Origin of the sequence: Polaribacter marinaquae, from assembly GCF_038019025.1 — a bacterium.
Lineage (GTDB): Bacteria > Bacteroidota > Bacteroidia > Flavobacteriales > Flavobacteriaceae > Polaribacter > Polaribacter marinaquae.
Genome location: NZ_CP150496.1, coordinates 603,810 through 661,480 on the forward strand (window position 1 = coordinate 603,810; position 57,671 = coordinate 661,480).

Genomic DNA, 57,671 nt, shown 5'->3' on the forward strand with positions numbered 1-57,671 from the left:
CAAAGTAAATATTTAATTTCGGATTCCAAATGTAACCTACATTTTTAATCGAATCATCTCTACCTTTTAAGGCTGCATTAAAAACATGAAACATTGCAGCAACATCTGCAAAATACGTTTGATGGTTCGAAATAAATAAAACATTTCTATCTGGTAAATTTCTTAATATTTCAGATCCTTCAATTTGTAAATTATTAAACTTACGATATCTTCCATGAGAAATTACACCAAAAATTCTAATAATCATTTTTTTTAAAAACAAAATATGACCAAAAGGATTTCTTTTAAATAAAGGCATTATAGATTAATTTTTAATACTTGGTTAACTGCAAATTTACAAAACAATTTACAAACCTTATTGTTTTAAAAGTTCTTTAATTTCTGATAACATCATTGCTGTTGCACCCCAAACAACATAACCATTTAGTTTAAAGCAAGGTACATCTGTGTTTTTCATATATGAGGTGCTTAAATTGACCGTTGTTAGCGATGTATCATTTAATAAATCTTCTAATAAAACCTCTATGGTAGTTTCTACTTCGTAATTTGTAATAAATTTTGGTCTTTTAGATAGATAACCTATAAATGGTGTTGCTAAAAAATTACTTGGCGGAATGTAAACATCTGTAAGTTCTCTTATAATTTCTACCGATTCTGTTTTTATACCAATCTCTTCATTTGCTTCTCGTACAGCTGTAGCTTCTAAATTTTTATCAGAAATATCAATTTTACCACCAGGAAAACTTATTTGTGCAGAATGTGTGCCTTTATAACTTGCTCTTTCTGTTAAAATAAATGTGGTTTCATTATTTTCATTAGGGTAAAATAATGCCAAAACTGCAGCTTTCTTTGGATTACTCGCTTTTATTTTATCTGCATCATATCTTAATCTAAGTTCTGGTGCTAATTTAAACTGAGCATCTAAACCACCTAATTTGCTTGTTTTAAAAGAGTTTATATTTGATTTAAATTGATTAAATTTCACTTTGAAATGTATTTTAGAATTAAACTAATGCCTTTTAAATATAATAATTATTTTTTGGCAAGAATTTTGAATAGATATTAAATATGAATAATAAATACAAAAAATTAATAGCAAGTATTGCATTAGATGCTTTTGGCTTAATACCAGTACCTTTTTTAGATTTTCTTTGGGCGCCAATATCTGGTTATATAATGACTAAGATGTACAAAGGTAAAGAAGGTAAAGTTGCAGGTATAGTTTCTTTTTTAGAAGAGATTTTACCTTTAGATATAATACCAACTTTTACCATTATGTGGGTTTATAGCTACATCATAAATAAGAGAAAAAATGAAGAATTAATAGAAAATTAATCTTCTTTTTTAAATAAAAATCCTAAACCTAATCTACTTAAAAACTTTTTTTCGAAAGCCCAAAAGAATTTAAATTGCCCAAAAAGCCAACCAACTATTGGTAACGTTAATTGATAAACCGGAAAAATAAGTAATATTCTTAATGGCCAGTATATAAAACCTGATATTGTTTCTCTGTCTAATCCTAAAAAAGCAGTAATTGGTTTTGCAACCCAAGCGGCAAAAGAACCGTTTATTGCAAAAACAATAAAAATAGCAACTACAGACCAGTTACTTTCTATATTCCAACGTTTTTTTAATTTCTCCATAAAAATAATTAAGCTTTAGTTTTAGATTTTCTAAACATTAGCCAAACACCTATTAAAACTAAAGGTATACTTAAAACTTGTCCTGTATTTAACGGACTAAATATCCATTCTTCTCCTCTTTGTTGAACTTGTGGTTCTTTTAAAAATTCTATTATAAACCTTAAAGACCATAAAACAACCATAAACAAACCAAATAAAAATCCTGTTTGTTGTTTTTTATCAGTTTTCCAGTACAAATACCACATCACAAAAAATAGTGCTAAATAACTAAAAGCTTCGTATAATTGCGTAGGATGTCTTGGTGCAGTTTCTCCTGCTGCTTTAAAAATTACACCAAAATTACTTCCTGTTTCTTTTCCATAAATCTCTGAATTAAAAAAGTTACCAAAACGAATAAAAAATCCTGCTAAAGCAACCATTATTGCCAATCTATCTAAAATAAACAACCAAGGTTTTTGTAAATGTTTTTTTGCATAAAAATACATCGCAATTGGAATACCAATGGCAGCACCATGACTAGCAAAACCTGTAAAACCAGTAAACTTCCATCCTTCTGCAGATTTTTTAAATGGTAAAAATATTTCTAATAAATTATGCTGATAATAATCCCAACTGTAAAAGAAAACGTCTCCTAAACGCATTCCTATTAACATCGATAGAAAAACATACATAAACAATGGATCCATTTTTTCTACAGGAATTTTGTCTTCGATATATATTTTTTTCATAAAACGCAAGCCTAGTAAAAATGCTGCTACGAACATTAAACTATACCAACGAACTGTAAAAAAACCTAAATCTATTCCTATAGAAGGATTCCATTCTATCGCTAAAAAACTCATATTTTTATTTTTTCTAAGTGCGAAAGTAATAAAGCAATCGCTGTTTTAAATAAATTAATTGTTATTCTTTCTTTTCTGGCACAGGATCATAACCACTACCGCCCCAGGGATGGCAACTAAATATTCTTTTTAAAGCTAACCAACCACCAGAAAACAAACCATGTTTTTGCAACGCTTCTATTGTATAATGAGAACACGTTGGACTATATCTACATGTTGCTGGTGTAAACGGAGAAATGGCCGTTTGATAAAAACGAACTAAAAGAATAAATGGATATGAAAGGATTTTTTTCAATATTAAATTTTAAAAAGCATTTTAATTTTATAAACCAAAATCTAAAAAAATTAGTTTAAACTAAAAGTTGTACCATCTTTACCGTCTTTTAATTGAATTCCTAATGCAATTAATTCATCTCTAATTTGGTCTGATAATGCCCAATCTTTATTTTCTCTTGCTTCTTTTCTTAATTTTATAAGCAACTCTACAACACCATTTATTTTTTCTGAACTGTCTTGCGAATTTTCATTCATCAATCCTAAAACATCAAAAACAAATGCATTTATAGTTGCTGTAAATGTTGCTAAATCATCCGCAGTTAAACTTGCTTTATTTTCTTTAATTTGATTGATCACTTTTACAGCTTCAAATAAATGTGAAATTAAAATTGGTGTATTAAAGTCATCATTCATGGCTGCGTAGCAATCTTTTTTCCAAGAATCAACATTAAAAGTAGATGTTTTTTTAGCTTCTATTTTATCTAAAAAAGTAACGGTCTCCATTAATTTAGCGTGTCCTTTTTCCGAAGCTTCTAAAGCTTCACCAGAAAAATCTAAAATACTTCTGTAATTTGCTTGCATGTTAAAAAAACGAACAACACTTGCAGAAAATGCTTTTGGTAAAATATCGTTCTCTCCTGATAAAATTTCATTCGGAAGAATAAAATTACCCGTAGATTTAGACATTCTTTGGCTATTTAATAAAAGCATATTTGTGTGCATCCAATAATTAACAGGAGTTACACCACTACATGTTTGAGATTGTGCAATTTCACATTCGTGATGTGGGAATTTTAAATCCATTCCGCCACCGTGAATGTCAAAATTTTCTCCTAAATACTTTGTACTCATCACAGAACACTCTAAATGCCAACCAGGAAAACCATCTGACCAAGGAGAAGGCCAACGCATAATATGTTTTTCATCAGCTTTTTTCCAAAGTGCAAAATCTTGCGGATTTTTCTTGTCTGATTGTCCTTCTAAAGTTCTTGTATTATTTAATAGATCTTCTACTTTTCTACCAGATAAAATTCCGTAATTTTCTTTTTTATTGTATTCGTGTACATCAAAATACACAGAACCATTTACCTCATACGCAAATCCTTTTTCTATGATTTCTTTAATCATTTCTATTTGCTCTACAATATGCCCTGTTGCAGTTGGCTCTATACTTGGTGGTAAAAAGTTGTAATTTTTTAAAACATCATGAAAATCTACAGTATAACGCTGTACAACTTCCATAGGTTCTATTTGTTCTAAACGTGCTTTTACAGCAATTTTATCTTCACCTTCATCTGCATCATTTTCTAAATGACCAGCATCTGTTATGTTACGTACATAACGTACTTTATAACCTAAGTGTAATAAATATCTATACACCACATCAAAAAACATAAAGGTTCTTACGTTACCTAAATGGGCGTTGCTATATACGGTTGGTCCGCAGACATACATGCCTACGTATCCTTCTGTTATCGATTTAAAATCCTCTTTCTTTTTAGTAAGAGAATTGTATACTTTCAATTGATTTTCTTTGTAGAGTTCCATTAAAAAAAGTGACTAATTACAGCGGATAAAGATAGGCACTTTATTAAGAATAGAGAAATGGAATTTGAGTGAAGTTTACTTAAATATGTGTTTCTAATTTTACTTGATTGTAATAGTACTAAATTGCCCATTTACTTTTAACAAGTTATTAGTTGTTGCATCATTTTTAAAATATTTTACTCTTTCGTTTTTCAAATTAACCTTATTTACTTGATATTTATATTTAGAGTGCACATTACCAAAGTTTAAGATTGCTTCTGAGTTACTTAAATCTAAAATAAACTCTTCGAAATTTGCATCAAAACCTTTAATAGTAATTTCGCCAAACTTATCTGTTACTGAGACTTTTTTATTGATTTTATCGATTTCTAATTTCGAAAAATTATTAAAAATATTAGTATTTGTAACCGATGCTATTTTTGCATCGGTTACATTGTTTAAAAATAAAGTACAAGCGTTTAAACTGTTTATGTTAACAGGTGATGAATCTATATTTAGCTTACCTCCTATTAAGTTATTTGCATTGAAAGTGCCATATTTTAAGCTACCAGAAGCAACTGAGTTAGGTAAATTTACTTTACAATGACGAGTATTTAATTTAAAAGTAGCGGCTTTGGGTACTTTTATTTCTATCGTTTTTTTAATTTTTACATTTTTACCTTTTGTTTCTTTTTCATCAGAATTAAAGTTGAAATTAAATTTCATGTTTTTTAAACTTTCTTGTGCTTTCAACAAACCTTGTTTAATCTGCTCTTTATCAATATTTTTGATTTGGAGTTTAGCCTCATTTAAAGCTTCTTTTAACTTTTGCTTATCGATGTTTTTTAAATGATTTTTAGAATTTCTTAATTCAGCTTTAATTCTTTTGCCAGAATTGTTAAGTTCTTCTTCAATTTCTTTAAATCGTTTTGTTTTTTTGAATTCTTCCCATTCTTTTTTAGACTTAATAATGATGTGTTCGTTATCATTATGATATTCGAAAGAGTATTTATTTTCTCTTATCATTCTTTTTTCAATATCTTCTAAAGAATCAAAGTCAAAGTCATAATCGAAGTCCATTTCTGGAATTTCTATATCTTCAATTTCTGGTATTTTGATATCAGCAATATTAATATCAGGAATATTTATATCCATATTTTCAAAAAAGACAATATTATTTAAGCCTAAAGATTTACCAGAATTCGAGACAACACTTACTTTTTTCTTGTTTCCGAGTGCTTCAAAATTCCATTTTTTAAAGTACTCTTCTGCTTTTTTCTTAGAAATTCCCTCTACTTCTATCGTTGCAATTACAGAAACTTCATTTTTATTCCAAGTAGTTACGTTTATTGTAGAATTAGATGCATTAATGTCTAATTGTACATCTTTATTTACGGTAAAAGTTTCTGTATATTTTTTGTCGAATTTTTGCGCATAAATATTACCGAGTAATAGAAATGCAACTAAAAAACTGAATGTATTATATAATTTGATTTTCATTTTGTGTTTTATTTAAATTTTTAAGTTGTTGTAATTGCTTTTTCAAGCGTTGTAACAGCTGTAATCGTAATTTTAAATTACTTATTAATGCATTTATGGTAACATCATTAACCCCTTTTGTATTGAGCTCTTGGGTTAATAATTTATATTCTTTTGTTAATTCTGATATTTTAGATAAATAATCATCTATAACCTCTTTATTCTCTTCTGTTAACTCTAATTGACTAATTTCTAAACTAATACTACTTTTATAGTATTTTTCTATGGTTTCAAATTCTGGCGATATACTTCCTAAACTTATTTCTTTAGTTATTTTTTTTGTTTCGTTAATAGATTTTGAAGGATAAAACTGCACACAAATACTAACTAATAAAGCTACAGTTGCAGCAATACTTAACCATTTATAATTGATTTTAGTTTTCTTTTTACCATGCAATTCTTTTTCTAATAAAGCTTCAAATTTATTAGTATGATTAACAGACAAAGCAATTTTTTCTTCTTTATATTTCTTTACAGAATCTCTTATATCTTGCGGCATACATCGTGTTTTTTAGTTTTTCTTTTAATACTTTTTTACCTCTTAACAATTGTGTTCTAGAAGTGTTTTCTGTAATATTTAATATTTCAGAAATTTCTTGATGATCGTAACCTTCTAACAAGTACAAGGTTAAAACCAGTCTGTATTTTTCTTTTAACGAGTTTATATTTGCTACAATTTCATCTACAGAAATTGTGTTTTCTACTTGCCAATCTTCTTCTTCTAACTTTGTAATAACATCGTTATTTATGGCTATTAATTCTAATTTATTTTTCTTTAATAAATCGATACTTTGATTGATTACAATTCTTTTTAACCAAGCACCAAAAGCAACTTCATTTTTGTAATTTTTGATATTTTTAAAAGCCTTAATAAAAGCATCTTGCATTACATCTTCTGCCAAAAACCTATCTTTAACATATCTATTTGCAACCATAAACATAGCGTTGCAATATAAATTATACAATTGCATTTGCGACTTTGCGCAATTGTTTTTGCATTTATTAATTATAGGTTGATGTAATTGTTTGGTTGATGTCATTACTTCTTTCTTACTCTAAAGACGATACATTTTTTGAAGTGTTGCAAAATTTGTAATTAATTATCTTTAAATTTACATATTATCTTAAACAATGAACAAAAATTCTTCTGCTTTACACGAAAAAGATGGTGTTTCACAACCAGAAACTACTAGTAGATCTTCTGCGGAAAAAATTAAACTAAATAGAGTAAAACAAAACTCTGTTAACGAATTTGTTTCTAAAATTTTAGAAGGAAATATCACTTTTTTAAGTAAAGCAATCACGCTAGTAGAAAGTACTAATTCGAAACATCAAGAAAAGGCAAACCAAATTTTAGAAAAATGTTTGCCACACGCAAATAAATCTATAAGAATTGGTATTACTGGTATTCCAGGTGTTGGTAAAAGTACATTTATAGAGGCTTACGGTAAATATTTAACTTCTAAAGGTAATAAAGTTGCTGTTTTGGCGGTAGACCCAAGTAGCTCTGTAAATAAAGGTTCTATTTTAGGCGATAAAACAAGAATGGAACAGCTTGTAACAGATAAAAATGCTTTTATTAGGCCTTCGCCTTCAGGTACGTCTTTAGGTGGTGTTGCTCAAAAAACAAGAGAAAGCATTATTTTATGTGAAGCTGCCGGTTATGATACTATTATTATAGAAACCGTTGGTGTTGGGCAATCGGAAACCGTTGTGCATTCTATGGTAGATTTCTTTTTATTATTAAAATTAGCCGGTGCCGGAGATGAATTACAAGGTATAAAAAGAGGAATTATTGAAATGGCAGATGCAATTGTTATTAATAAAGCCGATGGTGAAAATGAAAGAAATACAAAAATTGCAAAAGTAGAATTTAATAGAGCTTTACATTTATATCCTTTAAAAGAAAGTAAATGGCAACCAAAAGTATTAACTGCTAGCGCACTTCATAACAAAGGTATTGATAAAATTAATCAAATGATTTTACAATACATCTCTTTAACAAAAGAAAACAAGTATTTTACACAAAAACGAAACGAACAAAATAAATATTGGTTGTTATCTACTATCGATCAGCAATTAAAAGCAAATTTTTATAATAATCCACAAGTTAAAAATGCCTTACAAAATGAGATTAATAATTTAGAAAACGGCATTACAACGCCTTTTAATGCTGCAAAAAAATTATTGAATCTATAAAGCTTATCATTATGACTAAATACTACATTTTTTTTACGTTAATTTTATTGATAACTAGTTGTACTCAAAAAAAAGAACTGAGTTCTATAAATCCAGAAAACTGGACCAAGAGAGCAATTAACATTTCGACTAAAGATTCTCTAGAATATGGAAAATCTTACCTTTCTATTTATTCGCAAATCTACAGTTTGTCTGAGCACAAAAAGCATAACTTAACGGCAATGGTTAGTTTAAGAAATACAAGCGACAAAGATTCTATTTATATTTTAAGTGCTAAATATTACGACACGCACGGTAAAACAATAAGAACTTACTTTGATTATCCTATTTATTTGGCGCCAATGGAAACTACCGAAATTATTATTGATGAAATTGATATAACTGGTGGCACAGGTTCTAATTTTTTGTTTGAATGGAAATTACCTAAACATAGTTCTGAACCACTTTTTGAAGGTATTATGACTTCTACAATGGGCCAACAAGGATTATCGTTTACAACACAAGCCAAAAGAATTGAGTAATATCTTACAATTAAAAATGCCTGCTACTAAAAAAGTAACAGGCATCTATCCAACTAAAATCAACCAAAACAAACATGGTCAAAATCTTAACATCATTTTTTAGAAAGTATAAGTAATACTTGCTTTTGCAAAAAATGGTGTACCTGGTGTAAAATGAATTTCTTCTACAGGGTTTTGTTCGTTTTGTAATCTAGATTCTGTAGCAAACTGAGTTTCGTTCCAAGCTACATCAAAAATATTTTCGATTGCCAAACCTAATGTTACATCTTTCATTTTATAATTTACATTAAAATCTGCAACAAAATAACCTTCTGCAACAATAGAATTATCTTCTGTTGCTGGTCTATCATCTATATATCTATATTGAAATCCTCCAGAAAAATTACCTAAATTATTAACAGATAATCCACCTACTGCGGTAAAATCTGGTGCTAAAGGAATGTAATCTTCTCCTGGTATGTTTTCTAAACTTCTAGCTTTTGTAAATGTTACATCTGTATTAAAATATAACCAATCTGTAAATTGATATCTTACGCCTAAATCTAAACCATAACGCTCAGATTCTCCAGAAGGTTCTACAATACCAGCATCACCTACATAAACAAACTCTTCTTCAGATAATAAATACCAAACAGCCGTATTAACAACCATATTTTTTGTTGGTTTCCAGATATTACCAAAATCTAAACCATATGCTTTTGGTAAAACTTTATCTGCATTTTGCTGTAAAACAACTCTTGTATCATTACTATGAAATCCAATTCCAGATTTTAAAAACCATTGTAAGTTATCGTTTTGAGAGTACAAGAAATTTAATTTTGGTGTTACAATAGCTTTGTTTTTTGTTAACGTATTGTAGTTCGTTTGCAAAGCATCGTTGTAAATAAATTTAAAATAATCTAATCGAACTGCTGGTGATATTTTAAATTTTCCTATTTCAAATTCTGAATTAAAAAATGCATACATATTTGTTTGTCTTACATCTCCTAATTGAATTCTATCGATAATTTTTTGTCTATTTTTTGTGTGAGACAATTCTATATCATTAATAATATCATATCGTAAACCTGCACCTTTTGTAAATTTAGCTTCAACGTCACCAAATAATTTATTTGAAATTATTTGTGCATTTGCACCAAAAATATCTCTGTTTTCAAATTGTCTAATTTGATCTCCGTTTACAGGATCTTCTAAAAAGAACGTAAAATTAGAAAATAGTTCGAAATTGTATTTAGAATAAAACACATTCGATTTTAAAATACTTTCTTCTGACAAGGTTTTATTTAACTCAACATTAAAATTTGTTCTAGATGTTGTACCTCCTTCTGTATCGTCTATTGCACCATAACGAGTAATATTACCATTATTTACTTCTCTTTCTGGTATTTGCCCTGATGCATCCCAAGTACTTGTAAAGTGAGAAGCTGTTACACTAACTCTGTCTTTACCGTTTAAAAAGGTATTGTATTTACCAAATAAATTTAATCTGTTAAAATTCTGAGGAGATTCGAACGGACCATCTGTAGCAATATATTCTACTGCAACATAAGCATCATCTTTCTTATTACCTTCTAAAAGGTCGAACATACCTAAAAAACGTTGTGAGTTAAACTGCCCTACTTCCATAGAAATCATGCTGTTTTGTATGCTTTTTTTTGTAGAAAAGTTAACATAACCAGCCGTATTAAAGTCACCTTGTTTTGCATAATAAGGTCCTTTACCAAAATCAATTTTTTGAATTGTTTCTGGTATTACAAAGTGTAAATCACTATAACCTTGACCATGTGCGTGCGAAACCATGTTTATTGGCATACCATCTACAGAAAGTGTAACATCTGTACCATGGTCAATATCAAAACCACGTAAAAATATTTGTTCTGCTTTTCCGCCACCGGCATGTTGCCCTATAATTAAACCTGGTACTTTTCTTAAAATTTCTTGTGAATTGTTAACAGGATTAACTTCTAAATCTATTTTAGATATCGTTTGTAAAGCATTAATTTCTTTTCTTAAAACCAACTCTTCTAATTGAAATACCTTAGTTTTTAAAACAACTTTAAAATCATTAAAATTTTCTGCTGTCAAAACAACTTCTTGTTTTTGAAATCCTAAAATACCTATTTGAATTGTATCACCAATATTTGTATTTAATACTTTAAAATTTCCGTTTAAATCTGAATGTGTATGCGCATTAGAGCTAACATTGAACACATATGCATTTTCTACAGGATTATTATAAGTATCTATAATTTTACCCTTTAATTCTTGTGCTTTTGTTTGTAAACAAGTTGCAAGAAAAATAAATACGAATAGTAAATTTCTCATTTTTATATTTTTTGCAAACTTATATATTTAAAATATCTTTTTCAGCTAAAGGCCCCAATTCGTAGATACTTTCTACCAATTCTTCTTTTAACATAATGGCTTCTTGTATTTTACCATTTGCTTTTAAAATATATGCGGCATGTAATAACGCTTCTGGTTCGTAAGTTTTATTTAAAACAAATTTTTCTGTAATTTCTAAAGCCCTTTTTATTTGTCCGTTTTTAAAATAAGACCACGCTAATAAATCATAAGATTGTGTTGTTGGTCTTTCTCTTACTTCTTGAGCAGCTATATTTAAAGCTTTCGATTTTAAATCTTTATTATCTGCATACAATAAAACGTCGTATTTATGATACATAACTCCGTAATTAGAGTCAGATACTTGAGTAATGTACTTTTCGATTTGTTGTTTTTTTTCTACTGAGTTTTCCATAAAATCTAAAATTTCTGCTTTTAATAAGTGGTAATCTGGGGATTTGTTTTCTTGAGTTACTGTTTCTAAAATTCTTAAAGCTTCCTTAGGATTTCGCTCGTAAGAATACACAATCCATGCAATTCCTTTTTTAGCGTAACTATCTTTAGGGTTTAGTTCTAAAGCTTTTAAATAAGCATTATAAGAGTCTTTTATTCTACCTGCATGACCATAATAATCTGCTAGGTTTGTATAATTCCACTGAATTAAAGTTTTGTTATTTGAAGATTTTGCTATTTCTAAAGATGCTTCTAAATATGCTATTGCTTTATCTAAATTACCAATATGATCGTTGTATTTAGAAAGTCTTATTAAATAATCGAAACTCTTAAAGTTTTTAACTTTAGATAAGTATTTTTCAGTTTCTTTAAGATTGCCTAATTCTAGGTTAACATCTATTAACATAAACTGAGTCTGTTGAAGTTTTTCTCCGTTTTTTTCTGCTTTTTTTAATAAAAGCAACGCCTCATTAAACCTGTGCTGAGAAATGTAGTTTCTTGCCAAACCTCTTAAATAATCTGCGTTATTATAAAATGTTTTTTCATTGGCTATGGTTAAGTTTTTTTCTGCACTTTTTAAAGATTCAATTTCTCCTGTTAACTTAAACATTGCATTGTTTGCTGATGCTAATTTTGCATAATAAGGAAATTGATTCGGAGTCTTTTCTAACTTCTTGGACCAAAAATTAGAATCTAATTGTATGTTTTCTAAAGAGTTATTTTCTGTTACTTCTAAATAAGCATTATAATCTTTAGTATTTGTTATTTTTTTGTCTGTTGAATTACTGCAACTCGTTGCGATTGAAAAAGTTACAAATAATAAAATTAGTTGGATATATTTCATTGTTTGTATTTTATGTTGGTTAAAAATATCTGATGTATTATCAGAGAAAATACATCGAGATATTAGAGAGTTAACTTTTTAATAAAATGACACATGCTCCCTTAAACATGTGCCATTTCTATAAGCTTCTTCTACCAAGGAGAAGCTAAATATGGAAAACTTGTTAAAAAGTCTTTGTCATTTGCATCTACATTATCATTTGATAAAGTTGGATTTTCCATAAAATCTTCTCCACCAAAAATCAATAATAATTCAACAGTAATTACATCATCTGCTAAAGCTCTTCCTGTTAAAACGTTTTCTCCGTCGTAAAAAGTAGTTGTACCATCTAAAGAAACATTTAAAACATCTGTTGCTAATAAACCAGTAAAAGCTGCAGCATCTAAACCTAAAGCATTTGTATCTCCTTCATTTGCATACGCAGGACTTAATCCTTTTAAATTAGCTTCAAACATAGATTGAAACTTTGCGTTTTGTTCTGATGGAATTGTATTATTAAATTCATCTTTATTATCCGAAGAAACAAAAACAGTATTTACTGCTGGTCTTCCCATTTGGTCTTTTTGCATAAAAGTTCCAGAAAAATCTGTTGCTACAACTCCAACCACATCATCGTCGTTATTATTACAACTAATAAATACTATAGAAGACATTAATAAAGCTGCTGTATATTTTATAAAATTAAATTTCATGATATTTTGTTTTTAAATTTTGTTAATTATTGTTTTACTTTAGCTTCTACCCAAGTATTAATTGTACCAGAAGTACCAACCATACTTTTAGGAACTTCTACAACTATAGAAAGTACATTTGAACCTGCAAAAGTATCAGAACCCGGGTTATTAAAACCAGGAGCAGTTCCGCCAACAACCTCATTATATCTAGCAAAATCCATAAAGAAAGGATCATCTCTTGGTCCTGCAAACATTTTCATTCCTGCACTATTTTCTGCAATAATTGCTGATGAACCATACGCCGTAATATCTACTTCTCCTTTTACAGAAGACATTGTAGCAATATCACTTGTTAATCCTGGAGAAGAAGGTGCTACTGGCCCAAAGAAATACATTTTACCATCTCTAGGAATTGCTTGAATTACCAAATCTTCTACAGCGTCACGATCTGTATCAATATTAAACTCTATCAAAACATTTTCATCAAAAGATGTTGTTGATGTGGCAGAAGGACTTAAAAGACCTTGAACATTTGCTACAAATACTAAATTATCTGTGTTTTCTCCTTCGAAAGCATAAAAATCTGTAATATCTGCAGATGTTCCTTGAGCTGCAGGTGCATCAATATGATCTGCCGCTACTGTAATTAAACCAATAATTGCAACAATTACGGTTCCTATTAAAATTTTACTTTTTTTCATTGTGTGAGTTTTATAGTTAATATTTAATTGAATCTCACACTACTTACGAGGTTATTAGATATACGGTTTTTTAAAATGTAACTTTTTTTCATATTTTTTTCTAATCCCTTATAAACACTGCTAAAAATAGTTGTAAAAATTTTTTAAACATGGTAAATAATCGTAGTATTGTATTAGAAAATTATAATTATTTTGAATAAAAACGAAAAAAAATCTTCTTGGAAAGAAAAACTTCATGAAATTATTTATGAAGCAGACACCAAACAAGGAAAGCTTTTTGACGTTGCATTACTTATTGCCATAATTGCCAGTATTTTATTGGTAATGCTAGAAAGTGTAGAGAGTTTTGATAATGAATATCATGATTTTTTAAACATTGGCGAATGGATTATTACAATTTTCTTTACAATTGAATATATAATTAGAATTATATCGATAAGAAAACCATTTAAATACATCTTTAGCTTTTATGGTGTTATTGATTTACTTTCTACCATTCCTAAATATTTATCATTTATATTGATAGGCTCGCAAAGTTTAGTGGCTTTAAGAGCTTTAAGATTGTTAAGAGTTTTTAGAATTTTAAAATTAGCAAGATATATTGGCGCTTCAAACAAATTATTATTAGCATTAAAATCTAGTAGAGCAAAAATTGCTGTGTTTTTATTTTTCGTTTTAATAGTTTGTGTAATTTTAGGTACAGTTATGTATATGATAGAAGGTGCCGAAAATGGTTTTACAAATATTCCTAAAAGTATTTATTGGGCAATTGTAACATTAACTACAGTTGGTTTTGGTGATATTGCACCACAAACACCATTAGGCCAATTAATTGCAAGTGTAATTATGATCTTAGGGTATTCTATTATTGCAATTCCAACCGGAATTGTTAGTTCTGAAATGACAAAAGCAGATGAAGATATAGACACAAATACACAATCTTGCCCAACGTGTTTAAAAGAAAAACATAAAAAAAACGCAACATTCTGTTACAATTGCGGTAGCATTTTAAATTAAATGAACAAATACAAAAACACTTTAATAACAATTGTTGGTCCTACCGCAATTGGTAAAACTGCTTTAAGTATTAAACTTGCCAAAGCATATAATGCGAGCATTATTTCTTGTGATTCTAGACAGTTTTATAAAGAAATGACTATTGGTACAGCCGTACCAGAACCAGAAGAATTAGCCGCAGCAAAACATTATTTTATTCAAGATAGAAGTATTTTTGACACTTATAATGTTGGTGAGTTCGAAAGAGATGCTTTACAAACTTTAGACAATTTATTTCAAGAAAACCCAATACAGATAATGGTTGGCGGTAGTGGTTTGTATGTAGATGCTGTTTTAAAAGGATTGGATTATTTTCCGGAAGTAGATGCTAATATTAGAAAAAAGCTAACACAACAATTAGAGTCTGAAGGAATCGAAGTTTTACAACAACAATTAAAAGAGTTAGATATTGCTACTTATAATACTATCGAAATTGAAAATCCGCATAGAATAATGAGAGCTTTAGAAATTTGTATTGGTACAGGAACGCCTTATTCTACTTTTAAAAATAAACCTAAAAAACCCAGGGATTTTAATAGCATTAAAGTAGGTTTAAATGCAGAAAGAGAATTAATTTATAATAGAATTAATTTACGAGTAGATTTGATGATAAAAAATGGCTTAATTGAAGAAGCCAAAAAACTTTTTGAGTTTAAACATTTAAACGCCTTACAAACTGTTGGTTACAGAGAACTTTTTAATTATTTTGAAGGCAACTTTACTAAAGATTTTGCAATATCAGAAATAAAGAAAAACACCAGAAGATTTGCAAAAAGACAACTAACTTGGTTTAAAAGAGATACTGATACCTTGTGGTTTGATTATTTAACAGACATTCATAGTATTCAAAAAGAAATTGATTCGAAACTTTAAATGAAAGATAAAATTTTTACATTATTAAGTAAGGTTTACAATTTAAAAAACAAAATTGCCTTCTACCCTTCTATTATTGCTTTGGGCGGAGTTTTTTTTGCTTATTTAATGATGTTTTTAGAAAATCTAGGAATTTCTGATTATTTTCAAGAAATTTTACCAGAATTAGTAGTGAATGACGAAGAAACTGCAAGAACTATTCTTTCTACTTTTATTGCAGGATTAACATCAATAATGGTTTTTAGCTTTTCTATGGTTATGATTTTACTTAACCAAGCGTCTAGTAATTTTTCTCCTAGATTATTACCTGGTCTAATTTCTAACAGAAGACATCAAATTGTTTTAGGCTGCTATTTATTTACCATTATTTACTGTATTTTAATTTTAGTTTTTATAGAACCAAATGGTAAAGATTATCAATTACCAGGTTTTTCTGTGGTACTTTCTATCGTTTTCATGATAAATTCTCTTGGCGCTTTTATCTATTTTATCCATTCAATTTCACAAGAAATTCAGATTAACAATATTTTACTTAAAATTTATAGAAAAGCAGAAAAAAGCTTAAAAAGGTTAATCGAAATTGAAAAAGAAGTCAAAGATAAATCTGACACATCAAACTGGATTGAACACAAGACGAAAAAGTCGGGTTATTTTAAAACTGTATCTACAGATATTTTAGTTGATATGGCTTGCAAACATAAATTTGAATTAGAAATTTTATCAAACCAAGGCTCTTATTGCAGTGAAGGTGATGTATTGTTTAAATCGAATATTAAATTAAGCGAAGAAATTTTAGAAAAAATATACAATAATTTTGAATTTTCTAAAGGAGAGTTAATTGATAACAATTATCTTTTAGCTTTCAAACAAATTACAGAAGTAGCAGTAAAATCAATGTCACCAGGAATAAATGATCCTGGTACAGCTATAAATGCAATAGATTATTTATCTGAATTATTGGCGCTTAGAGCACAACTTACCAATTTTGAAATTAAACAAAAAGAAAACACAGATGCTTTAATAATAAATACGTTAAATTTTAAAGATTTAATTTATAATATTATGGCGCCTTTAAGAACCTATTGCTCGCATGACATAATTATAGTTAAGAAATTACTTATCTCTTTATTAAGAACAAAAAACAAAACGAATATTACATCTTACAAAACAATTCTTTCTTCTGAAATAGAACTGTTAATTACAGATGCCAAAATAAATATTAAAAACACCGAAGATCTTAAAAATTTAGAGGTTTATTTAAATTAATAATCTTTTATACATTTGTTATCCTAAAATTAAATTATGAAATTAAAAATCACATTATTGTTTATCGCTTTTATAAGCACAATTTCTTTTGCTCAAACCAAAGTTGGATCTATAGATAGCGATTACATTATTAGCCTTATGCCAGAAAATAAAGTTATCTTAAAAATGGCTCAAAAATATGGTGCGAAACTAGATTCTTCTTTTACTGTGAAAGTCGAAGATTTTAGAGCGAGATTAAAAGATTATCAAGCCAAAGAAAAAGAAATGGGCGATTTAGAAAAAAAGACTGTTCAAAAAGAATTGGCTTCTTTAGAACAAGACATTAACCAATATCAAAAAAATGGTAACACATTAATGGGCTTAAAAAGAGACGAATTAATGCGTCCGCTTTACAAAAAGCTTTCTAATGTTATTGCAGAAGTTTCTAAAGCAAATGGTTATACTCAAATTCTTACAACTACCGGAAATCAATTTGCTTACTTAGATCCTAAATTTGATATTACAGATTTAGTCATTAAAAAATTAGGAATTACAGTTCCTAAACCAACTAAACAATAAGAAATAGATAAATAAAAAGCCTCATAATTATTCATTATGAGGCTTTTTTTTATAATCAGAATATAATATTACTCGTACTGCTTCATTTCTTCATCATAAAAAATACCTGCTTTATCCATTAAATCTGCTAATTCTGTAGCAATATCTTCTTCATTTTCTCCTGTTAAATCTTCAAACCACTCAATTTCATCATCTTTTAAATTAATTATAAAACGTGGGAATTCTGTGTGCAACACAAATATATCTTCTGGTGCGTTGCTATTATCTGCAAGTAAAAACTTTGGTAAATCCATTATTTATTTTTTAATATTTTAAAACTTATCTATCAATGTTACTTTAAATTTAAGCAACAATTATTTTTTCATCTTTCTCTTTAATCAACTTTAAAGTTAAGGAATTAAACCTTATAAACAGTAAAACAGATGCTGTTGTTAAACCTGCCAACAAACCTAACCAAATACCAAAACTGCCGTACATGCTTTCTTGTCCTAAATAATAAGAAACCGGAAAACCTACAACCCAATAAGATATAAAGGTTAACACCGTAGGAATTTTCACATCTTGCAATCCTCTTAAAGCTCCTAATACTACAACTTGTATACTATCTGAAATTTGAAAAAATGCCGCCGCCAATAATAAATTTGCCGCAATAGATAGTACCTCTTTATTATCTACATAATTTGCTGTATCGCTTAAATCTACATATAAATTTGGTAAACTTTTATGAAAAATAAAGAATAATAGCGCAAAGAATGTGGCTAATAAAACTCCTAATAAAAATATAGAGAAAGCTATTCTACGCAACTCTCTGTAATTTTGTAATCCTTTTTGATTACCAACTCTAATCATAGAAGCTACACTTAAACCCATGGCAACCATAAATGTCATAGAAGATAAATTTAACGCTATTTGGTTTGCTGCTTGCGGATTTTTACCCAACAAACCACTTAACCAAATGGCAGCAGTAAAAATTGCCACTTCAAAAAACATTTGCATTGCACTTAAAGAACCTAGGTTTATAATCTTTATAATCATTAAAAAGTCTAAAACAAAAAACTGAATATTTTTTACAATTCTTTTAGATCTTTCTTTAAAACGTAAAAGAACCCATAAATAAATAACCATTATTATTCTTGAAGCTAAAGTACCATAGGCAGCACCAACAATTCCCATTTCCGGAAAACCAAACTTACCAAATATTAGTAGATAGTTTAAAAGCACATTTACGATATTTGCTAATAAAGTAGCGTACATAGGGTATCTTGTCATCGACATACCATCACTAAATTGTTTAATTGCCTGAAAAATTATTAACGGAATTAGTGAAAAAGCTACCAAATCTAAATACGGTATTGCCAATGCTACAACTTCTTCGGGCTGTTTCATTAAATACATAAGTGGCTTAGAAAAATAGACTAATAAAAACAATAAAATGCCTAAAGTAGTACATAAAAACAAACCATGTTTATAGGTAGATCTTGCTTGTTTTAAGTTGTTAGAAGAATCTGCTTCTGCAATTAATGGTGTTATGGCTGTAGAAAAACCAATACCAATAGACATTGCAATAAACATAAAACTATTACCCAAAGAAACCGCAGCTAACTCTGCCGTACCTAATTGACCAACCATAATATTATCTATAAAACTAACAAATGTATGCCCTAGCATACCTAACATAACTGGTGCTGCTAGTTTTAGGTTGTAATTAAATTCTGAGGTGTATTGAGATAGATTCAACTTTCTTTGTTTTTCGGACAACAAAAGTACAATTAGTTCATAAATTATATATATGTGCGAACAGAAGTTATACACAAAAAAAAAGCTACCTTAAAAAGGTAGCTTTTTTATTTAAGAATTATTTTTAATTACATTTTAGCTTTAGGCAATAATACGGCATCAATCACATGTATTACTCCGTTAGATTGGTTTACATCTGCAATTGTAACTTTTGCTTTTCCTCCATTTTCATCAGAAATATAAACATCTTTTCCTTTCATCCAAGCAGTAATTTCTGCACCACTTACTGTTTTAATTACAGCTTTACCATTTCCTTTTTCAATAAGGTTTATAATTTCTGTTGCACTCCAGTTACCAGCAACAACATGATATTTTAAAACAGACTGTAATTTCATTTTGTTTTCTGCCATTAACAAAGCATCTACAGTTCCTTTTGGCAACATACCAAAAGCTTTGTTTGTTGGTGCAAAAACTGTAAACGGACCATCGCTAGATAAAACACTAACTAAATCTGCAGCTTTAACTGTCGCAACTAATGTTGTATGGTCTTTAGAATTAACAGCATTTTCTACGATGTTTTTAGAAGGATACATTGCTGCACCACCAACAATTTTCGTTTTTTGTGCCATAAAAGATTGACCTAAAAACATTGCAAAAATAAATACTGAGGCTTTGATAAAATTTAATTTTTTCATAATTTGTAAATTGAGTTATTAATTTTTTGTTCTCAAAAACACTTACGATATTCATTTGCTTTTGGTTTTGTTAAAAAAATCCCAAAACAAATATTTCTTAGGTTTACATCTATATAATTACTCGAATAATTTAATTATTATTACTTTTGATTTCTAATTAAAAAAACAAATAATGGCAGATATAACTTTAAAAGGAAACGCAATAAATACAATAGGAAATTTACCAAAAATTGGTTCTAAAGCTTCTAATTTTTCTTTAAAAACAGTAGATTTATCAGAAAAAACGTTAGAAGATTTTAAAGGTAAAAAAGTAGTTCTTAATATTTTTCCTTCTATAGATACTGGTACTTGTGCTACTTCTGTAAGAGAATTCAATAAAAAAGCATCAGAATTAGAAAACACTGTTGTTTTATGTATTTCTAAAGACTTACCATTTGCGCAAGCTCGCTTTTGTGGTGCAGAAGGTATTGATAATGTTGTGATGTTATCTGACTTTGCAAACGGAAGTTTTGGTAAAGATTATGAACTTGATATTGCTAACGGACCTTTAGCGAACTTACACTCTAGAGCAGTTGTAATTTTAGATGAAGAAAGTAAAGTTATTTATACTGAACAAGTTTCTGAAATAGCAGATGAACCTAATTATGAAGCTGCATTAAAAGCAATATAATTTAATGAAAAACCCAAACGACGGCTTTGTTAAAGGTAGATTACGCAGTTTAAAATTTGCTTTTAGAGGTACATGGTTGCTTATTACAACAGAAGATAGTATTAAGGCGCAAATTGCAATCGCAATAATTGCAACTATTTTAGGCTTTTATTTTAACATCTCTAATATAGAATGGATGTTTCAATTTATGGTAATAGGAATGGTTTTAGTTGCCGAATCTTTAAATACCGCTGTAGAAAAAATTGCAGATTTTATTCATCCAGATTTTCATGTTAAAATCGGATTTATAAAAGATATTGCTGCTGGGGCACCTACCTTTGCAGCTATAATATCTTTAATTATTTCTGGGTTCATTTATATTCCAAAAATCATTTTACTATTTTAGCATAACTCACTTATAATAATTCATTTACTTAATGGCTAAAAGAAAACCTAGCGTAAAAAAACACACGAAAACATTAGAAAATAAACCCCCTATTTTTGCTTTTTTAAAAACAAAACAGGCACAGACAATTTTTGGTTTTTTTTTAATATCGTTTTCTGTTTTTTTATGCATTGCTTTTATATCATTCTTTTTTAATTGGCAAGAAGACCAAAGCACATTAGATCAATTAACAAATAGAGCCGTTAAAAGCAGTAATTTATTAGGTAAAATTGGCGCAAATTTAAGTCACTTTTTTATATACAAAGGTTTCGGAATTGCTTCTTTTATAATCGCAATTCAGTTATTTTTAATGGGTTTAGATGTATTGTTTAAAAGAAAACTTTCTAAAATTATTCTTGCTTGGAACTGGAGCTTAGTTGCGATGGTTTTAATATCGATTTCACTTGGATTTCTGCATGTAAAGTTTGCACTATTATCTGGTATTGTTGGTTTTGAAATCAACCAATATTTACAAGATTTTATTGGTAAAACTGGTTTAGCAATTGCATTAATCTTTCTATTTGCTGCCTATATTGTAGTTCGATACAAGGTTACTTTTGACCTTTTTATTGAAAAGTTAAAACAAAAAAGAGCGGCTAAAGAACAAGAAGAATCTTTAATTGTTGAAGAAAACATTTCTAATGCAAAAGAAGATGAAAAGACTATTGAAAAGGAAAAAACAAATGAAGTTGTAAAGAAAACGGTCGAAGAAACATCCGAAGATAAAGAAAAGTCTAATTTCGAAAAATCTGTAATCGATTTAAAACCAACAATTTCTAAACATTCTGATGTTGAAACAAAAAAAGAAGAGTTAACTTTAACTGTTGCGCATGAACCAGAAGCAAATATTGAAGAAACTGTAGAAGATTTAAACGACGTAGGCATCGATGTTGCAATTGGTAGAGAAGAAGAATCTTCGACTCAGAATTTATCTGATAAATTAGTAAAAGATTTTGGTGAATTTGACCCAACCTTAGAACTTGCAAATTTTAAGTTTCCTACTTTTAATTTATTAAAACAATACAACGAAACAATATCTATAGATCCAGAAGAATTAGAAGCCAACAAAGACCGAATTGTAGAAACTCTAAAAAATTATAAAATTGGTATTGCAGAAATAAAAGCTACTGTAGGACCAACAATTACCTTATATGAAATTGTACCAGAAGCTGGAATTAGAATTTCTAAAATTAAAAATTTAGAAGACGATATTGCACTTTCTTTATCTGCATTGGGTATTCGTATTATTGCCCCGATTCCTGGAAAAGGTACAATTGGTATTGAAGTACCAAATAAAAAATCTACAATAGTTTCTATGCATTCTGTAATTTCATCAAAGAAATTTCAAGAATCGCCAATGGAGTTGCCAGTTGCCTTAGGTAAAACCATTTCTAATGAAACGTTTGTAGTCGATCTTGCAAAGATGCCACACTTATTAATGGCGGGTGCAACAGGTCAAGGTAAGTCTGTAGGTTTAAATGCTGTTTTAACTTCCTTACTTTATAAAAAACACCCGGCAGAAGTTAAATTTATTCTAGTTGATCCTAAAAAGGTAGAGTTAACACTTTTTAATAAAATTGAAAGACATTATTTAGCAAAATTACCAGACGTTGAAGAAGCCATTATTACTGATACGACAAAAGTTGTGCATACTTTAAATTCTTTATGTATCGAAATGGATAACCGTTACGATTTGCTAAAAGCTGCAATGGTTAGAAATATTAAAGAGTACAATGCTAAATTTAAAGCTCGAAAACTAAATCCTAACGATGGACATCAATTTTTACCCTATATTGTTTTAGTTATTGATGAATTTGCAGATTTAATTATGACTGCTGGTAAAGAAGTAGAAACACCAATTGCGCGTTTAGCACAACTTGCTAGAGCTATTGGTATTCATTTAATTGTTGCAACCCAAAGACCTTCTGTAAACGTAATTACAGGTATTATAAAAGCCAATTTCCCTGCAAGAATTGCTTTTAGAGTAACATCAAAAATAGATTCTAGAACAATTTTAGATGCTGGTGGTGCAGATCAATTAATTGGTAGAGGAGATTTATTATACACCGCTGGTAATGATATCAATAGAATACAATGTGCTTTTGTAGACACACCAGAGGTAGAAAAAATTACCGATTTTATTGGTTCTCAAAAAGCGTATTCAGAAGCATTTTTACTGCCAGAATATGTTGATGATGAAAGTGGCACAACTGTTGATATAGACATTGCAGACAGAGACAAACTGTTTAGAGATGCCGCAGAAATTATTGTTACAGCACAACAAGGTTCTGCCTCTCTACTACAAAGAAAGTTAAAACTTGGTTACAATAGAGCTGGTAGATTAATAGATCAATTAGAAGCGGCAGGAATTGTAGGTGGTTTTGAAGGTAGTAAGGCCAGACAAGTTTTAGTACCAGATTTTGTAGCACTAGATCAATTATTAGAAAACGAAAAAAAAGTATAATCTCATAAAAGAGTTTACAATTATTAAATTATGAAGAAATTAGGAATCTTATTTTTAAGTCTTTTTATTACAACTATTACATTTGCTCAAAACGATGCAAAAGCAAAATCTTTATTAGACGAAGTTTCTACTAAAATGGGCGCATATAAAAATATGTACATTGGTTTTAGTCAAACGTTAAGTAATGAAGATGCGGGAATTAAAGAAGGAGATGAACCACCAATTAGAGGTGAAATTAATTTACAAGGAGAAAAATATAGCTTAAATTATTTAGGCAATCAGTTTATATATGACGGTAAAAAATTATATGTAATTAATCATGAAGAAAAAGAAATTTCGATTTCTGATAGCGATTTAAGTGGAGATGACGGCTTTATTTATCCTTCTAAACTGTTAACTTTTTATAAAGAAGGTTACAATTTACAATGGGGTAAATTACAAAACATTAAAGGTAGAAAAATACAATTTGTTACTTTAAATCCTATAGATAGTGCTTCAGAAATTGTAAAAGTAGAGTTGGGTATCGATGCCAAAACAAAGCACATTTACAAGCTTATTCAAACAGGAGCAAATACTTCTAAAACAACTTTTACAATCACAAAATTTAGAAAAAACGAAGAATTGTCTAAAAACTTCTTTTCTTTTAACAAAGCAAAGTTTTTAAGCAAAAACTACACAATAGACTAATTTTATCGATTAATACAAAATTAGTAGCATATTTATATTTAAGAAACTACTTTTGCTACAATGAAAATTTTAGATAAATACATCTTAAAAACCTTTCTAAAACCTTTTGCTGCAACATTTTTAATTGTATTGTTTGTCTTAGTAATGCAATTATTATGGCAAACTTTCGAAAACATTGCAGGTAAAGGTATTAGTGTTGTGTTTATTTTAAAATTTTTATACTATACATCATTAAGTATTGTGCCACAGGCATTGCCAATAGCCGTTTTACTTTCTTCGATTATGGCTTTGGGTAGTTTAGGTGAAAACTACGAATTTGCCGCTGCTAAATCAGCAGGAATTTCTTTACAAAGATTGGTTAGACCTCTTGTGTTTTTAACACTAATATTGAGTGGTGTTAACTTCTTATTTTTAAATAATATTTTTCCTTATGCTATTTTAAAACAACAAAATTTATATTACAATATAAAAAAGAAAAAACCCGCACTAGCTTTAGTTCCGGGAAGTTTTAATAGCGATTTACCAAATTATCAAATTAAGTTTGAAGAAAAATATGGTGAAGAAAAAAATCTCTTAAAAAAAGTTTTAATTTATGATTTAAGTTCTAGACAAGGCAATCAAAAAGTAATTACTGCAGAAAGAGGTAAAATTATTTCTGAAGAAGGTTCTAGATACATGACTTTTATATTGTACGACGGTTATTACTATGAAGACCATACCAAGTCTCAAAGATCACCAGACAAAAAAGCAAAAATGCCTGCTTCTCAAGCAACATTTAAAGAATATGAATTCAATATTGATATTTCTGATTTAGTTGGTGACGGACAATTGGATGAACAAAGGTTTAAGAATAGCTTTAAAATGCTAAAATTAAACCAATTACAAGACACCATACCTGTTATTAAAGATTCTTATAACACAATTCTTTCGTTAAGAGCCAAAAGTATTGCTACAATTTCTAAATCTAAAGAACTTTATAAATATTCCGATACACTAAATATTAAATACTTAGATTCAACAAAAATATTAAACAACTTTTCACTTAAAGATAAAATAGGTATTTTAAATGGTGCAAAAACCAAAATGAATAGTGCCTTAACCAATGTGAAAAATAATATGACGACTATAAAAAGGAAAAGAAAAACTCTTAACTTTTTTGATTCTGAATATTACGGCAGAATTGCATTATCTTTCTCTTGCTTAATTTTATTTTTTATCGGAGCACCATTAGGTTCTATTATTAGAAAAGGTGGTTTTGGTTTACCCATGATTTTAGCCATTTCTATTTATGTATTGTATTTCTTTGGTAATACATTTGGTAAAAATTTAGCAGAAGAAAGCTCTATATCTTCTTTATTAGGTTCTTGGGTTTCTGCAATGATAATGGTTCCTTTTGGTATCTTATTAACCAGAAGAGCAACCAAAGATAAAGGCTTGTTTAATGTAGATGCAATTACACAACCTATTAAAAATTTCTTTTTAAAATTTAAGTCTAAAAAAGACAACTAAAATAAATATGACTTCAATATCAAATAAAAATAACACACAACTAGATAGTATTGCAGCGGCAATAGAAGATGTAAGAAACGGTAAGGTTATTATAGTTGTAGATGACGAAAACAGAGAAAATGAAGGTGATTTTTTAGCAGCCGCAGAAAAAGCAACTCCAGAAATGATTAATTTTATGGCTACTCATGGTCGTGGATTAATCTGTGCTCCTTTAACAGAAAAAAGATGTAAAGAGTTAGAATTGGGAATGATGGTGAATAATAACACAGACCCAATGGAAACAGCTTTTACAGTTTCTGTAGATTTAAGAGGTAAAGGAGTTACTACAGGTATTTCTGCATCTGATAGAGCTTTAACAATGCAAGCGTTGGTAGATAAAGAAACGAAACCTTTCGATTTAGCAAGACCCGGACATATTTTTCCGTTAAGAGCAAAAGAAGGTGGTGTTTTAAGAAGAACTGGGCACACAGAAGCGGCAATAGATTTTGCACGTTTAGCCGGTTTAGAACCTGCAGGTGTTATTGTAGAAATCATGAACGAGGATGGTACAATGGCACGTTTGCCACAACTTTTAGAAGTTGCCAAAAAGTTTGACATCAAAATTGTTTCTATCGAAGATTTAGTTGCTTACAGAATGGAGCACGATTCTTTAATCGAAAAGAAAGAAGATTTTGATATTATAACACGTTTTGGAGAATTTAGATTAAGAGCTTATGAGCAAACAACTAATAATCAAATTCATATTGCATTAACAAAGGGTTCTTGGTCTAAAGAAGAAGGTGTTTTAACTAGAGTAAATTCTACCTTAGTTAATAACGATATTTTAGGTACCTTAACTAATAATGCAGATAAGAAATTAGACCAAATGTTTCAAGTGATTAATGATGAAGGAAAAGGTGCAATCCTTTTTGTGAATCAACAAAATCAATCGCAAAACTTGTTAACTAGATTAAAAATATTAAAAGAAAATCAAGAACATGGCGAAATAAAAGCACCAGACATTAAATTAGATAATAAAGATTTCGGAATTGGTGCACAGATTTTACATGATCTAAATATTAGTAAATTAAAATTAATTACCAATTCGCAACAAACAAAAAGAGTTGGTATGATTGGTTATGGTTTAGAAATTGTAGATTATGTAACCTATTAATCTATGCTTTGGATATCTTTATTAATTATCATTTTAATGATTTTGAAATACTTTAATAAAAGTAAACCCAGCAATTCTAAAAGAAAATCTTTTTATTTTAAAAGAAAACTATAGAAATAAAAAAACTCCCAATTCATGGGAGTTTTTTTATGTTTGATACTATCTAATTTTTAAACAACTACTTCTACTCCACTTTCCAATTCTATTGCAGCATTATCTTTAGTAAATAACCTTGCCGTATGTGAACCTTTTAAAGTAATTTCATCATTTTTAACTGCTAACCAACTACCTTCTCTTAAACCTAAGACAGGCGTATCATTAAAAACATGAAACTCTTTTATTCTTGTTTCTCTTGTTTCGCCCATGTGCGTAGAACCTTCTTCTGGATCTAAATAATGTGCGTTTATGTTAAAAGGAATACAACCTAAAGTTTTAAAACTTGGCGGATACACAATTGGCATATCATTAGTGTTTTTCATGTTAACACCACATATATTACTACCGGCACTTGTACCTAAATAAGGCGTTCCGTTTTCTAATACCGCTTTTAAAGTTTGTAAAATATCATGTTTGTAAATTTGATTTACCAACTCAAACGTATTTCCACCTCCGGTAAAAATTCCTTCAGCATTTTGTAAAGCTTCTTTTTTATTTTCAAACTCATGCAACCCTTTTACGGCAATATTAATGGTAGCAAATGCTTTATTTGCTATTGCAGTATAGGCGTTATACGTGATTCCGCCTGGTCTTGCGAAAGGTATAAAAACTATGGTTTTTACATTTTTAAAATGCGTTTTTAATGTTGGCAATAAATATTCTAAATATGTACTTCCAAAAACTGTAGAAGTACTTGCTATAATCATGTTTTTCATACATCAAAAATAATAAAATTGTACTAGAATTTAGGTTTAACAAAAATTTACAATTGCATTAATACAATTTTAAGACGATTACTAATTTTCTTTGTAGCATGAGAAATTGTATCCTTTTCATTCTTCTTATTACTTTTATCAGCAAAACTTATACACAAAGTAATCGATTAGAAATTGCCGGAATTGTAAGCTTAGATAGCTTACCAATTAAAGATGTACATATTATAAATTTAAATACCAATATTGGTACTATTTCTAATGATTTAGGCGAATTTATTATTCCTGTAAAATTAGGCGATAGCTTATCTTTTTCTCATATCAATTTAAAAAATAGCGTAATTAATATCACAAAAAAGGATTTAAAGAGTTTAAAAATAGACATCAATTTAACACAGCAAATTATTAGTTTAAAAGAGTTTACTTTAGAAAAACCACGTAGTATTTTCGAACAAGACAAAGATATTTTTGTGTACAAAGGTCCGGTTATAAATGCAGCAACATTAAATTTACCATATGCCAATACTGTTGCAAAAGAAGACAAAGCTATTTTTAAATTTAGTAGTGGTGGCGTTGTAAATTTAGATAATTTAATAAATGCTTTAAATGGCAATAATCGAAGTGCGAAGCTTCTAAAGAAAATTCAATTAGAAGATAGCAGATTGTCTAAAATTAGAAAGTATTTTTCTGATGATTTTTTTATAACAGATTTGCAGATTAAAGAAGAACAAATTAATCCTTTTTTAAATTATTGTATACAGCAAAATATTATTTATCATTTTAATAAAAAGGAAAATTTAAAAGTAATGGCAATACTTTTAAAGCAAAGTAAATCTTTTCCTTTAAAAGAGGCATCTGATATTAAAGTGACTCTAAAAAAGGATTAATTTTAACATGCTTTTACAATTGCTTTAATAGATTTTTAAGACTGGTTTCTACTTACTTTGTAGAAAATCAACCACATGCCTAAAAAATTACTTTACATTTTTATTTTAATTCCTCTGTCAATTTACTCACAAAAACAAGCTTCTATATTTAAAGGCAAAACTATTGATTCTACTACCGTAGTAAAAGATGTACACATTATCAATTTAAATACTAAAGCAGGAACATTTTCTCTAGAAAACGGAAAATTTCAAATAAAAGCTAAAGTTAACGACACTTTACAATTGAGTTCTATAGGTTATCAAACAAAAAAAATGATTGTAAAAGCCTATCATTTTATAGAAAAAGAAAATTTGATCGAAGTAAAAGAAGCGATTTATAATTTAGATGAAATTGTATACAAAAGAACCAATTTAACAGGTTTTCTAGCAGCAGATATTAAACAAACACCTAAAAAGAATTATAAAGAAAAAGCCGTTGCCGATTTATTGATAGGTATTAAAAATTTAGATTTAAAAGAAATTGCAAACATGAAAGTAAGTTTGAGTGAAGCTCATTTAATAAAACCAACTAAGTTAAGATTGCCAAATACTTTTGAAGGCGTTGGTTTCTCTTTTGGTGTTGGTAATTCTAACAAGAAAAAGAAAAAGAAAAACTTTAGCGATGTATTAGATGAAGAAGATAAAATAGTTAAGAAAATTTACAACCTATTGGGCGAAGATTTTTTTAAAAATGATTTAAATATTAAAAAAGAACAACATACTCTTTTTATAAATTATTGTTTAAACAAAAACATTATTCAATTATATAAAGATAAAAAGATGTTAAAACTAATAACAATCTTAAAAATAGAAAGCTTAGAATTTTTAAAGCATTAAATCTATGATATATATAAAATCTGAATAACAAATACTTAAGAAATACATTTCGTTTTGTCACATTTTTCTTTTTTACCTCTAGATTTATATATTGTTAATGTAGCAATAATACTCCATAGTAAATTAGTAACAAATGGCGGAATAGCATTATAGTAATAACAATTAATAGCTATTAAAACTCCGCCAACTAAATTTAAATATTTACCATAAGTAATAAACTTTTTATTTTCTAATAGGGTTATTGCATAAGCAAGAATTATGAAACCAGAACCAGACCAACCAAGAATATCTATTAATATTTTCATATTACACATTGTTATATTTCGATATATCGAAATGATTAATTAAATTTTTTTATTTTAAAAACATTACAAAATTATGTATCACTTTTTCATTTCTTTTAAAATAAGACCACTTACCATGCCTTGTAGAGATTAATAAGCCACATTTTTCCATATTTGTTAAATAAGTAGAAATTGTAGATTGAGACAAACCTGTTTTTTCTTGAATATAAGTTACACAAACACCATCATTAAAATGCTTTAGTGTTTCATGTGGCGGAAAATTATTTTCAGGATCTTTTAACCATTCCATTATCTGAAACCTCACTTTGTTAGATAAACACTTCCCTATTTGCGTCGCTAATTTTAAATCCATACAACAAACATATCTATAATTTTAGATATGTCAAAATGATTTAAGTTAATATTATCGAAAAACTATAAACTAGTTTAAAATGAGTATCTTTTAACAGAAGTTTATAAAAATAAACAGTAATTTTAATCAATGTAATTCCGTAATTTGTAAACAACCAACTCAATTAAATGGCAAAAAAATTACTTTTCCTCTTTTTATGCTTTACTAGTTTCTTCAATTTTGCTCAAGATAGAAGAACAATAATCAACGGAAAAGTTAACGATTCTTTAAAGTTGGTAAAAAATGCCAATATTATCAATCTTAAAACAAATCAAGGTACTTTTTCTGCGGATGATGGTACTTTTAGGCTTTTTGTAAAACAAGGAGATTCTGTAAGAGTTTCGTCTATACAACACATTACCAAAATAATTACTATTACAGAGCAAATTATTAGCACAAAAAAAATGGATGTTAAATTAGCTTACAATACTGTAGTTTTAGATACATTCGAGCTTAAAAGACATAATTTACTTGGCAGTTTAGAGGCCGATTCTAAATCTGTTCCAATAGATAAAAAAGAAAAAGCATTAAAAAGTATTTTAGATTTTTCTGATATCGATATGTCTATCGCAGCACCAGATGATCTTATAGATAAAATGAAACCCGATTTGGTTACCACAGACCCAACTGCAAGATTTGCTGGCGCGGGTGCTGGTTTTAGCATGCCTTTTAAAGATTCTGAACGTTTATGGGCTTTGCGAAAAAAGTTAGCGAGACAAAAAGCTTTTCCGTACAAAATATTATCAGAGTTAGGTGATAAATTCTTTTTTGATGAATTAAAAATTCCAATCGATCGCTATTTTCATTTTCTTGAATATTGCAATCCTTTAGGGATAGAAGATTTACACAAAGAAAAAAAGATCTTAGAACTTATTAAAATTTTACAATCAGAAAGTAAATCTTACTTATTAATTATAAAAAAAGAGTAATTTGGCTCAGTAATTGTTTTTTAAAACTATATGAAATTAAAAAAATATATTTTATTACTATTCGTAATAACCCTAAGTTCTTTTTCTGTACACAAATATTATTTAAGCTTAACTCAAATAAAATACAACGAAGAAGGTAAATCTGTACAGGTAATTATAAATGTTTTTATGGATGATATTGAAACTGCTCTAAATAAAGACAATAATATCGATTTGCAGCTTACCACCAAAAAAGAACTAAAAAATAACGATATTTATTTTGAAAACTATTTAAAAGATAAATTGCATTTTAAAATTAATAACAACGCTAAAAACTTTAATTATATTGGCAAAGAATACGAAGGCGATTTGGTTTTTTTCTATTTAGAAATAGAAGATGTAAACGCTGTTTCTTCTATAGAAATTAGCAACAAAATACTAATGAAACACTTTCCAGAACAACAAAACTTAATAAAGTCTAAAGTTGGTAAAAAAAATAAAAGCGTTTTATTAGAAAAAGATAATTACACAGAAATACTAACATATTAACTATTATTAATCAATTCAAATTTCAAATTATGAGAAAAATAGGGCTACTAATCCTTTCTTTTGTATTTGTAATTGGAGCAACTTTTGCACAAGAATCTGTAACAAAAGAAGGCCATACAAATCAAAACAAATTTAGACAGTTAAAAGAAATTTTACCAACTCCTAATTTACAAAGAACTGCTTCTGGTGCACCAGGAATAAAATATACGCAGCAAAAAGTAGATTACAATATGGATATTGTTTTAGATGATGAAAACGCAAGAATTTATGGTGAAGAAACAATTACATATCACAACAATTCTGATGACACGTTGCAATATTTATGGGTGCAATTAGACCAAAATATGCGTGCTGCAGATTCTAAAACTCCAGATATTCAATCAAGTAGAATTCCGGGTAAAACTTCAACAGCAAGATTTAATAAATCTTATATCGATGCACCTTTTGATGGTGGTTTTAAAATTGAACACGTTAAAAATATAGATAATAGCAATTTATCTTATACGATTAACCAAACAATGATGCGTATAAATTTAGCGCAACCATTGGCTTCTGGAGAAAAGTTTCAGTTTAAAATAAAATGGTGGTACAATATCAACAACCACAGAACAGATGGTGGTAGATCTGGTTACGAGCATTTTAAAGAAAACGGTAATAATAATTATGTGATTGCACAGTTTTACCCAAGAATGTGTGTGTATGATAATGTAGAAGGATGGCAAAACGACCAATTTTGGGGAAGAAGTGAATTTGCTTTAGAATTTGGAGATTTTACAGTAAACATTACTACGCCAGACGACCATATGTTAGGGGCAACTGGAGTTTTAAAAAATCCAGAAGATGTATTCTCTAAAAAAGAATTAAAAAGAATTGAAAAAGCTAGAAAAACTTTTGACAATCCTGTAGTTATTAGAACACAAGAAGAAGCAGAAAAAATTGAAAAAAAGAAGTCTAAAAAAACAAAGACTTGGCAATTTTATGCAGAAAACGTAAGAGATTACGCATTTGCAACTTCAAGAAAATTTATTTTTGATGCAATGGCTGTAAATATTAATGGTAAAACCGTAATGGCAGAATCTTTATATTCTAAAGAAGCAAATCCGTTATATGGCGACCATTCTACTAGAGCAGTTGCACAAACTTTAAAAACGTATTCTAGATATACTTTTGATTATCCTTATCACAAAGCTATTTCTGTAGACGGACAAATGGGTATGGAGTATCCACAAATTTGTTTCAATCCAGGTAGACCAAATCCTGATGGAACTTACTCTGATAGAGTAAAGTATAGAATGATTAAAGTTACCATTCACGAAGTTGGACACAACTTTTTTCCTATGATTGTTAATTCTGATGAAAGACAATGGACTTGGATGGACGAAGGTTTAAATTCTTACATGGAAATGCTTGCAGAATTAGACTACGATAAAGATTTTCCAATTACAAGAGGTTATCCTAAAAACATAGTTCGTTATATGGCCGGCGATCAATCTAGAATTGCGCCAATTATGTCTAAAGGAGATAATGTGTACAGTTTTGGTAACAATGCTTATGGTAAACCAGCAACTGCTTTATGGATTTTAAGAGAAACAATTATGGGTAAAGAATTATTTGACCATGCTTTTAAAACCTATGCAAAAAGATGGAAATTTAAGCACCCAACGCCTGCAGATTTCTTTAGAACAATGGAAGATGCTTCTGGTGTAGATTTAGATTGGTTCTGGAGAGGGTGGTTTTACACAACAGATGTTACAGACATCGGTATCGAAGGTGTTAAAAAGTTTTATGCAGAAGAATCTAACAACGGAAGTGTTAATTTTGTTGAAGATAAAAGTACTGGTTTAACAATTAAAAAACCAAAATCTGCTAAACCAAAGTATTTCTATGAAGTTACTTATAACAAACCAGGTGGTTTAGTAATGCCAATTATAGTAGAATTAACTTATGCAGATGGTACTAAAGAAAAGAAAACGTATCCTGCACAAATTTGGCGATACAATGACAAGCAAGTAACAAAAGCAATTCATTCAGATAAGCAAATTACTAAGATTGTCATCGATCCAGATTTAGAAACTGCAGATGTAGATGTATCTAACAACAGCTTTCCTAGAGAAAAGAAAGATCAATTTAGTAAGTTTAAAAAGAAAATGAAGAACTAATTTTTAGCTATTCAATTACTATAAGCGGTGTAAATATTAATTTACACCGCTTTTTTTTATAAAGGTTTGTTAAAATTTTAACAATATTTAACAGAACTGCACTTATATGCTTAATTTAGGCGACATAATTAATTCAATTCAAACAAAATGAAAAAACTTTCTTTACTAATGTTTTCTCTTTTCTTTGTTAGTTTTGCAACAATAGCACAACAGAAAACAACAGAAAAAAAGAAAACTCAGCAAGGGCACACAGACGAAAACAAATTCAGACAAATGAAAGATGTTTTCGCGACTCCAAACGATCAACATACTGCATCTGGTGCTCCAGGACATCAGTACTCGCAACAAAAAGTAGATTATATAATGGATATTCGTTTAGACGAAAATGCAAACAAAATCTATGGTGACGAAAACATTACTTATCACAATAATTCTAAAGACCATTTAGAATATTTATGGGTACAGTTAGACCAAAACATGCGTGCAGATGATTCTAAAACACCGTTGGCAAAATCTAACAGTGCTGCTGCCTTTGTTACTCCAGACAACTTTATGAGCTCTTACATGGGAGAAAAGAAAGGTTTTGGATATAATATTACAAAAGTAGAAAGTAATGGTAAGCCATTGTCTCATACAATTAACAGAACAATGATGCGAATTAATTTACCACAAGCATTAGCACCTGGTAAAACTTTCGAATTTAGAATTGAATGGAATTACTTAATCAACGATATCAACAAAGATGGTGGTCGTTCTGGTTTAGAATCTTTTCCTGATGGAAACAAAAATTATACAATTGCTCAGTTTTTTCCAAGATTAGCAGTTTACAATAACGTAGAAGGATGGCAAAACATGCAATTCTGGGGTCGTTCTGAATTTGCTTTAGAATTTGGAGATTACGAAGTAAACTTAACAGTACCAGCAGACCATATTGTAGAGGCTACAGGTTCTTTACAAAATGAAAAAGATGTTTTATCTAAAACACAACGTAAGCGTTTTGAAAAAGCTAGAAAAAGTTTTGACAAGCCAGTTCTAATTGTAACTCAAAAAGAAGCAGAGAAAAACGAAAAAGGACGTGCTACGGGTACAAAAACTTGGAAATTTAAAGCAAACAAAGTTCGTGACTTTGCTTTTGCTACGTCAAGAAAATATATTTGGGATGCAATGGCAGTTAACATTAACGGTAAAACTGTTATGGCTACTTCTTTATATCCAAAAGAAGGAAACCCGTTATGGGAAGAGCACTCTACTAGAGCTGTTGCAACAACTTTAATTGAATATTCTAAATTAACTTTCGATTATCCTTACCCAAAAGCTGTTTCTGTGCACTCAGAAAGACAAGGTATGGAGTACCCAATGATCTGTTTTAACTTTGGTAGACCAAATGAAGACGGAACGTATTCTGACAGAACTAAAAAAGGAATGTTAGGAGTAATTATTCATGAAGTTGGTCACAACTTTTTTCCAATGATTGTAAATTCTGATGAAAGACAATGGACTTGGATGGATGAAGGTTTAAACTCTTTCGTAGAAATTTTAGCTGAAGATGTATATGATCCAGAATTATTTGCTTCTAATCCTGCTAAAAACATTACACGTTATATGGGCGGAGACCAAGCAAACATCTCTCCTATTATGTCTCAAGGAGATTATGTAAAGCAATTTGGTCCTAATGCATATTCTAAGCCAGCTGCTGGTTTATATATTTTAAGAAAAACAATTATGGGTCCAGAATTGTTTGACCATGCATTTAGAACGTATTCTCAAAGATGGATGTTTAAACACCCTACTCCAGAAGATTTCTTTAGAACTATGCAAGATGCATCTGGTATGGATTTAGATTGGTTCTTTAGAGGATGGTTTTACACTACAGATGTTACAGATATCGGAATTAAAACTGTTAAGCCTTTATATTTAACAGATAAGCCAAGTGAAAGAGTAACTAAGTTAAAAGAACAATACAAGCAGTATTTTGACAACTTAGGTGACTTAGTGTATATTACAGACAAAAAAGAAGATGCAAACGCAAATGCAATGAATAAATATGCAAATGGTAAAGAAGTACCTGCGTATATTTACTCTGTAGAATTTGAAAAGCCAGGTGGTTTAGTAATGCCAATTATCGTTGAATTAACGTATGCAGATGGTACTACAAAAAGAGAAACTTTTCCTGCACAAATTTGGATGCGTAGCGATACAACTGCAAGAAGAGTATTTTCTTCTACAAAAGAAATTACAAGTATAGTAGTAGATCCTGATTTTGAAACTGCTGATGTTGATACTTCTAACAACAGCTGGCCTAAAAAAGAAGGTAATAAATTTGAAGACTTTAAAAAGAAACAAAAGAACTAAAACTTCTATTGTTTGTACTTTACAAACAAGTACTATTTAAATTATAAGAAAATCCAGAGAAATTATTCTCTGGATTTTTTGTTTTTAAGATCCATAAAATCTCTCAAAATACTTAAGTACATCATCTTATCTTTTACATAAATCCTTAAAATTTATATCAAAGGATATGTTACTGTTAATTAAATCGTTATTTTTATCATTAATACACTGTGTTAACTAATAATTAGTATACAAACAATTATCAAAGATTAAAAAGTAAGTTTATAAACCTTCATTTAAAATCTATTAAATGAAGTTATTAAATAATAAAAAATGAAATCACTTATCCGTCTTAACTTTATCATTTTATTTTTATTAATATTTGGATGTTCTAAAGATAGCATCAACACCAATCAATTATCTGACTTAACAGTTACTGATATAGATGGTAATATTTATAACACTATTACTGTTGGAAATCAAGTTTGGATGCTTGAAAACTTAAAGACCACAACTTATAATGATGGCTCACCAATCAATAAATATGAATTCGGGAATGATTGGCATAATGGAAATACACAAATAGATTATTATCAATGGGCAGATACCTTTGATTTAAACAGACAATTTGATGAAGAATTACCGTTTGATTATTACGGAGCAATGTATAATCATTTTGCAATAGAATCTGGGAAATTAGCACCTAAAGGATGGAGAATTCCTACTGTTGTAGATTTTATAGAATTAGAAAACTATCTCTCAAACAACGGACAACTAGGAACCGAAGGTAAAGCGCTTAAAACGACAACAGGATGGCTAGACTTGTCAGGAAATGGAACAGATGCTATTGGTTTTAAGGGGCTACCAAATGGATATATAAATGCTTTTGGTGGTCCAACATTGGGTGGCGGAATCTGTACTTGGGCTACAAACACTGTTAACACACAAAATGGCACTAGAGTTACTATTAACCTTTTTGATAAAACGACGATACTTTATGCTAATAATGCAATTCAAATTGGTGCAGGAATAAGATGTATAAAAAAATAATGTTTGTATACTTCGTGTATAAAAAATTATGGAATCAAAACAAATTACTTAAATATTGAAAGTAATTATACGCAACCTTTCTATAGTTTACGCATCTAATAAATATAGAAACACTAAAACTTTAAATTCATGAAAAACAAAATTTTATTATTAATGATAATCGGTACCTTATTCTCGTGTTCTAAAAATGCTGAAAATGACACTGAAAATATATTAGTCGGTAATTGGACTCTAATACAAATGACCGGTAGCATACCAAATTCAGAAACTTCTGGTGCTGAAATGGACTGGCAAGAAACCTATTTATTAAACGCTGACGGAACATTTTTAAAATCAAGAGATAAAGATGGAACTACAATCGAAGTTTCTGGAACTTATAATTTTATTAATAATTCGAACGAAACTTTAGTAGAATTAAACTTTGATTCTGAAAGTGCTATTATTGGATCATGCAATTCGAATAGTAAAGAAACTATGAAACTTGAGTCTGAAACCATTTTTATTAACACTTGGAATGCTTGTGATGGCCCTGAGTTGAAATACGAAAAAACCAATTAGAACTACTTATCCTAATTATTAATTACTAACTTAACATTTAATTTCTAAAGGTTTAAAGTACTTTATTGTCTAGTTAAAAAACTAGCTCAACAACATTTAGTCCTTACAATTACGCAACAGCAGCATGCCCCTAAATTTTAAAATTAACGTTTACGAACTCTATACAAATGAAAAAACTTTTGACATTACTAGCATTAAGTGTTTTGAGTTGTTGTTCTAAAGAAGTAAATGAATATGACATCATTTTAAAAAAAATAGATAAAAGTTATCAAGTAAAACTAGATTCAGGGAAATTTATGCTTAAAACTGAACGTGAATATTCTATTCGATTAGATAGTTTAATGCAAAAAGTTTACAAGAATCTATTAACAACTAAAAAGGCTAAAAAACATCTTATCGAAATTGAACAAAATAAGTGGAGTCTGCAACGTAAATTAAAAATCGAAAATATTAGAAAACAAAACAATAAATTAATTGAAGAAATTGGTTTTATTCCGAATGATGTAAAGTTATTACTATATAATGAAAAGTCACAAGCTACTAGAAAGAGAGTTTTAGAGTTGATTAATCAATTACAAAAATAATTATAACATTAAATCCATTCCGAGATATATTCTTATTGGAAAAGATGGAAAAATAATTAATTCGAATATTACCGAACCTTCTATAGCTATAGAAAGGGAAATCGAAAACGAATTGATAACTAAATAACGAAATGCTTTTATTATAAAATTAATTGATAATTTGGACTAATTACAGCACTATTACAGTATACTGAATAGCTTTTTTTACTAAATTATGCTTAGACGTTTAAGAGCTTGCTTAAATTAAACCTCAAATTCTTACAAATAAAAAAAAGGATACATGCTTTTACATGTATCCTTATTTATATTTAAACGAATTGCTAAACCTTAGTTTTTAGGTGTATCGCTTTTAGATGCTTTGTTCCAAATTTTAATTTCATCATCTTTTGTAACACCTTCTAATACCTCAACATTCACACCGTCTGATGTTCCTAATTTTAGGGTTCTTTTTTCGTAAGTATCTTCACCTGTTTTAACCTCTACATAAGGCTCTTCAGTTTTTTTATCAAACTTTAACAAACCTTCTTTTATAGATAAAACACTATCTTTTTTTACTAAAACGATATCTGCATTTGCACTATACCCTGCTCTAATAAAAAAGTTATCATCTAAAGAAACATCTGCTTTAATCTTAAATTGCACAGCTCCACCTTCTTCTGTTCCTTTTGGTGCAATAAAGTTTAATTTTGCCGGAAATTTCTTTCCTTCAATAGCTCCAATAGAAACTTCTATATCTGAATTCTTTACTAATTTTCCTACTTCAGATTCGTCTACTTTTCCTTCGAAAATCATTTTACTCATATCTGCAATAGACGCAATTGTTGTACCTGCGTTAAAGTTGTTAGACTGAATAACTTGGTCTCCTTCTTTCACAGGGATCTCTAAGATTGTACCAGACATTTGTGCAATAATATTAGTGTTTGCAGCACCTCCAGAACCTGCAGAACCTCTTTTAATAATTAAATAATCGTTCTGAGCATTTTTTAAATCTTGTTTTGCTTGGTTGTATGTAAGCTCTACACCTTCATACTCTGCTCTAGCAATTACGCCTTTATCAAATAAATTTTTAGTTCTTTTGTAAGAAATTGCTGCATTGTTAACACGTAACTTTGCATTGTCTACTCTACCTCTTGCACTAATTAAAGATTGCTCGTTTGGTACAACTCTAACAGTTGCAATTAAATCTCCTTTTTTAACTTTAGAGCCTTCTAACAACATTATTTTATCAATAATTCCTGTTATTTGAGGTTTAATCTCAATTTCTTCTAAAGGTGTTACTTTACCTGTAGCCACAGTTTTTTTAACAATTGTGGTTCTAAAAGGTGTTTCCGTTTCATATGCTACAATACTTTTCTTGTTCTTTTTACCGAACCAAACAAGTGCTGCAATAAAACATACTGCGATAATTATTAAAATAATTTTAGATCTTTTACTCATGATTTGTTGTTAATTGATTTTATTCTTCTCTTAATGCTTCTATTGGTTTTACTACTGTTGCCATATGTGCCGGAATTAATCCTATTAATGTTCCTAGAAAAATTAATGTGGCAAAGGCAATTAAAATTATGGGGATGTTTACTGTTGGATTTATCAACGGAATATCTTCATTACTACTTGCTGCTGAATCTATCAAAAACAGCACAAAACTCCCTAAAATAATACCTAACATACCTGCTGTTGTTGTTAAAAAAACAGACTCTAATATAATTTGCTGACGAATACTCTTTGGTGTTGCACCTAAGGCTCTACGTATCCCTATTTCTTTGGTACGTTCTTTTACTGTAATTAATAAGATATTACCAATAGCAAATACACCTGCTATTAACGTTGCAATACCTACAAACCAAGTTAAAAACTGCATACCAGTTATAAAACCGGTAACCTTACCTATTTCTTTACCTAAGTTTACACTACCAAATGCTCTTTCGTCTTCTGGATGTACTTTGTGCAAACCTTTTAAAGTTAACAATATATCACTTTCCATTTGTTCGATGTTTGTACCTTCATTAGCAGTAATCATCATCCAATCTACTTTATTTGCAGTATTGTATACTTTTCTAAAAGTTGTAAACGGTATGTATGCACAATCTCCATCAAAATTTATTGTATTAGAGGGTTTGTAAACACCAATAACCAAATAATTAATACTATTTATTTTTACATATTGCCCAATAGGCATTTCATCTTTATCAAATAATTGTTTGTACATATCTTCTGATATGACAGTAACTTTTGCGGTTGATAAAATATCATTCTCATTTAAAAAACGACCATATAGCAATTGTTTTTTCTGAATTTGATCTAAAACAGGATAATCTCCGCTTACTTGAAAATTACCAGATTTAAAATCTTTTACAATTAAATTACTAGTTTGATTTCTTGGTGCTAATAATTTAATCTCATCACTATATTCAGTTTTTAAAACCTCAATATCATTCATTGTTAAAGAAAACCTTCTTCCTTCTTGAAAACCTTTAAAAGGTGTATCTGTTGCCTGTGTCCAAACAAAAACACTATTGGTAGCAAAATTACCAAACAGTTTGTTAAAGCCATTTTCTACTCCTCTAGCAGCTCCTAACAAAACTACTAATAAGAAAATACCCCATAAAACTCCAATTATAGTAATTGCTGTTCTAATTCTATTTTTACGGATGCTTCCGTAAATTTCTTGCCAAGTATCTGAATCGAATAAAAATTTCATAATTAATCTGCTCTTAATGCTTCTATTGGTTTAATATTTGCGGCCTTTTTTGCAGGCACATACGCCGCTATTAATCCAGATAGAACTAAAACTATCGTTGCACCTATTACAATACCTGGGCTTACACTTGGGTCTTTTATAAAATAATCTTCTTCTAAAGTGTCGCCAATTAAACTTAATATGTACGTACCTAAAGTAAGTCCTAGATAACCTGCAAGCGTGGTAATTAATACAGATTCTTGCACAACCATACCAACAATAGACGCAGGTTTGGCTCCTAGTGCTTTTCTAATACCAAATTCTTTTGTTCTTTCTTTGATTACAAAAATCATAATATTAGAAATACCTATAATACCTGCCACTAAAGTACCAGAACCAATTAAGATTACAATGGCATATAAAACGCCCATAAACTGCCCAATACCTTTGTTGGCTTCTGCCATATTTCTAACAGAAAGCGCACTTTGATCGTCTGGATGAATATCCATCTTTTTTCTCAAGTCGCGCTCCATTCGATTTCCAAAAGCAACAGCTGCATCTAAACTTAAATTAGGATCGTAACCTAAAGCAATCTGACTAATGTAATCGTTATTACCATACATCATTTGTGCAGTAGTTAATGGTATAAATGCTTTTCTTTCTTCGTTATCTCCGCCTTCATCAGAAAAAATACCAATTACTAAATACGAACTTCCGTTTACATTTACTCTTTTTCTTAATGCAGGTCTTTCGCCAAATAAATCTTTTTTAAGCAACCTACCAATTACAATTACTTTCGATTTTTCTTTTAAATCTCTTTCGTTTAAATACCTACCCTTGTCTATAATTGTTTTTTCTAAATATTGATGATCTGGGTTTACAGCCATTACACTGTAATTACTTGCCTCACTTTTATATTTGATGGTAAAGTTTTTATAAATTCTAGAAGATTTGTACTGAATCTTGTCTCCGTACTCTTCAGAAATATAATCGTAGTCTTTATTTTTTAATTGAACGGTTCTACCTGTTTGCAAACCTTTGTAGGGTTTAGACGTTTTCCAGACTCTAACAAACATGGCATTTTGTGCATCATCTGCAAAAGCACCTTTAAAAGAATTGCTTAATCCGCTTACAATACCAAATAATAAAGTAAACAGTAAAATTGCAAAAGCTACGGTAAAACCAGACATTACAGAACGCAATCTGTTTTTATTTATACTCTGAAAAATTTCTCTCCAACGATCTAAATCAAACATATTAAACGGCTTTAGCTTTTCCTACAGAAGTAATTTCATCACTAATAATTAAACCGTCTTTTAAACGTACCACTCTTTTGGTTTGTTCTGCCACCTCTTCTTCGTGTGTAATTACAAAAACCGTCATTCCTTCATCATTAATATCCTTCAACAAATCCATTACAGAATCTGTTGTGGTAGAATCTAAGGCTCCTGTTGGCTCATCGGCTAAAACAACTTTAGGTTTGGTAACCAAAGCTCTTGCAATGGCAACACGTTGTTTTTGTCCACCAGACAATTCGTTTGGTAAATGATTTGCCCAATCTTTTAAACCAACTTTTTCTAAATAATCTAATGCTATTTGCAAACGCTCTTTTCTTGCCATACCTTTATAATACAAAGGTAAAGCAACGTTTTCTACAGCTGTTTTGTATGAAATTAAATTAAACGATTGAAAAATAAAGCCTAAGAATTTATTACGTAAAATTGCGGCTTTTTTCTCGTTCATGTTTTTTATCAACTGCCCATTTAGGTGGTAAGTACCTTCGTCATGCACATCTAATAAACCAACAATATTTAGTAAGGTAGATTTTCCAGAACCAGAAGATCCCATAATAGAAACAAATTCGCCTTCTTTAATATGTAAATCGATTCCTTTTAAAACGTGTAGAGAATCTTTACCAATAGGGTAAGATTTATGTAGTCCTTCTATTTTAATCATTTGGTGGTTGTTTTGTATAAAAGTATTGATTACCAATGAGTACACTTACTAATTTTTTGTTAAAAGCAAGAATTCACATTTCAAATACACACATAAGACGTCTTAAAATAAATTATGTTACAAGAAATTTTAAAAAACTTAAAGTATCTTTGTTATAAATTTATGAGAACCTTTTTAAATGCTTGATATACCTAAAGACAAGAAGATAATTTTATTTGATGGTGTTTGTAATTTATGCAATAATGCGGTTACAAAAACGATTAAATACGATAAAAAAAACGAGTTTCTTTTTACTGCGCTTCAATCTAAAAAGGGTACAGAAATTATAAACTATTTGGGCATTGATACGCGTAAACTAGACTCAATTATTTTATATGAACCTGGCGTTTCTTATGATGTAAAAGCAACAGCAGCTTTAAAAATTATGCAATCTTTTGGTGGTTTATGGCATGTAACACGCATATTTTACTTATTTCCAGAGAGTTTTAGAAATCATGTGTACGAGTTTGTTGCTAAAAACCGTTACAAATGGTTTGGCAAAAAAGAGCAATGCATGATACCCACCAAAGAGTTAAAAGCAAAATTTTTAGATTAGTTATGAAATTACCTTCACAAATAAAGTGTGTTATTTTTGATATGGATGGTGTAATTATAGATTCTGAAGAGATTCATAAAAAAGCCTATTACGAAACTTTTAATTCTTTAAACCTTACCGTTTCTGATGCTTTGTACAAATCTTTTACAGGATCTTCTACAATAAACGCTTTTCAAAAATTAGTAAAACACTTTCAGCTAAATGAAAATCCAGAAGATTTGGTTTTAGATAAACGCAGGCGATACGTTAACTTTTTCGAAAACGACCCGCACTTGCATTTGGTTGCCGGTGTAGAAGATTTAATAAAATACCTCTACCAGAAAAACATCACATTGGTACTCGCCTCTTCTTCTGCCATGATTAACATCAATCGTGTTTTTGATCGTTTTAATTTACATCAATATTTTGCGGCTAAAATTAGTGGCGCAGATTTAAAGGAATCGAAACCAAACCCAGAAATTTTTAACAAAGCAGCTGTTTTAGGAAATACACCCAAAGAAAACTGTGTGGTTATTGAAGATTCTGACAATGGTGTTAAAGCTGCTAATGATGCCAATATCTTTGTTTTTGGGTATGCTAATATTTTATCCGAAGGACAAACATTAGCAAATGCCGATGCGGTTATTAAAGATTTTAAAGATTTAAAATCGATACTATAACTTTTTGTAAATAGCACTCTATAAGGTACAGTATTTACAAACTGTACTTTTTTTGTATCTTAGAGATTCTACGTTTTTTAAAATACTTTTAAAACCAAGCTTATGAATCTCGAAAACAATAAAAAAAATGCCATTGCATTTTATAAAATGGCTTACGAAGGCAATCCAGAAAAGGCTGTAGCCTTGTATGTTGGTGACACCTATATTCAGCACAACCCTTTGGTAGCAGATGCCCCGCAAGCATTTATCGATTATTTTACTAGAATGCACAAAGAGTATCAAGACAAGTCTATTCAGTTTGTAAGAACAATTGCAGAAGGCGATTTGGTGGCACTACACACACATCAAATTTGGCCAGGAAATGACCAATATGTTACTATGGATTTCTTTAGATTTACAGATGATGGTAAAATTGTTGAGCATTGGGATAGCATACAGCAAGTGCCTAAAACATCTGCCAACAATAATACGATGTACTAATTTTTACACTAAAGAACAGCATACGAATCAGTTAAAAAACAATTACGAATTCTTTAGAAAGCTTTCCAAAAATTAGAATAGCAATTCATGTGAATTTAATGTAATGTTTCTTTTAACTTATGTACTAAGTAGGTAGCAATGCACTATAATTTTAGTAAATTTCACAAAACAATTAAACAAAGACCCCATTATAATTAATGCAGCTAAAAGAAAACTATAAAAAAATTAGAACTGCTACGATAGCCTTTTGCAATCATTTAGAAATAGAAGATTTTGCCATACAAGTGGCAAAATTTGCGAGTCCTGCAAAATGGCATTTGGCACATACTACTTGGTTTTTCGAAACCTTTATCTTAAAAGAAATAGATAAAAACTACCTAGAGTTTGATGCTAATTTTAACTACTTATTTAATAGTTATTACAACAATGTTGGTAGCAGAGTTTTGCAAAACAACAGAGGTAACATGTCTAGACCTAGCACAAATACTATTTTCGAATACAGAAAGCATGTAGATGCTAAAATGCTAGCAGTAATAGATCGCATTACAGATCAAAAAATTATCGATTTAATTGTTTTAGGTTTACAACACGAGCAACAACATCAAGAATTATTGGTTACTGATGTAAAATATATGTTGGGGCACAACCCTTTACTACCAACCTTTGCAGATACATACAATTTGGTTGCCCATAAAAACACAGCGCATACAAGTATTAAAACTGCCGCAGGTGTGTATACTATTGGGCATCAAGAAAAAGGGTTTTGTTATGATAATGAACTCGGCGTGCATAAAGTATATGTAGCAGATTTTGAAATAGACAATTACCTAGTAACTAATAGAGATTTTATAGATTTTATAGAGGCTGGCGGTTATACAGATTTTAACCTTTGGTTAGATGAAGGTTGGTCTTGGATACAAGATCAAAAAATAAATGCGCCTATGTATTGGCATAAAATAAATAACCAATGGCATTATTACACTTTAGCAGGTTTACAAAAAATAGACTTAGATGCGGTGTTGTGCCATATTAGTTATTTTGAAGCCAATGCATTTGCAACTTTTAAAAACAAACGATTACCAACAGAATTTGAATGGGAAATTGCTGCTAAAAAATTAGACTGGGGCTTGCGTTGGGAATGGACAAATAGTGCGTATTTGCCCTACCCTGGTTTTGTTACTGCAAACGGTGCCGTTGGCGAGTACAATGGTAAATTTATGAGCAACAAAATGGTATTAAGGGGTGCATCTACAGCAACCTCTGCAAACCATAGCAGGCACACGTACCGTAATTTTTTTAGTGCAACAGATAGATGGCAATTTACAGGAATTCGATTAGTAAAATAAGATGATAGAAACTTTTAAAGAAGAAATAAAACAAGGTTTAACAGCAACACCTAAAACGTTGCCTTCAAAATATTTTTATAATAAAATTGGCGATGCGCTTTTTGTACAGATTATGAATCTGCCCGAATATTATTTAACAAGAAGCGAGTTTGATATTTTTAAAAATAAAACCCAACAGTTAATAGATGCTTTTGGTATTGATAAAGATACCCATTTCGAGTTGATAGAATTGGGCGCTGGCGATGGCACAAAAACCAAAGAACTTTTAAAGGTTTTAGACACGCAAAATTATCGTTTCGATTATATGCCAATAGATATTTCTGCAAATGCTTTGGCGCAATTAAAAAACAATTTAGCCAAAGAATTGCCAAATGTTTCTGTAAAAACCCAACAAGGAGATTATTTTAACGTACTTCACTCTTTAAAGGAAAACAACAACCCTAAAGTGATGTTGTTTTTAGGTTCTAATATTGGGAATATGGATGATGAAATTGCGACAGAATTCATTTATAATTTAGGCACAAATTTGCAAAAAGGCGACAAACTATTGTTAGGTGCAGATTTGATAAAATCGAAAGAAATTGTGTTGCCTGCGTACAATGATGCACAAGGTATCACGGCAAAATTCAATTTAAATTTGTTAGACCGCATCAATACAGAATTAAACGCAGATTTTAATACATCGCAATTTAAACATCAACCAGAATATAACGAAGCAGAAGGTATTGCCAAAAGTTTTATTGTAAGCACCAGCGATCAAGAGGTAACGGTACAGCAATTAAACACCACTTTTCACTTTAAAGAGGGCGAAAAAATTCATACAGAAATATCTAGAAAGTACAACGATGCTTTGATACAACAAATCATTGCAAACACTAGCTTTACGCTAGATACTAAAATTATGGATACCAATGCCTATTTTGCGGATTACATACTAACTAGAAACTAAAATAATTTGCTATGAAATTAGCACTATACGGTTTGGGCAGCAGAGCAACTGCCTATTATTTACAAGAATTAAACAAACAATACAATTTAAAAAAAGGCGGGTATAGTACTTGCCCTTTGTGGTTGTACAACACAAATTTTAATAACATCAATCCGTTATTGCCAAACACATCAAAAGCCTTAGATGCAATTGTAAAAAAAGATTTACAAGCTATAAAAGCCATACAACCTCATAAAGTTATAGTACCTAATATTACATTACACGAAACAATAGATCGTATTGATACTACTACGGATTTTATACATCCATTGCCTTTAACACTAGAAAAAATTAAGCAACATCAAGTTTCTAAAATCCTTTTAGTTGGCTCTTTACATAGCATGCAAGCAGCATATTTAAATTCGTTTTTTAAAAAAAATAGCATTGCCGTAGTATTGCCTACGGACGAAGAAATGGAATTGATTGATACCGCTAGAAAAGCAATTTATAGCTACACAGAAACAAAAAAACAAGTGAAAGCATATCAAAAAATTTTAAAAAACTATGCAGCCAAACACATTGTTGTTATTGCTTGTACAGAACTTTCTATTTTAAAACCACAAGGCAATCGTGCTATTGTAGACATGGCAGATCTTCAAATACATAATGCTGTACAAATAGTGTTCTAAATAAAAAAGCCTTTGCAAATGCAAAGGCTTTTTTTATAAAATCGCTTAAAGCTTATGCTTCTGTAGCCGTTTCTGTAATGGCTACTACTTCAATATCAAATACCAAATCTCTACCCGCTAACGGATGATTTCCATCAATAACAATAGCCTCTTCTTTTACCTCTACCACCATTAAATTCATTTCGCTACCATCTGGTGCTTTAGATACCAAGCCCATGCCTACTTGTGGCTCCATGTCTTGTGGTAAATCTTTTTTAGCAACCTCTTGTATCAATTGTTCATTTACTTCGCCATACGCATCTTCTTTGGCAATGTTTAATGTTTTTTTCTCGTTCAGCTTCATGTTTAACAACCCTTTTTCAAAACCAGGAATCAAACGTCCTTGTCCTAAAGTAAATTCAATAGGCTCTTTTCCTTCCGAAGTATCAAAAATTTGTCCGTCTGTTAATTTCCCTGTGTAATGTACTTTTACAGTGTTGTTCTCTTTTACTTGCATCATAATACTATGTATTTCATTTATAAGTTTGATAAACTACAACTCTTGCACTTTACAAACTTTTTTAATTTACACTTACAAAGCCACCAAAACCAAGCCAAAGCAGTTCTTTCCAATAAAAGTTTTACCAAAATAGCAAAATGAAAGTTTTCAATTTAAAATTTGAGGCTATCAATGGCTTTATAAAGACTTCACATTGCAAGTAAGTTTGTCAGTCTACAGAAAAGAATAGGCAAACTTGTCATCCATACAAGTACAAAAGACGGTAATAAAATTTATACGATTAATTTTAAATTTCATTTTACCCTTCTTTTACAAACTACTATTTTTGCAAAATGGATACAAAGAAACAGGTAATAAAAAAATTGCAGCGTTCGGTTGCAGAGGCTATCAAGCAATTTTCTATGATTGCAGAAGGAGACAAAATAATGGTGTGTCTTTCTGGCGGAAAAGATAGTTATGCCATGTTAGATATGTTAATGTATTTCCAGAAAGTAGCGCCTATTTCTTTTGAAATTGTTGCCGTTAACTTAGACCAAAAACAACCCGGTTTTCCAGAAGAGGTGTTGCCAACTTATTTAAGCAATTTAAAAGTACCTTATAAAATTATAGAAAAGAATACCTACAAAGTGGTAATGGATAAAACACCCGAAGGCAAAACTACTTGCAGTTTGTGTTCTCGATTACGAAGAGGTACTTTGTATGAAGCTGCCAAAGATTTAGGCTGCAATAAATTGGCTTTGGGCCATCACAGAAATGATATTATAGAAACCTTTTTCTTAAACTTTTTCTTTGCCGGAAAAATGGAAACCATGCCACCAAAGTTTAAAAACGATGCTGGCGATTTAGTGGTGTTAAGACCTTTGGCTTTTTGCAAAGAAAGCGATATCGAAACCTATGCAGCGTATCAAGAATTCCCTATTATACCTTGTAATTTATGCGGATCGCAAGAAAACTTACAGCGTAAAAAAGTAAAACAAATGATTGCAGATTGGGAACAAGAATTTCCGAATAGAAACTCGATTATGATGAATGCTTTACAAAACGTATTTCCGTCGCATTTATTAGACCATAACTTGTACGATTTCGACAACTTAGAAACCAAAGTAACAGAAAATGTATTGTAAAGTTTAAAAACCTTACACTCTATTACTTTCTTTATACACAGTTAACCCGCCTTTTAATTTTCTTTTCATTTTAAGAGCCGGTTGGTAATTGATATGAAATTTTTTAATGTTTCGTTTTACACTTAGTGCTTCTGGTGTAGCTGCCGCAACACCGCTAAACCCCATTTTAAACTTACCTACATCACCAAGATCTACAATTTTACCTTCGCTTAAATGATAATCTAGCTTTTTACCCAATGCCATTAAAACAGCTTTTACATCTACACTGTGTAAAGTACACTCGTTGCTAATACTTTCGCTTAAAGTATCTAAATCTACCGTACCTGTATTTACGGCTTGTAAAATATAATTCGCGGTATTTTTACCAATGCTATTATTTCTTTTAGAAATTCTGTAACGTAACGCCATTTGTAATTTATTTTTTGTATCTTGTTAATTATCTTCTATTTAGCTACCAATTTTAAATCTACAAATTATTCTACAATAATTTTAAAAATATACTAGTATATTTTTAAATAAATAGTACAATAGTTATACAAGAATACTAGTACTTCTGTAAATTTCCTTAGCAGCAAAGCAACAAAACCTACTAAGCAATGCAACAAAACCTACTGAGGGATGCACAAATACATCCTAGTGCAAATAGTAAAACCTTAAGGCGCATAAATAGTTTACTTAGAAACAAATATGTATTTACTATTGGCTTTTACATATAAATACACGAAATTCGCTGACGATGAATATAAATCGTTGAAACGGGAAATAACAATCGTATCAATTTATAGGCAATTTAACTATACCAAATGGCAAGAGTAAAAACCGACATAATAATTAATGCCTTTGCTTTGTTAGAAAGCAAAATCAAACTGTATTCTCATTTAAATCTTCAAGATATAAATATTCATTTGGAAAATATTCTTAGAGATATATTAAATATTATATATTCAGACCGACAATTTATTAATCTAAATACAGAAGAAGGTAATTTTGCTTCTATTGATTTAGGAGATAACATTAATGATATTGCTTTACAAGTGACATCTACTACAACACCCAAAAAAGTTAGAGAAACAATTTCAAAATATAAAGATGAGTATAATTACAAAAAAGTAATTATGTTATTTGGAAAAATTGATAAGCCCAAAAGAACTATAACTTTTGACACCGAAATTGATGGACGTTTTGAATTTGAAGAATGGGATTTTAGTATGTTAATTGAAAAAATAAATGACTGTAAAAGCCATGAAATTGATCAAATTCAACAAATCTTAATAAATGAAGTAATCCCTAAAGTTACTAGTAATTTAAAAACAGAAGATGATTCAGCGACTAAACTCTGGGATAATTTAGAACAAAAAGATATTCGAAATTTCAAAGATAAATTGCTAGACGTAAACTCAAATATCCGTGATGCTAGAATTGAAATGTATTGTAGAGAAATAGCTTCGGGAAAAGTAGAATTGAGCAACTATTCAGAAAGAGAAATTAGTGCGATGAAATATAGAGTTTTTGAAATTTGTCAAAAAGAACTTTTAGACTTCTGTGATGAAAATGAGAAAAAAGAATTATCACACATAGAAATTAATAAACTTATTACAGATTATACAGAACAAGCATATATTGTAATAGAAGAGAGAACAAAAGATTACTCTTATCCATTTAAAAATAAAGACACATTAAAAAAAATAGTGCTAGCATTAATAGACGAGTGCTATCTTTCTTTTGATGAAAAAGGAATTTACGTATGATTGCTACAAAAGAAAATGCAAAGAGGAGATTGATGTACATTCAGAAAGAAGACTATAACTTTCTAGCGTACAACATACTACTTGTGTTAAATCAGTTTAACGCTAATTCTGAAAGTTCAAGCTTCAAAGATTTTAGGAAAATTGCTTATCTAGTGCATTTTATAAATTTGAACCCTAATTTTAATAGCTATGACCAAAATGAATTAGCTAAAATATATTCTCAAGCTCAATTAAAAAAACAATTAATGTCTCATCTTTTAATTATTCTAAGAAATAGAAAATTTATTGGAATGAGTATAAATCACATTCATCAATCATTTGACATTTGGATTAATGAAGAAAACATCCCAAAAGACTTTTTAGATAAAAACTTCTTTGAAAATGAGATAAATAACATCCAATTTTTAAAATCAAATATTAGTAGATTAAAAGGTATTACGGTAAAAAAAATGGTTGACACAATTTTCACAAAAAACAATATTATTACATGGGAAATTTAATAATAGAAAAAGTTAAATATTCTGGTGATAAATATTTTTATGAATCACCAATACTTACCAATGGTATAAATTTAATTGTTGGTGATAATGGTTCAGGAAAAAGTACATTCACATATTTTATAGAGTTTTGTTTAGGTAATAATATCAAGTATTTTGAAAAAGGTACTAATAAAGAATATACCGAAATAGTTAATGATACAAATAATTTTGTAGAGCTAGATATTAAAATTAATTCTAAAAAATATCAGCTCAAACGATTCATTAATAAAAGTGATATTTTCATAAATGACAATAGTGAAATTAGCGTACTACCTATTAAGAGAAATCAAAATAAAATATTTTCAGATTGGTTATTAGAAAAATTAAACATTTCTATTTCTGAACTTAATATGGGTACATACTCTTGGAAGTTAAACTTTAGTGACTTATTAAGACTAATAATTTATGACCAAGACACAGAATCAAAGAAAATATATAAAGCACCAATAAATTCAAATTTCGTTTCTGATTCATTAATAATTAGAAAAACAGTTTTCGAAGTTTTATTAGGTATATCATCTGATGACTATTTCAAAAAACATGACGAATTAAAAGAAATAACTAAGAAAAAAGATACTGCTTTATCTTCACTAAACGATTTTAACGAAAAATATAGTGGTGTAGATTTAGAAAAAAATAATATTGAAAATAATTTAAAAACTTATAAAGAAACATTAGAAAAAGCATATTCAGAGAGACAATTATATTTAAGTTCAAACACAAAAATTGATGATAAAGCTGATTTTATTAATGGAATTCAAGAAGAATTAATCCAGACAGATTTAGAAATTTCTGAGAAAAATTTATTAGTTAATAATTCTCAAATCGAGTATAATAAAATTTCAAAATTATATGAGAACCAACAAAATGAAATTAAAGAAATTGAAAAAATAATTTTCACTAATGACAAATTAAATTTATTCTCATTTAAACTATGCCCTTTCTGCATGTCTAAGCACGAACCTGTAAAAAATCATTGTCTTTGTGGCTCAGAAATTAAAGATGAAAACTATGAGAAATTTGTATATAATTCTAACGAATATGACACTATATTAAAACACAAATCTAAAAGTATAGAAACTCTTCAAATTGCTTTAGATTCGTATTTTAAACAGATAATAAGTATTAAAAAAGAATTAGATTTCTTGTCAAACAAATCAGATGATTTAACCATAAAACTAAAAAAACTTATCAGCTCTATAGAATTTTCTGGTAATACTGAACTAGTAGATAGTTTGAATGATAAAATATTAGAAACACAAAGGGAATTAGATAAGTATGAATATCTTTTAGAAATTTCAATTAAAAAAGAAGGGTTAGAAGAAAAATTTAATTCTTTAAATGAGAAATATAAATCTACAAACAAGGAGTTTAGAGCACTTCACCTTGAATTTGTTTCTCAAAACAAATCATTAATTACTGAATTCAACAAAATCTACTGTGAATTACTTCAAAAGTCTTCAGCAGGTGCAAATATTGCAGAAATTGATGATGATTATATGCCAATCATTGATGGAGGTGTTTATAAAAACAAAAGTGCTGATGTCCCTTTAAGATTAATGTATTATTTTACAATTTTGGCATTATCTTTAAAAAACGTATCCGTAAAACATCCAGGTCTACTAATCATTGATACACCAGAGAACTCTGGTATAGATGAAGATAATTTAAAAAAAGATTTAGATTTAATCAATTTTGCTATTGAAAAAGGTGAAAGCAGTAAAAAAGAATATCAAATAATCTTAACAACTGGTTTAGACAAATATCCTGAATCTTTCAAAGAAAATATTAAAGATGAATTTAATGAAAGTGAAGGGTTCTACATATTAAAAGAGAAGATTTAATAAAAAAGTACTAAAAAACATAAATTCTTTTACTTTTTCGCAATTCAAAAGTTCAAATCATCAAATCGTATTTAAAAGTAATAGTAAATAAATCCTAAATTAAGAATTACTTTCTTAGATAAATACACAACAAAATTACAATTAAAACGATAAATCTCTCACCAAAAAGAACGCAAAAAAACAATACATTTACCGTTTTATAGACTACAACAATGCAAACCACAAAACTAACATCAGAAAGTATTTTACCCCTTACCTGCTCTAGAGCCGGCACATGTTGTTATGGTAAAGCCGTAATGTTAAATCCGTGGGAGTTGTTACAATTTAGCATCGAGAAAAAAGTATCTCCAAAAACGTTTCGAGATTTGTACACAGATTTTGGTGGCGTTCGTTTAACCTTTAACGGAAAAAAAGATAGCAAAGGGCAAAGTGCTTGCAGCCAATACATAGATACCAAAGGTTGCAGTGTACATAATGGCAGACCGTTGGCTTGTCGTTTGTATCCTTTAGGGCGTCAAATACAGTTTAACAAAGCACATTATATGTTCGAGGGCAAAGAATTTCCGTGTTTAACAGATTGTGCCGAGGTTTTAAATTTGCCCAAATTAACGGTGGGTAATTATTTAAAAGGACAAGGAGCCACACCTTTTGAAAATGCCCAAGATGCGTATTTAGAATTGATGCAAAATATTGCAGATGTTGCTTTTCAGTTATTGTTAGAAACAGGTTTGTCTGCTTCCGGAGACACCAAAACACTGCAAATGTGGCAAGCAATGGGTACTGCATCGCCAGAAGACTTAACCCAACGCATTGGTACAGATTGGTTAGATGCTTTAATGTTACCGGCTATAGATAAAACCATAGACAACCCAATTGACTTTGCCACAGCACACAACGAGCTATTAATGGCTAAGATTCAAGATAACTTTGGTGGCTTAGATACATTGGCTAAAATTAGCGATGCCGCCATTCTATTAATTGGCGTAGCCTTACAATTGGCAAGAGGTTTGGGCGCAAATACCCAAGAAATTGCAAGCCATTGGGTAGCAACTGCAAAAAGTCATGGTGCTTTAGACTAATTGTTGTTAACTTTGTTTTTAGAAAAAGATACACTTCTTAAAATTGTAACCGATGAAAATATTGCATACTGCCGATTGGCATTTGGGACATAGACTGCACGAACAATCTCAATTTGAAGAACAAACACTATTTTTAGAGTGGTTAGAAAACTACATCATTCTAAACAAAATAGATGTTTTATTGGTTTCTGGTGATATTTTTGATTCGGGTTCACCATCTAACCAAAGTTTAGAAATGTACTACCGCTTTTTAATGAATTTAAAAGCAACTACATGTAAATCGGTTATTATTACGGGTGGTAATCATGATTCGCCAGGTACTTTAAATGCACCCAAACCTATTTTAGACGCCTTGTCTATAAAAGTAATTGGCAAAGCTACAGAAGACATTAAAGACGAAGTTTTTACCATTGATGTAAACAACCAACAAGTAATTGTTGCTGCCGTACCTTATTTGAGAGACGGTGATATTAGACGCGCTGTTGCCGGTGAAACTTTTGACGAGTTGATAGACAAATACAAAACGGCATTAATACATCATTACGATGCAGCTGCTGCAGCTGCAAAAGCTATCAACACTAATAATGCACCTGTAATTGCTATGGGGCATTTGTTTGCTACCGGTGGCTCTGTTTCTGATAGTGAACAAAATATTTATGTAGGTACTTTAGGCCATATTGGTGCAGAAGATTTTAATCCCTATTTTGATTATGTGGCTTTAGGGCATTTGCACAGACCGCAAATAATTGGTGGCAACGAAAAGGTTCGATATTCGGGATCGCCAACAGTGTTAAGTTTTAGCGAAGTGAGTTACGAGAAAAAAGTTATTGTATTAACTGTAGAGGATAATACAATCTGCAATATTGAAGAAGCCATTGTACCAAGATTTCGCGAATTTTATAAAATTACAGGTACTGTAGCATCTTGCATCGAAACTTTTACAGAGCTTACCACAAACGATTACAATTTAACGCCTTGGGTAGAAATCGTTTTAAAAGAAGACCATACTGTAAATACAGAAGATTTAAAACGAGCAGCAGAACAGCACGCTTTTGAAATCTTAAAAATTGGCTTGCAAAGAGAACGCACTGTAAAAGGGATTGAAGAGTTGTTAGAAAATACAAAATCTATAAAAGAATTGGTACCTACAGAAGTTTTTAAGCTAAAATGCAAAGAAATGGCCTATGATTTAGAGCAAAAACCAGCCATTTGGGATGCGTTTAATGAGATTTTACAATCTGTAAAAAAACAATAAAAGCATCTAGATATGAAAATTTTAAAAATTGAATTACAAAATATCAATTCCTTAAAATCTGATACTCCTATTTGTATCGATTTTGAAAGTGAACAATTTAGAGATGTTGGTTTGTATGCCATTACAGGCGCTACAGGTGCAGGTAAAACCACTATTTTAGATGCAATTACCATTGCCTTGTACCATAACGTACCTAGGTTTAACGGTACAAAAGGGACACTTTTAGATGTGGTAAGCCATGGCGCAACAAACGCGTATAGTAGAATTGTATTTACAAACAAAACGGCTTCTTTTGAGGCTTTTTGGGGTATCAAAATTGCTGACAAAAATGGAAAACGTTACAAAAACGCCAAAGAAGAAGTAAGCTTAAAAAACTTAACGACAGGTGCTATTTTAGCAACTCAAAAAAGACAACTATTAGCAGAAGTGCTAAGAGTTTCTCAATTAGACTACAACCAATTTTTACGATCTGTAATGCTTGCCCAAGGTGAGTTTGCTGCATTTTTAACTGCCAAAGGACCAGAAAAAGGAAAGCTTTTAGAGCAAATTACCGGCGAACAGATTTATAAAAAAATTGGACAAGGAATCTTAGAACGAAAGGCCAAAGAAGAAAATACCTTAAAAGAAATTCAGGCAAAAATTAATGCGGATGATATTTTAAGTGAAGAACAAAAAAAGGAATTATTAGAAGACAGTAAAGGGATTGATTCCGCGATTCTAACAGCTGCAAATGTTATTAAAACATCGCAAACCGTTGTAGACTGGTATACAGAGTTTTCAAAATTGACAAAAGCAAAGGAAGAGAATGAAAAAAATGCCGATGCTATTGAAAAATACGTTAAAGAACAAAAACCGAAATTAGACGCCTATGCTTTGCACGAAAAAGCATTGCCTTTTAAAGAAAAGATAAAAGAATTAAAAGAGCTAGATACTGCTATTCTAGAAAAAGAAAAAGCAAAGGGCAATTTAGATAAAGAATTAAAGGATTTACATCCTAAAATACTGCAACTAGAAAAACAGGTAACCGCAGATACCTTGGCCTTAAAAAAAGAAGAACAAAACTTTACTGCTTGGTTGCCAAAGTTTGAAGAAATTACCAAATTAGATGCTACGCTTAAAACCGAGAAGCAGGCAAAACTGAAAATTTTAGAAGATAAAAAGGTTTTAGACGCGCAAATAAAACAAGCTACTGAAGAAAGAAATCGATTAAAAGAGCAATTAAATACTATTGAGGCTAAAATTAAGACCGCAACGAATTACATCGAAAAGAATTCTTTTTTAACCTCAGTAGCTAAAGAACTCACCAATTGGCGAGAAGATTTTTCGGCGTTAAAAACTCACCATACGGCAATCACCGAAAGTAACGAGGCTATCATTAGAGTTAACAAAGAAATTGACGCATCCGAAGAATCATTAAAAAACAAAAAACTACTTTTTGACAAAGAAATCAATGTCAAAAAAGAGCTAGAAAATAAAATAAGTCTTTTAAACAAAGACTCAGAAAAAAACACATTACAAGACATTTTACAGCTGCAAACCATTGATGCAAAAGCAGCAGAGAACTGGAAAGAATTAAAAAGCCTTTCGGAACAATACAACCTTTTACAAAAACAGGTAGCAAATACGGTTTTAGACGTAAACAAATTAACTACAGAAGAAAAGGAAGTACAAAGCAACCTTAGTGCTTTAGAAAAAGACCTAAAAACACAAGAAGCGTTGGTTACAGATGCTACTAAAATTTTAGAATTAGAGCGCAGTGTTGCCAAATACAAAGCAGATAGAGCTAATTTAAAACCAGGAGAACCTTGCGGTTTGTGTGGTGCTACAGAACATCCGTTTGCAGAAAACTCACCCGCAATTCAAATTAGCGAAGCAACCGCCACGTTAACGAAACGAAAGGAAGATTTGGCAAAACTGAACGCAAAGCAAAACCAACTTTTACAACAAAAAACTAGCATAACTACCCGAATAGAAAATACAACGCTACAATTAAAAAATAAAAAAGAAGAAATAACAGCATTAACTACAAAAGCAGACAAAATACCTGTTGCTGCTGCATTGGCTGATTCAGAAAAAATTGATGGTGAAATTCAATTGCTAGCGCAGAAATTAAAAGTTCATCAAGAAAA

Annotated in this window: 60 protein-coding genes (2 of these 60 cut by a window edge); 35 read left to right on the top strand and 25 right to left on the bottom strand. The window is 29.8% G+C overall.

Annotated features, from left to right (window positions below; translation table 11 throughout):
- Together WG950_RS02845 and WG950_RS02850 are read right to left on the bottom strand one after the other, a co-directional pair.
- Window positions 1-298 carry the 5' end (the start) of a lysophospholipid acyltransferase family protein gene (locus WG950_RS02845; RefSeq protein WP_077809151.1) on the bottom strand. Its footprint begins 518 nt before the window's first position, so 298 of the gene's 816 nt are visible here — the first part of the coding sequence; the start codon lies at window positions 296-298; its stop codon lies off the left edge, out of view.
- 57 nt (window positions 299-355) lie between these two features.
- Complete coding sequence (locus tag WG950_RS02850) at window positions 356-985, bottom strand: CoA pyrophosphatase (protein ID WP_340934062.1); 630 nt, start codon at window positions 983-985, stop codon at window positions 356-358.
- A gap of 83 nt (window positions 986-1,068) precedes the next feature.
- Here WG950_RS02850 and WG950_RS02855 point away from each other — a divergent pair, with 83 nt between their 5' ends.
- Complete coding sequence (locus tag WG950_RS02855) at window positions 1,069-1,335, top strand: hypothetical protein (protein WP_079738720.1); 267 nt, start codon at window positions 1,069-1,071, stop codon at window positions 1,333-1,335.
- On the opposite strand, the gene WG950_RS02860 is transcribed toward WG950_RS02855, so the two are convergent.
- From WG950_RS02860 to WG950_RS02890, 7 genes are all read right to left on the bottom strand, one after another.
- The gene (locus WG950_RS02860) at window positions 1,332-1,643 is read right to left on the bottom strand and encodes a DUF6787 family protein (protein WP_340934063.1); all 312 of its coding nucleotides are present in this window, start codon (window positions 1,641-1,643) and stop codon (window positions 1,332-1,334) included. The two genes, WG950_RS02855 and WG950_RS02860, sit on opposite strands and share 4 nt — an antisense overlap.
- 8 nt (window positions 1,644-1,651) lie before the next feature.
- Entirely contained in the window at window positions 1,652-2,485 is an 834-nt protein-coding gene (gene lgt / locus WG950_RS02865; protein WP_299060819.1) for a prolipoprotein diacylglyceryl transferase, read from the bottom strand.
- A gap of 61 nt (window positions 2,486-2,546) precedes the next feature.
- Window positions 2,547-2,780, bottom strand: coding sequence for a membrane protein insertion efficiency factor YidD (gene yidD, locus WG950_RS02870; protein WP_077809146.1), 234 nt, complete (start codon window positions 2,778-2,780; stop codon window positions 2,547-2,549).
- Window positions 2,781-2,830: 50 nt separating this feature from the next.
- Window positions 2,831-4,309, bottom strand: coding sequence for a cysteine--tRNA ligase (gene cysS / locus WG950_RS02875; RefSeq protein ID WP_340934064.1), 1,479 nt, complete (start codon window positions 4,307-4,309; stop codon window positions 2,831-2,833).
- Between the two features lie 99 nt (window positions 4,310-4,408).
- On the bottom strand, window positions 4,409-5,788 hold the full coding sequence (locus WG950_RS02880) for a hypothetical protein (protein ID WP_340934065.1): 1,380 nt from the start codon (window positions 5,786-5,788) through the stop codon (window positions 4,409-4,411).
- Entirely contained in the window at window positions 5,769-6,326 is a 558-nt protein-coding gene (locus WG950_RS02885) for a hypothetical protein (RefSeq protein WP_340934066.1), read from the bottom strand. Before WG950_RS02885 ends, WG950_RS02880 begins: the two co-directional genes overlap by 20 nt.
- The gene (locus tag WG950_RS02890; protein ID WP_340934067.1) at window positions 6,289-6,867 is read right to left on the bottom strand and encodes an RNA polymerase sigma factor; all 579 of its coding nucleotides are present in this window, start codon (window positions 6,865-6,867) and stop codon (window positions 6,289-6,291) included. Before WG950_RS02890 ends, WG950_RS02885 begins: the two co-directional genes overlap by 38 nt.
- Before the next feature lie 91 nt (window positions 6,868-6,958).
- Between WG950_RS02890 and meaB the strand changes: the two genes are divergently transcribed.
- Together meaB and WG950_RS02900 are read left to right on the top strand one after the other, a co-directional pair.
- Entirely contained in the window at window positions 6,959-8,026 is a 1,068-nt protein-coding gene (gene meaB, locus WG950_RS02895) for a methylmalonyl Co-A mutase-associated GTPase MeaB (RefSeq protein WP_340934068.1), read from the top strand.
- Window positions 8,027-8,037: 11 nt separating this feature from the next.
- Window positions 8,038-8,547, top strand: coding sequence for a DUF3124 domain-containing protein (locus tag WG950_RS02900; protein WP_340934069.1), 510 nt, complete (start codon window positions 8,038-8,040; stop codon window positions 8,545-8,547).
- 99 nt (window positions 8,548-8,646) lie between these two features.
- Here the strand turns inward: WG950_RS02900 and WG950_RS02905 are convergent, their stop codons facing one another.
- The 4 genes from WG950_RS02905 to WG950_RS02920 all read right to left on the bottom strand — a co-directional run bounded on the left by WG950_RS02905 (window position 8,647) and on the right by WG950_RS02920 (window position 13,562).
- Window positions 8,647-10,872 (bottom strand): TonB-dependent receptor, encoded by a 2,226-nt coding sequence (locus tag WG950_RS02905; RefSeq protein ID WP_340934070.1) that lies wholly within the window; start codon window positions 10,870-10,872, stop codon window positions 8,647-8,649.
- 19 nt (window positions 10,873-10,891) lie between these two features.
- Window positions 10,892-12,187, bottom strand: a complete 1,296-nt coding sequence (locus WG950_RS02910) for a cell surface protein (RefSeq protein ID WP_340934071.1) — start codon at window positions 12,185-12,187, stop codon at window positions 10,892-10,894.
- A 131-nt stretch (window positions 12,188-12,318) separates the two neighbouring features.
- Window positions 12,319-12,879 carry a DUF4331 family protein gene (locus WG950_RS02915; RefSeq protein ID WP_340934072.1) on the bottom strand — a complete coding sequence of 187 codons (561 nt, stop codon included), beginning with the start codon at window positions 12,877-12,879 and terminating at the stop codon, window positions 12,319-12,321.
- 26 nt (window positions 12,880-12,905) lie between these two features.
- Window positions 12,906-13,562 (bottom strand): DUF4331 family protein, encoded by a 657-nt coding sequence (locus tag WG950_RS02920; RefSeq protein ID WP_340934073.1) that lies wholly within the window; start codon window positions 13,560-13,562, stop codon window positions 12,906-12,908.
- A gap of 192 nt (window positions 13,563-13,754) precedes the next feature.
- On the opposite strand from WG950_RS02920, the gene WG950_RS02925 reads away from it, so the two are divergent.
- From WG950_RS02925 to WG950_RS02940, 4 genes are read left to right on the top strand one after another with little or no spacing between them, the layout of a single operon-like run.
- Window positions 13,755-14,579 carry an ion transporter gene (locus WG950_RS02925; RefSeq protein ID WP_340934074.1) on the top strand — a complete coding sequence of 275 codons (825 nt, stop codon included), beginning with the start codon at window positions 13,755-13,757 and terminating at the stop codon, window positions 14,577-14,579.
- Window positions 14,580-15,491 carry a tRNA (adenosine(37)-N6)-dimethylallyltransferase MiaA gene (miaA, locus tag WG950_RS02930; protein ID WP_340934075.1) on the top strand — a complete coding sequence of 304 codons (912 nt, stop codon included), beginning with the start codon at window positions 14,580-14,582 and terminating at the stop codon, window positions 15,489-15,491.
- Complete coding sequence (locus tag WG950_RS02935) at window positions 15,492-16,757, top strand: DUF2254 domain-containing protein (RefSeq protein ID WP_340934076.1); 1,266 nt, start codon at window positions 15,492-15,494, stop codon at window positions 16,755-16,757.
- 36 nt (window positions 16,758-16,793) lie between these two features.
- Window positions 16,794-17,315 carry an OmpH family outer membrane protein gene (locus WG950_RS02940; protein WP_079738704.1) on the top strand — a complete coding sequence of 174 codons (522 nt, stop codon included), beginning with the start codon at window positions 16,794-16,796 and terminating at the stop codon, window positions 17,313-17,315.
- A gap of 68 nt (window positions 17,316-17,383) precedes the next feature.
- On the opposite strand, the gene WG950_RS02945 is transcribed toward WG950_RS02940, so the two are convergent.
- The 3 genes from WG950_RS02945 to WG950_RS02955 form a co-directional block, all read right to left on the bottom strand.
- Window positions 17,384-17,608 (bottom strand): hypothetical protein, encoded by a 225-nt coding sequence (locus tag WG950_RS02945; protein WP_299060859.1) that lies wholly within the window; start codon window positions 17,606-17,608, stop codon window positions 17,384-17,386.
- 49 nt (window positions 17,609-17,657) lie between these two features.
- Window positions 17,658-19,052, bottom strand: coding sequence for an MATE family efflux transporter (locus tag WG950_RS02950; protein WP_340934078.1), 1,395 nt, complete (start codon window positions 19,050-19,052; stop codon window positions 17,658-17,660).
- A gap of 128 nt (window positions 19,053-19,180) precedes the next feature.
- On the bottom strand, window positions 19,181-19,747 hold the full coding sequence (locus WG950_RS02955; protein WP_340934079.1) for a fasciclin domain-containing protein: 567 nt from the start codon (window positions 19,745-19,747) through the stop codon (window positions 19,181-19,183).
- A 172-nt stretch (window positions 19,748-19,919) separates the two neighbouring features.
- Here WG950_RS02955 and tpx point away from each other — a divergent pair, with 172 nt between their 5' ends.
- Genes tpx through ribB form a run of 6 tightly spaced genes read left to right on the top strand, consistent with a single transcriptional unit; the run spans window position 19,920 to window position 26,654 of the window.
- Window positions 19,920-20,417: a thiol peroxidase gene (gene tpx, locus WG950_RS02960; RefSeq protein ID WP_340934080.1), complete on the top strand. Its 498-nt coding sequence runs from the start codon at window positions 19,920-19,922 to the stop codon at window positions 20,415-20,417.
- Between the two features lie 4 nt (window positions 20,418-20,421).
- A complete protein-coding gene (locus WG950_RS02965) occupies window positions 20,422-20,802 on the top strand; it encodes a diacylglycerol kinase family protein (RefSeq protein WP_077809127.1) in 381 nt (126 codons plus the stop codon).
- A gap of 31 nt (window positions 20,803-20,833) precedes the next feature.
- Entirely contained in the window at window positions 20,834-23,305 is a 2,472-nt protein-coding gene (locus tag WG950_RS02970) for a DNA translocase FtsK (RefSeq protein ID WP_340934081.1), read from the top strand.
- Between the two features lie 30 nt (window positions 23,306-23,335).
- Window positions 23,336-23,992, top strand: coding sequence for a LolA family protein (locus WG950_RS02975; protein WP_077809125.1), 657 nt, complete (start codon window positions 23,336-23,338; stop codon window positions 23,990-23,992).
- A gap of 60 nt (window positions 23,993-24,052) precedes the next feature.
- Entirely contained in the window at window positions 24,053-25,501 is a 1,449-nt protein-coding gene (locus tag WG950_RS02980) for an LptF/LptG family permease (RefSeq protein ID WP_340934082.1), read from the top strand.
- Window positions 25,502-25,508: 7 nt separating this feature from the next.
- Window positions 25,509-26,654, top strand: coding sequence for a 3,4-dihydroxy-2-butanone-4-phosphate synthase (ribB, locus tag WG950_RS02985; protein WP_079738699.1), 1,146 nt, complete (start codon window positions 25,509-25,511; stop codon window positions 26,652-26,654).
- A gap of 170 nt (window positions 26,655-26,824) precedes the next feature.
- Here the strand turns inward: ribB and pepE are convergent, their stop codons facing one another.
- Window positions 26,825-27,526: a dipeptidase PepE gene (pepE, locus tag WG950_RS02990; protein WP_340934083.1), complete on the bottom strand. Its 702-nt coding sequence runs from the start codon at window positions 27,524-27,526 to the stop codon at window positions 26,825-26,827.
- Window positions 27,527-27,624: 98 nt separating this feature from the next.
- Here pepE and WG950_RS02995 point away from each other — a divergent pair, with 98 nt between their 5' ends.
- Both WG950_RS02995 and WG950_RS03000 read left to right on the top strand, forming a co-directional pair.
- Complete coding sequence (locus WG950_RS02995) at window positions 27,625-28,410, top strand: hypothetical protein (RefSeq protein WP_340934084.1); 786 nt, start codon at window positions 27,625-27,627, stop codon at window positions 28,408-28,410.
- A 75-nt stretch (window positions 28,411-28,485) separates the two neighbouring features.
- The gene (locus WG950_RS03000) at window positions 28,486-29,286 is read left to right on the top strand and encodes a carboxypeptidase-like regulatory domain-containing protein (RefSeq protein ID WP_340934085.1); all 801 of its coding nucleotides are present in this window, start codon (window positions 28,486-28,488) and stop codon (window positions 29,284-29,286) included.
- Between the two features lie 35 nt (window positions 29,287-29,321).
- Here the strand turns inward: WG950_RS03000 and WG950_RS03005 are convergent, their stop codons facing one another.
- Together WG950_RS03005 and WG950_RS03010 are read right to left on the bottom strand one after the other, a co-directional pair.
- Complete coding sequence (locus WG950_RS03005) at window positions 29,322-29,591, bottom strand: hypothetical protein (RefSeq protein WP_340934086.1); 270 nt, start codon at window positions 29,589-29,591, stop codon at window positions 29,322-29,324.
- Window positions 29,592-29,640: 49 nt separating this feature from the next.
- Complete coding sequence (locus WG950_RS03010; RefSeq protein WP_375240601.1) at window positions 29,641-29,880, bottom strand: ArsR/SmtB family transcription factor; 240 nt, start codon at window positions 29,878-29,880, stop codon at window positions 29,641-29,643.
- A gap of 230 nt (window positions 29,881-30,110) precedes the next feature.
- On the opposite strand from WG950_RS03010, the gene WG950_RS03015 reads away from it, so the two are divergent.
- The 7 genes from WG950_RS03015 to WG950_RS03045 all read left to right on the top strand — a co-directional run bounded on the left by WG950_RS03015 (window position 30,111) and on the right by WG950_RS03045 (window position 38,121).
- Complete coding sequence (locus WG950_RS03015; RefSeq protein ID WP_340934088.1) at window positions 30,111-30,911, top strand: hypothetical protein; 801 nt, start codon at window positions 30,111-30,113, stop codon at window positions 30,909-30,911.
- A gap of 30 nt (window positions 30,912-30,941) precedes the next feature.
- Complete coding sequence (locus WG950_RS03020; protein WP_079738694.1) at window positions 30,942-31,439, top strand: DUF6702 family protein; 498 nt, start codon at window positions 30,942-30,944, stop codon at window positions 31,437-31,439.
- 29 nt (window positions 31,440-31,468) lie between these two features.
- On the top strand, window positions 31,469-33,598 hold the full coding sequence (locus WG950_RS03025) for a M1 family metallopeptidase (RefSeq protein ID WP_340934089.1): 2,130 nt from the start codon (window positions 31,469-31,471) through the stop codon (window positions 33,596-33,598).
- A gap of 147 nt (window positions 33,599-33,745) precedes the next feature.
- Entirely contained in the window at window positions 33,746-35,950 is a 2,205-nt protein-coding gene (locus WG950_RS03030) for a M1 family metallopeptidase (protein WP_340934090.1), read from the top strand.
- A 312-nt stretch (window positions 35,951-36,262) separates the two neighbouring features.
- Window positions 36,263-36,979: an FISUMP domain-containing protein gene (locus WG950_RS03035; RefSeq protein ID WP_340934092.1), complete on the top strand. Its 717-nt coding sequence runs from the start codon at window positions 36,263-36,265 to the stop codon at window positions 36,977-36,979.
- A 153-nt stretch (window positions 36,980-37,132) separates the two neighbouring features.
- On the top strand, window positions 37,133-37,537 hold the full coding sequence (locus WG950_RS03040) for a hypothetical protein (RefSeq protein ID WP_340934093.1): 405 nt from the start codon (window positions 37,133-37,135) through the stop codon (window positions 37,535-37,537).
- Between the two features lie 167 nt (window positions 37,538-37,704).
- On the top strand, window positions 37,705-38,121 hold the full coding sequence (locus WG950_RS03045; RefSeq protein ID WP_340934094.1) for a hypothetical protein: 417 nt from the start codon (window positions 37,705-37,707) through the stop codon (window positions 38,119-38,121).
- 327 nt (window positions 38,122-38,448) lie between these two features.
- On the opposite strand, the gene WG950_RS03050 is transcribed toward WG950_RS03045, so the two are convergent.
- The 4 genes from WG950_RS03050 to WG950_RS03065 are packed head-to-tail and all read right to left on the bottom strand — an operon-like array spanning window position 38,449 to window position 42,757.
- On the bottom strand, window positions 38,449-39,558 hold the full coding sequence (locus WG950_RS03050; RefSeq protein WP_079738686.1) for an efflux RND transporter periplasmic adaptor subunit: 1,110 nt from the start codon (window positions 39,556-39,558) through the stop codon (window positions 38,449-38,451).
- 19 nt (window positions 39,559-39,577) lie between these two features.
- A complete protein-coding gene (locus WG950_RS03055) occupies window positions 39,578-40,822 on the bottom strand; it encodes an ABC transporter permease (RefSeq protein ID WP_340934095.1) in 1,245 nt (414 codons plus the stop codon).
- A gap of 2 nt (window positions 40,823-40,824) precedes the next feature.
- On the bottom strand, window positions 40,825-42,057 hold the full coding sequence (locus WG950_RS03060; protein WP_340934096.1) for an ABC transporter permease: 1,233 nt from the start codon (window positions 42,055-42,057) through the stop codon (window positions 40,825-40,827).
- 1 nt (window position 42,058) lies between these two features.
- On the bottom strand, window positions 42,059-42,757 hold the full coding sequence (locus tag WG950_RS03065; RefSeq protein WP_079738683.1) for an ABC transporter ATP-binding protein: 699 nt from the start codon (window positions 42,755-42,757) through the stop codon (window positions 42,059-42,061).
- Window positions 42,758-42,935: 178 nt separating this feature from the next.
- Here WG950_RS03065 and WG950_RS03070 point away from each other — a divergent pair, with 178 nt between their 5' ends.
- The 6 genes from WG950_RS03070 (at window position 42,936) to WG950_RS03095 (ending at window position 47,454) form a co-directional block, all read left to right on the top strand.
- On the top strand, window positions 42,936-43,352 hold the full coding sequence (locus WG950_RS03070) for a thiol-disulfide oxidoreductase DCC family protein (RefSeq protein WP_340934097.1): 417 nt from the start codon (window positions 42,936-42,938) through the stop codon (window positions 43,350-43,352).
- Window positions 43,353-43,354: 2 nt separating this feature from the next.
- Window positions 43,355-44,011: an HAD family hydrolase gene (locus WG950_RS03075; protein WP_340934098.1), complete on the top strand. Its 657-nt coding sequence runs from the start codon at window positions 43,355-43,357 to the stop codon at window positions 44,009-44,011.
- Between the two features lie 102 nt (window positions 44,012-44,113).
- Window positions 44,114-44,491 carry a nuclear transport factor 2 family protein gene (locus WG950_RS03080; protein ID WP_340934099.1) on the top strand — a complete coding sequence of 126 codons (378 nt, stop codon included), beginning with the start codon at window positions 44,114-44,116 and terminating at the stop codon, window positions 44,489-44,491.
- Window positions 44,492-44,688: 197 nt separating this feature from the next.
- Window positions 44,689-45,837, top strand: coding sequence for an ergothioneine biosynthesis protein EgtB (gene egtB, locus WG950_RS03085; protein WP_340934100.1), 1,149 nt, complete (start codon window positions 44,689-44,691; stop codon window positions 45,835-45,837).
- A 1-nt stretch (window position 45,838) separates the two neighbouring features.
- Window positions 45,839-46,786 (top strand): L-histidine N(alpha)-methyltransferase, encoded by a 948-nt coding sequence (gene egtD / locus WG950_RS03090; RefSeq protein ID WP_340934101.1) that lies wholly within the window; start codon window positions 45,839-45,841, stop codon window positions 46,784-46,786.
- An 11-nt stretch (window positions 46,787-46,797) separates the two neighbouring features.
- Window positions 46,798-47,454 carry a hypothetical protein gene (locus WG950_RS03095; protein ID WP_340934103.1) on the top strand — a complete coding sequence of 219 codons (657 nt, stop codon included), beginning with the start codon at window positions 46,798-46,800 and terminating at the stop codon, window positions 47,452-47,454.
- A 52-nt stretch (window positions 47,455-47,506) separates the two neighbouring features.
- Here the strand turns inward: WG950_RS03095 and WG950_RS03100 are convergent, their stop codons facing one another.
- Window positions 47,507-47,953, bottom strand: coding sequence for an FKBP-type peptidyl-prolyl cis-trans isomerase (locus tag WG950_RS03100; RefSeq protein ID WP_079738676.1), 447 nt, complete (start codon window positions 47,951-47,953; stop codon window positions 47,507-47,509).
- Window positions 47,954-48,285: 332 nt separating this feature from the next.
- Here WG950_RS03100 and ttcA point away from each other — a divergent pair, with 332 nt between their 5' ends.
- Window positions 48,286-49,077 carry a tRNA 2-thiocytidine(32) synthetase TtcA gene (gene ttcA / locus WG950_RS03105; RefSeq protein WP_340934104.1) on the top strand — a complete coding sequence of 264 codons (792 nt, stop codon included), beginning with the start codon at window positions 48,286-48,288 and terminating at the stop codon, window positions 49,075-49,077.
- 12 nt (window positions 49,078-49,089) lie between these two features.
- On the opposite strand, the gene WG950_RS03110 is transcribed toward ttcA, so the two are convergent.
- Window positions 49,090-49,485, bottom strand: a complete 396-nt coding sequence (locus WG950_RS03110; protein WP_340934105.1) for a DNA-binding protein — start codon at window positions 49,483-49,485, stop codon at window positions 49,090-49,092.
- 395 nt (window positions 49,486-49,880) lie between these two features.
- On the opposite strand from WG950_RS03110, the gene WG950_RS03115 reads away from it, so the two are divergent.
- From WG950_RS03115 to WG950_RS03140, 6 genes are all read left to right on the top strand, one after another.
- The gene (locus WG950_RS03115) at window positions 49,881-50,825 is read left to right on the top strand and encodes an SMEK domain-containing protein (protein WP_340934106.1); all 945 of its coding nucleotides are present in this window, start codon (window positions 49,881-49,883) and stop codon (window positions 50,823-50,825) included.
- Entirely contained in the window at window positions 50,822-51,325 is a 504-nt protein-coding gene (locus WG950_RS03120; RefSeq protein WP_340934107.1) for a hypothetical protein, read from the top strand. Before WG950_RS03115 ends, WG950_RS03120 begins: the two co-directional genes overlap by 4 nt.
- Window positions 51,313-53,208 carry an AAA family ATPase gene (locus WG950_RS03125; RefSeq protein ID WP_340934108.1) on the top strand — a complete coding sequence of 632 codons (1,896 nt, stop codon included), beginning with the start codon at window positions 51,313-51,315 and terminating at the stop codon, window positions 53,206-53,208. The genes WG950_RS03120 and WG950_RS03125 overlap by 13 nt, the downstream gene beginning before the upstream one ends.
- Window positions 53,209-53,420: 212 nt before the next feature.
- On the top strand, window positions 53,421-54,287 hold the full coding sequence (locus WG950_RS03130) for a YkgJ family cysteine cluster protein (RefSeq protein ID WP_340934109.1): 867 nt from the start codon (window positions 53,421-53,423) through the stop codon (window positions 54,285-54,287).
- Window positions 54,288-54,339: 52 nt separating this feature from the next.
- The gene (locus WG950_RS03135; RefSeq protein WP_340934110.1) at window positions 54,340-55,542 is read left to right on the top strand and encodes an exonuclease SbcCD subunit D C-terminal domain-containing protein; all 1,203 of its coding nucleotides are present in this window, start codon (window positions 54,340-54,342) and stop codon (window positions 55,540-55,542) included.
- A 12-nt stretch (window positions 55,543-55,554) separates the two neighbouring features.
- A protein-coding gene (locus tag WG950_RS03140; protein ID WP_340934111.1) for an AAA family ATPase crosses the window boundary here: on the top strand, window positions 55,555-57,671 show its 5' portion. 1,537 nt of this gene lie beyond the right edge of the window; only the first 2,117 of its 3,654 coding nucleotides appear in the window; it begins with the start codon at window positions 55,555-55,557; its stop codon lies off the right edge, out of view.

What these genes read in the sequence shown, in the direction of transcription:
- WG950_RS02855 (WP_079738720.1), top strand. Translation starts at nt 1,069, where the DNA reads ATGAATAATAAATACAAAAAATTAATAGCAAGTATTGCATTAGATGCT.
- WG950_RS02860 (WP_340934063.1), bottom strand. Translation starts at nt 1,643, where the DNA reads ATGGAGAAATTAAAAAAACGTTGGAATATAGAAAGTAACTGGTCTGTA.
- lgt (WP_299060819.1), bottom strand. Translation starts at nt 2,485, where the DNA reads ATGAGTTTTTTAGCGATAGAATGGAATCCTTCTATAGGAATAGATTTA.
- cysS (WP_340934064.1), bottom strand. Translation starts at nt 4,309, where the DNA reads ATGGAACTCTACAAAGAAAATCAATTGAAAGTATACAATTCTCTTACT.
- WG950_RS02880 (WP_340934065.1), bottom strand. Translation starts at nt 5,788, where the DNA reads ATGAAAATCAAATTATATAATACATTCAGTTTTTTAGTTGCATTTCTA.
- WG950_RS02885 (WP_340934066.1), bottom strand. Translation starts at nt 6,326, where the DNA reads ATGCCGCAAGATATAAGAGATTCTGTAAAGAAATATAAAGAAGAAAAA.
- WG950_RS02890 (WP_340934067.1), bottom strand. Translation starts at nt 6,867, where the DNA reads ATGACATCAACCAAACAATTACATCAACCTATAATTAATAAATGCAAA.
- meaB (WP_340934068.1), top strand. Translation starts at nt 6,959, where the DNA reads ATGAACAAAAATTCTTCTGCTTTACACGAAAAAGATGGTGTTTCACAA.
- WG950_RS02900 (WP_340934069.1), top strand. Translation starts at nt 8,038, where the DNA reads ATGACTAAATACTACATTTTTTTTACGTTAATTTTATTGATAACTAGT.
- WG950_RS02905 (WP_340934070.1), bottom strand. Translation starts at nt 10,872, where the DNA reads ATGAGAAATTTACTATTCGTATTTATTTTTCTTGCAACTTGTTTACAA.
- WG950_RS02910 (WP_340934071.1), bottom strand. Translation starts at nt 12,187, where the DNA reads ATGAAATATATCCAACTAATTTTATTATTTGTAACTTTTTCAATCGCA.
- WG950_RS02915 (WP_340934072.1), bottom strand. Translation starts at nt 12,879, where the DNA reads ATGAAATTTAATTTTATAAAATATACAGCAGCTTTATTAATGTCTTCT.
- WG950_RS02920 (WP_340934073.1), bottom strand. Translation starts at nt 13,562, where the DNA reads ATGAAAAAAAGTAAAATTTTAATAGGAACCGTAATTGTTGCAATTATT.
- miaA (WP_340934075.1), top strand. Translation starts at nt 14,580, where the DNA reads ATGAACAAATACAAAAACACTTTAATAACAATTGTTGGTCCTACCGCA.
- WG950_RS02935 (WP_340934076.1), top strand. Translation starts at nt 15,492, where the DNA reads ATGAAAGATAAAATTTTTACATTATTAAGTAAGGTTTACAATTTAAAA.
- WG950_RS02940 (WP_079738704.1), top strand. Translation starts at nt 16,794, where the DNA reads ATGAAATTAAAAATCACATTATTGTTTATCGCTTTTATAAGCACAATT.
- WG950_RS02945 (WP_299060859.1), bottom strand. Translation starts at nt 17,608, where the DNA reads ATGGATTTACCAAAGTTTTTACTTGCAGATAATAGCAACGCACCAGAA.
- WG950_RS02955 (WP_340934079.1), bottom strand. Translation starts at nt 19,747, where the DNA reads ATGAAAAAATTAAATTTTATCAAAGCCTCAGTATTTATTTTTGCAATG.
- tpx (WP_340934080.1), top strand. Translation starts at nt 19,920, where the DNA reads ATGGCAGATATAACTTTAAAAGGAAACGCAATAAATACAATAGGAAAT.
- WG950_RS02965 (WP_077809127.1), top strand. Translation starts at nt 20,422, where the DNA reads ATGAAAAACCCAAACGACGGCTTTGTTAAAGGTAGATTACGCAGTTTA.
- WG950_RS02970 (WP_340934081.1), top strand. Translation starts at nt 20,834, where the DNA reads ATGGCTAAAAGAAAACCTAGCGTAAAAAAACACACGAAAACATTAGAA.
- WG950_RS02975 (WP_077809125.1), top strand. Translation starts at nt 23,336, where the DNA reads ATGAAGAAATTAGGAATCTTATTTTTAAGTCTTTTTATTACAACTATT.
- WG950_RS02980 (WP_340934082.1), top strand. Translation starts at nt 24,053, where the DNA reads ATGAAAATTTTAGATAAATACATCTTAAAAACCTTTCTAAAACCTTTT.
- ribB (WP_079738699.1), top strand. Translation starts at nt 25,509, where the DNA reads ATGACTTCAATATCAAATAAAAATAACACACAACTAGATAGTATTGCA.
- pepE (WP_340934083.1), bottom strand. Translation starts at nt 27,526, where the DNA reads ATGAAAAACATGATTATAGCAAGTACTTCTACAGTTTTTGGAAGTACA.
- WG950_RS02995 (WP_340934084.1), top strand. Translation starts at nt 27,625, where the DNA reads ATGAGAAATTGTATCCTTTTCATTCTTCTTATTACTTTTATCAGCAAA.
- WG950_RS03000 (WP_340934085.1), top strand. Translation starts at nt 28,486, where the DNA reads ATGCCTAAAAAATTACTTTACATTTTTATTTTAATTCCTCTGTCAATT.
- WG950_RS03005 (WP_340934086.1), bottom strand. Translation starts at nt 29,591, where the DNA reads ATGAAAATATTAATAGATATTCTTGGTTGGTCTGGTTCTGGTTTCATA.
- WG950_RS03010 (WP_375240601.1), bottom strand. Translation starts at nt 29,880, where the DNA reads ATGGAATGGTTAAAAGATCCTGAAAATAATTTTCCGCCACATGAAACA.
- WG950_RS03015 (WP_340934088.1), top strand. Translation starts at nt 30,111, where the DNA reads ATGGCAAAAAAATTACTTTTCCTCTTTTTATGCTTTACTAGTTTCTTC.
- WG950_RS03020 (WP_079738694.1), top strand. Translation starts at nt 30,942, where the DNA reads ATGAAATTAAAAAAATATATTTTATTACTATTCGTAATAACCCTAAGT.
- WG950_RS03025 (WP_340934089.1), top strand. Translation starts at nt 31,469, where the DNA reads ATGAGAAAAATAGGGCTACTAATCCTTTCTTTTGTATTTGTAATTGGA.
- WG950_RS03030 (WP_340934090.1), top strand. Translation starts at nt 33,746, where the DNA reads ATGAAAAAACTTTCTTTACTAATGTTTTCTCTTTTCTTTGTTAGTTTT.
- WG950_RS03035 (WP_340934092.1), top strand. Translation starts at nt 36,263, where the DNA reads ATGAAATCACTTATCCGTCTTAACTTTATCATTTTATTTTTATTAATA.
- WG950_RS03040 (WP_340934093.1), top strand. Translation starts at nt 37,133, where the DNA reads ATGATAATCGGTACCTTATTCTCGTGTTCTAAAAATGCTGAAAATGAC.
- WG950_RS03045 (WP_340934094.1), top strand. Translation starts at nt 37,705, where the DNA reads ATGAAAAAACTTTTGACATTACTAGCATTAAGTGTTTTGAGTTGTTGT.
- WG950_RS03050 (WP_079738686.1), bottom strand. Translation starts at nt 39,558, where the DNA reads ATGAGTAAAAGATCTAAAATTATTTTAATAATTATCGCAGTATGTTTT.
- WG950_RS03055 (WP_340934095.1), bottom strand. Translation starts at nt 40,822, where the DNA reads ATGAAATTTTTATTCGATTCAGATACTTGGCAAGAAATTTACGGAAGC.
- WG950_RS03060 (WP_340934096.1), bottom strand. Translation starts at nt 42,057, where the DNA reads ATGTTTGATTTAGATCGTTGGAGAGAAATTTTTCAGAGTATAAATAAA.
- WG950_RS03065 (WP_079738683.1), bottom strand. Translation starts at nt 42,757, where the DNA reads ATGATTAAAATAGAAGGACTACATAAATCTTACCCTATTGGTAAAGAT.
- WG950_RS03070 (WP_340934097.1), top strand. Translation starts at nt 42,936, where the DNA reads ATGCTTGATATACCTAAAGACAAGAAGATAATTTTATTTGATGGTGTT.
- WG950_RS03075 (WP_340934098.1), top strand. Translation starts at nt 43,355, where the DNA reads ATGAAATTACCTTCACAAATAAAGTGTGTTATTTTTGATATGGATGGT.
- WG950_RS03080 (WP_340934099.1), top strand. Translation starts at nt 44,114, where the DNA reads ATGAATCTCGAAAACAATAAAAAAAATGCCATTGCATTTTATAAAATG.
- egtB (WP_340934100.1), top strand. Translation starts at nt 44,689, where the DNA reads ATGCAGCTAAAAGAAAACTATAAAAAAATTAGAACTGCTACGATAGCC.
- egtD (WP_340934101.1), top strand. Translation starts at nt 45,839, where the DNA reads ATGATAGAAACTTTTAAAGAAGAAATAAAACAAGGTTTAACAGCAACA.
- WG950_RS03095 (WP_340934103.1), top strand. Translation starts at nt 46,798, where the DNA reads ATGAAATTAGCACTATACGGTTTGGGCAGCAGAGCAACTGCCTATTAT.
- WG950_RS03100 (WP_079738676.1), bottom strand. Translation starts at nt 47,953, where the DNA reads ATGATGCAAGTAAAAGAGAACAACACTGTAAAAGTACATTACACAGGG.
- ttcA (WP_340934104.1), top strand. Translation starts at nt 48,286, where the DNA reads ATGGATACAAAGAAACAGGTAATAAAAAAATTGCAGCGTTCGGTTGCA.
- WG950_RS03110 (WP_340934105.1), bottom strand. Translation starts at nt 49,485, where the DNA reads ATGGCGTTACGTTACAGAATTTCTAAAAGAAATAATAGCATTGGTAAA.
- WG950_RS03115 (WP_340934106.1), top strand. Translation starts at nt 49,881, where the DNA reads ATGGCAAGAGTAAAAACCGACATAATAATTAATGCCTTTGCTTTGTTA.
- WG950_RS03120 (WP_340934107.1), top strand. Translation starts at nt 50,822, where the DNA reads ATGATTGCTACAAAAGAAAATGCAAAGAGGAGATTGATGTACATTCAG.
- WG950_RS03125 (WP_340934108.1), top strand. Translation starts at nt 51,313, where the DNA reads ATGGGAAATTTAATAATAGAAAAAGTTAAATATTCTGGTGATAAATAT.
- WG950_RS03130 (WP_340934109.1), top strand. Translation starts at nt 53,421, where the DNA reads ATGCAAACCACAAAACTAACATCAGAAAGTATTTTACCCCTTACCTGC.
- WG950_RS03135 (WP_340934110.1), top strand. Translation starts at nt 54,340, where the DNA reads ATGAAAATATTGCATACTGCCGATTGGCATTTGGGACATAGACTGCAC.